Annotated in this window: 47 protein-coding genes and 2 tRNA genes; 28 read left to right on the forward strand and 21 right to left on the reverse strand. The window is 63.3% G+C overall.

Features of this window, described 5'->3' with window-relative positions; translation table 11 throughout:
* Window positions 1-16: 16 nt before the first annotated feature.
* Together pepN and ACFT1A_RS16350 are read right to left on the reverse strand one after the other, a co-directional pair.
* A complete protein-coding gene (gene pepN, locus ACFT1A_RS16345; RefSeq protein ID WP_378447841.1) occupies window positions 17-2,596 on the reverse strand; it encodes an aminopeptidase N in 2,580 nt (859 codons plus the stop codon).
* A gap of 65 nt (window positions 2,597-2,661) precedes the next feature.
* Window positions 2,662-3,897: an NAD(P)/FAD-dependent oxidoreductase gene (locus ACFT1A_RS16350; protein ID WP_378447842.1), complete on the reverse strand. Its 1,236-nt coding sequence runs from the start codon at window positions 3,895-3,897 to the stop codon at window positions 2,662-2,664.
* A 166-nt stretch (window positions 3,898-4,063) separates the two neighbouring features.
* Between ACFT1A_RS16350 and ACFT1A_RS16355 the strand changes: the two genes are divergently transcribed.
* Window positions 4,064-4,687, forward strand: a complete 624-nt coding sequence (locus tag ACFT1A_RS16355) for a DsbA family protein (RefSeq protein WP_003944541.1) — start codon at window positions 4,064-4,066, stop codon at window positions 4,685-4,687.
* Here the strand turns inward: ACFT1A_RS16355 and ACFT1A_RS16360 are convergent.
* Window positions 4,675-5,553 (reverse strand): M48 family metallopeptidase, encoded by an 879-nt coding sequence (locus ACFT1A_RS16360; RefSeq protein ID WP_283304110.1) that lies wholly within the window; start codon window positions 5,551-5,553, stop codon window positions 4,675-4,677. The genes ACFT1A_RS16355 and ACFT1A_RS16360 overlap by 13 nt on opposite strands.
* A 100-nt stretch (window positions 5,554-5,653) precedes the next feature.
* Here ACFT1A_RS16360 and ACFT1A_RS16365 point away from each other — a divergent pair, with 100 nt between their 5' ends.
* A complete protein-coding gene (locus ACFT1A_RS16365) occupies window positions 5,654-6,127 on the forward strand; it encodes a ribose-5-phosphate isomerase (protein ID WP_003944571.1) in 474 nt (157 codons plus the stop codon).
* A gap of 15 nt (window positions 6,128-6,142) precedes the next feature.
* Window positions 6,143-6,940: an Fpg/Nei family DNA glycosylase gene (locus ACFT1A_RS16370; RefSeq protein ID WP_378447843.1), complete on the forward strand. Its 798-nt coding sequence runs from the start codon at window positions 6,143-6,145 to the stop codon at window positions 6,938-6,940.
* On the opposite strand, the gene ACFT1A_RS16375 is transcribed toward ACFT1A_RS16370, so the two are convergent.
* Together ACFT1A_RS16375 and ACFT1A_RS16380 are read right to left on the reverse strand one after the other, a co-directional pair.
* Window positions 6,937-7,707 (reverse strand): DUF1542 domain-containing protein, encoded by a 771-nt coding sequence (locus ACFT1A_RS16375; RefSeq protein ID WP_378448038.1) that lies wholly within the window; start codon window positions 7,705-7,707, stop codon window positions 6,937-6,939. The two genes, ACFT1A_RS16370 and ACFT1A_RS16375, sit on opposite strands and share 4 nt — an antisense overlap.
* A 194-nt stretch (window positions 7,708-7,901) precedes the next feature.
* Window positions 7,902-7,975, reverse strand: a tRNA-Gly gene (locus ACFT1A_RS16380).
* A 426-nt stretch (window positions 7,976-8,401) separates the two neighbouring features.
* Here ACFT1A_RS16380 and ACFT1A_RS16385 point away from each other — a divergent pair.
* The 5 genes from ACFT1A_RS16385 (at window position 8,402) to clpX (ending at window position 13,169) form a co-directional block, all read left to right on the forward strand.
* Window positions 8,402-8,475 (forward strand) — tRNA-Pro (locus ACFT1A_RS16385).
* A gap of 166 nt (window positions 8,476-8,641) precedes the next feature.
* The gene (gene tig / locus ACFT1A_RS16390; protein WP_378447844.1) at window positions 8,642-10,015 is read left to right on the forward strand and encodes a trigger factor; all 1,374 of its coding nucleotides are present in this window, start codon (window positions 8,642-8,644) and stop codon (window positions 10,013-10,015) included.
* Between the two features lie 216 nt (window positions 10,016-10,231).
* On the forward strand, window positions 10,232-10,819 hold the full coding sequence (locus tag ACFT1A_RS16395; protein WP_007730960.1) for an ATP-dependent Clp protease proteolytic subunit: 588 nt from the start codon (window positions 10,232-10,234) through the stop codon (window positions 10,817-10,819).
* Window positions 10,820-10,867: 48 nt separating this feature from the next.
* Window positions 10,868-11,530: an ATP-dependent Clp protease proteolytic subunit gene (locus ACFT1A_RS16400; RefSeq protein ID WP_003944539.1), complete on the forward strand. Its 663-nt coding sequence runs from the start codon at window positions 10,868-10,870 to the stop codon at window positions 11,528-11,530.
* A gap of 358 nt (window positions 11,531-11,888) precedes the next feature.
* On the forward strand, window positions 11,889-13,169 hold the full coding sequence (gene clpX, locus ACFT1A_RS16405) for an ATP-dependent Clp protease ATP-binding subunit ClpX (RefSeq protein WP_003944582.1): 1,281 nt from the start codon (window positions 11,889-11,891) through the stop codon (window positions 13,167-13,169).
* Between the two features lie 84 nt (window positions 13,170-13,253).
* Here the strand turns inward: clpX and ACFT1A_RS16410 are convergent, their stop codons facing one another.
* From ACFT1A_RS16410 to ACFT1A_RS16420, 3 genes are all read right to left on the reverse strand, one after another.
* A complete protein-coding gene (locus ACFT1A_RS16410) occupies window positions 13,254-14,591 on the reverse strand; it encodes an MFS transporter (protein WP_230814005.1) in 1,338 nt (445 codons plus the stop codon).
* A gap of 202 nt (window positions 14,592-14,793) precedes the next feature.
* Window positions 14,794-17,016, reverse strand: coding sequence for a glycoside hydrolase family 3 C-terminal domain-containing protein (locus ACFT1A_RS16415; protein ID WP_378447845.1), 2,223 nt, complete (start codon window positions 17,014-17,016; stop codon window positions 14,794-14,796).
* Between the two features lie 71 nt (window positions 17,017-17,087).
* The gene (locus ACFT1A_RS16420) at window positions 17,088-17,762 is read right to left on the reverse strand and encodes a TetR/AcrR family transcriptional regulator (RefSeq protein WP_378447846.1); all 675 of its coding nucleotides are present in this window, start codon (window positions 17,760-17,762) and stop codon (window positions 17,088-17,090) included.
* 126 nt (window positions 17,763-17,888) lie between these two features.
* Between ACFT1A_RS16420 and aroQ the strand changes: the two genes are divergently transcribed.
* Genes aroQ through ACFT1A_RS16435 form a run of 3 tightly spaced genes read left to right on the forward strand, consistent with a single transcriptional unit; the run spans window position 17,889 to window position 21,126 of the window.
* Window positions 17,889-18,338 (forward strand): type II 3-dehydroquinate dehydratase, encoded by a 450-nt coding sequence (aroQ, locus tag ACFT1A_RS16425; protein ID WP_378447847.1) that lies wholly within the window; start codon window positions 17,889-17,891, stop codon window positions 18,336-18,338.
* Window positions 18,338-19,216 (forward strand): shikimate dehydrogenase, encoded by an 879-nt coding sequence (locus ACFT1A_RS16430; RefSeq protein ID WP_378447848.1) that lies wholly within the window; start codon window positions 18,338-18,340, stop codon window positions 19,214-19,216. Before aroQ ends, ACFT1A_RS16430 begins: the two co-directional genes overlap by 1 nt.
* Complete coding sequence (locus tag ACFT1A_RS16435; RefSeq protein ID WP_378447849.1) at window positions 19,213-21,126, forward strand: TIM barrel protein; 1,914 nt, start codon at window positions 19,213-19,215, stop codon at window positions 21,124-21,126. The genes ACFT1A_RS16430 and ACFT1A_RS16435 overlap by 4 nt, the downstream gene beginning before the upstream one ends.
* On the opposite strand, the gene fdhD is transcribed toward ACFT1A_RS16435, so the two are convergent.
* Together fdhD and ACFT1A_RS16445 are read right to left on the reverse strand one after the other, a co-directional pair.
* On the reverse strand, window positions 21,077-21,946 hold the full coding sequence (gene fdhD, locus ACFT1A_RS16440) for a formate dehydrogenase accessory sulfurtransferase FdhD (protein WP_378447850.1): 870 nt from the start codon (window positions 21,944-21,946) through the stop codon (window positions 21,077-21,079). The genes ACFT1A_RS16435 and fdhD overlap by 50 nt on opposite strands.
* Before the next feature lies 1 nt (window position 21,947).
* The gene (locus ACFT1A_RS16445) at window positions 21,948-24,257 is read right to left on the reverse strand and encodes an FdhF/YdeP family oxidoreductase (RefSeq protein WP_378447851.1); all 2,310 of its coding nucleotides are present in this window, start codon (window positions 24,255-24,257) and stop codon (window positions 21,948-21,950) included.
* A gap of 120 nt (window positions 24,258-24,377) precedes the next feature.
* On the opposite strand from ACFT1A_RS16445, the gene ACFT1A_RS16450 reads away from it, so the two are divergent.
* The 3 genes from ACFT1A_RS16450 to ACFT1A_RS16460 all read left to right on the forward strand — a co-directional run bounded on the left by ACFT1A_RS16450 (window position 24,378) and on the right by ACFT1A_RS16460 (window position 28,109).
* Window positions 24,378-25,385 (forward strand): iron-siderophore ABC transporter substrate-binding protein, encoded by a 1,008-nt coding sequence (locus ACFT1A_RS16450; protein ID WP_378447852.1) that lies wholly within the window; start codon window positions 24,378-24,380, stop codon window positions 25,383-25,385.
* A 63-nt stretch (window positions 25,386-25,448) separates the two neighbouring features.
* Window positions 25,449-26,063 carry a GNAT family N-acetyltransferase gene (locus ACFT1A_RS16455; RefSeq protein WP_378447853.1) on the forward strand — a complete coding sequence of 205 codons (615 nt, stop codon included), beginning with the start codon at window positions 25,449-25,451 and terminating at the stop codon, window positions 26,061-26,063.
* Between the two features lie 12 nt (window positions 26,064-26,075).
* Entirely contained in the window at window positions 26,076-28,109 is a 2,034-nt protein-coding gene (locus ACFT1A_RS16460; RefSeq protein ID WP_378447854.1) for a prolyl oligopeptidase family serine peptidase, read from the forward strand.
* A 71-nt stretch (window positions 28,110-28,180) separates the two neighbouring features.
* Here the strand turns inward: ACFT1A_RS16460 and ACFT1A_RS16465 are convergent, their stop codons facing one another.
* Entirely contained in the window at window positions 28,181-28,882 is a 702-nt protein-coding gene (locus tag ACFT1A_RS16465) for a hypothetical protein (protein ID WP_378447855.1), read from the reverse strand.
* 174 nt (window positions 28,883-29,056) lie between these two features.
* Here ACFT1A_RS16465 and ACFT1A_RS16470 point away from each other — a divergent pair, with 174 nt between their 5' ends.
* The 9 genes from ACFT1A_RS16470 (at window position 29,057) to proB (ending at window position 41,510) form a co-directional block, all read left to right on the forward strand.
* Window positions 29,057-31,738: a valine--tRNA ligase gene (locus ACFT1A_RS16470; RefSeq protein ID WP_378447856.1), complete on the forward strand. Its 2,682-nt coding sequence runs from the start codon at window positions 29,057-29,059 to the stop codon at window positions 31,736-31,738.
* Complete coding sequence (locus tag ACFT1A_RS16475; RefSeq protein ID WP_073512181.1) at window positions 31,735-33,174, forward strand: folylpolyglutamate synthase/dihydrofolate synthase family protein; 1,440 nt, start codon at window positions 31,735-31,737, stop codon at window positions 33,172-33,174. Before ACFT1A_RS16470 ends, ACFT1A_RS16475 begins: the two co-directional genes overlap by 4 nt.
* A complete protein-coding gene (locus ACFT1A_RS16480; protein ID WP_378447857.1) occupies window positions 33,171-33,596 on the forward strand; it encodes a DUF4233 domain-containing protein in 426 nt (141 codons plus the stop codon). Before ACFT1A_RS16475 ends, ACFT1A_RS16480 begins: the two co-directional genes overlap by 4 nt.
* Before the next feature lie 18 nt (window positions 33,597-33,614).
* A complete protein-coding gene (ndk, locus tag ACFT1A_RS16485) occupies window positions 33,615-34,034 on the forward strand; it encodes a nucleoside-diphosphate kinase (RefSeq protein ID WP_019749070.1) in 420 nt (139 codons plus the stop codon).
* Window positions 34,035-34,462: 428 nt separating this feature from the next.
* Complete coding sequence (locus tag ACFT1A_RS16490) at window positions 34,463-37,738, forward strand: translation initiation factor IF-2 N-terminal domain-containing protein (RefSeq protein ID WP_378447858.1); 3,276 nt, start codon at window positions 34,463-34,465, stop codon at window positions 37,736-37,738.
* A 318-nt stretch (window positions 37,739-38,056) separates the two neighbouring features.
* Window positions 38,057-38,368 (forward strand): 50S ribosomal protein L21, encoded by a 312-nt coding sequence (rplU, locus tag ACFT1A_RS16495; RefSeq protein ID WP_003944533.1) that lies wholly within the window; start codon window positions 38,057-38,059, stop codon window positions 38,366-38,368.
* Window positions 38,369-38,410: 42 nt separating this feature from the next.
* Complete coding sequence (rpmA, locus tag ACFT1A_RS16500; protein WP_003944532.1) at window positions 38,411-38,680, forward strand: 50S ribosomal protein L27; 270 nt, start codon at window positions 38,411-38,413, stop codon at window positions 38,678-38,680.
* 230 nt (window positions 38,681-38,910) lie between these two features.
* Window positions 38,911-40,362, forward strand: a complete 1,452-nt coding sequence (obgE, locus tag ACFT1A_RS16505) for a GTPase ObgE (protein ID WP_378447859.1) — start codon at window positions 38,911-38,913, stop codon at window positions 40,360-40,362.
* Between the two features lie 44 nt (window positions 40,363-40,406).
* The gene (gene proB, locus ACFT1A_RS16510) at window positions 40,407-41,510 is read left to right on the forward strand and encodes a glutamate 5-kinase (protein WP_378447860.1); all 1,104 of its coding nucleotides are present in this window, start codon (window positions 40,407-40,409) and stop codon (window positions 41,508-41,510) included.
* On the opposite strand, the gene ACFT1A_RS16515 is transcribed toward proB, so the two are convergent.
* On the reverse strand, window positions 41,483-42,340 hold the full coding sequence (locus ACFT1A_RS16515) for an NAD-dependent protein deacetylase (RefSeq protein WP_378447861.1): 858 nt from the start codon (window positions 42,338-42,340) through the stop codon (window positions 41,483-41,485). The two genes, proB and ACFT1A_RS16515, sit on opposite strands and share 28 nt — an antisense overlap.
* Window positions 42,341-42,390: 50 nt before the next feature.
* Between ACFT1A_RS16515 and ACFT1A_RS16520 the strand changes: the two genes are divergently transcribed.
* Window positions 42,391-42,912, forward strand: a complete 522-nt coding sequence (locus ACFT1A_RS16520) for a VOC family protein (RefSeq protein ID WP_378447862.1) — start codon at window positions 42,391-42,393, stop codon at window positions 42,910-42,912.
* A gap of 44 nt (window positions 42,913-42,956) precedes the next feature.
* Here the strand turns inward: ACFT1A_RS16520 and ACFT1A_RS16525 are convergent, their stop codons facing one another.
* The 9 genes from ACFT1A_RS16525 to ACFT1A_RS16565 form a co-directional block, all read right to left on the reverse strand.
* Window positions 42,957-43,889, reverse strand: a complete 933-nt coding sequence (locus tag ACFT1A_RS16525; RefSeq protein WP_378447863.1) for a D-isomer specific 2-hydroxyacid dehydrogenase family protein — start codon at window positions 43,887-43,889, stop codon at window positions 42,957-42,959.
* A gap of 9 nt (window positions 43,890-43,898) precedes the next feature.
* Window positions 43,899-44,297: an ectoine synthase gene (locus ACFT1A_RS16530; RefSeq protein WP_322002191.1), complete on the reverse strand. Its 399-nt coding sequence runs from the start codon at window positions 44,295-44,297 to the stop codon at window positions 43,899-43,901.
* Window positions 44,298-44,312: 15 nt separating this feature from the next.
* Window positions 44,313-45,575, reverse strand: coding sequence for a diaminobutyrate--2-oxoglutarate transaminase (gene ectB, locus ACFT1A_RS16535; protein ID WP_230813966.1), 1,263 nt, complete (start codon window positions 45,573-45,575; stop codon window positions 44,313-44,315).
* A 48-nt stretch (window positions 45,576-45,623) separates the two neighbouring features.
* On the reverse strand, window positions 45,624-46,139 hold the full coding sequence (gene ectA, locus ACFT1A_RS16540; protein ID WP_003944572.1) for a diaminobutyrate acetyltransferase: 516 nt from the start codon (window positions 46,137-46,139) through the stop codon (window positions 45,624-45,626).
* Window positions 46,140-46,299: 160 nt separating this feature from the next.
* Window positions 46,300-48,399, reverse strand: coding sequence for a RecQ family ATP-dependent DNA helicase (locus ACFT1A_RS16545; RefSeq protein ID WP_378447864.1), 2,100 nt, complete (start codon window positions 48,397-48,399; stop codon window positions 46,300-46,302).
* 39 nt (window positions 48,400-48,438) lie between these two features.
* On the reverse strand, window positions 48,439-49,260 hold the full coding sequence (locus ACFT1A_RS16550; RefSeq protein WP_378447865.1) for a MerR family transcriptional regulator: 822 nt from the start codon (window positions 49,258-49,260) through the stop codon (window positions 48,439-48,441).
* Window positions 49,261-49,404: 144 nt separating this feature from the next.
* Window positions 49,405-50,271 (reverse strand): ribokinase, encoded by an 867-nt coding sequence (locus ACFT1A_RS16555; protein WP_378447866.1) that lies wholly within the window; start codon window positions 50,269-50,271, stop codon window positions 49,405-49,407.
* The gene (locus ACFT1A_RS16560) at window positions 50,268-51,710 is read right to left on the reverse strand and encodes an MFS transporter (RefSeq protein WP_378447867.1); all 1,443 of its coding nucleotides are present in this window, start codon (window positions 51,708-51,710) and stop codon (window positions 50,268-50,270) included. The genes ACFT1A_RS16555 and ACFT1A_RS16560 overlap by 4 nt, the downstream gene beginning before the upstream one ends.
* Window positions 51,711-51,953: 243 nt before the next feature.
* The gene (locus ACFT1A_RS16565) at window positions 51,954-53,057 is read right to left on the reverse strand and encodes an NADH:flavin oxidoreductase/NADH oxidase (RefSeq protein WP_378447868.1); all 1,104 of its coding nucleotides are present in this window, start codon (window positions 53,055-53,057) and stop codon (window positions 51,954-51,956) included.
* A gap of 172 nt (window positions 53,058-53,229) precedes the next feature.
* On the opposite strand from ACFT1A_RS16565, the gene ACFT1A_RS16570 reads away from it, so the two are divergent.
* From ACFT1A_RS16570 to nadD, 4 genes are read left to right on the forward strand one after another with little or no spacing between them, the layout of a single operon-like run.
* Complete coding sequence (locus ACFT1A_RS16570) at window positions 53,230-54,516, forward strand: glutamate-5-semialdehyde dehydrogenase (RefSeq protein ID WP_378447869.1); 1,287 nt, start codon at window positions 53,230-53,232, stop codon at window positions 54,514-54,516.
* A gap of 41 nt (window positions 54,517-54,557) precedes the next feature.
* Window positions 54,558-55,439, forward strand: a complete 882-nt coding sequence (locus ACFT1A_RS16575) for a MoxR family ATPase (RefSeq protein WP_200313300.1) — start codon at window positions 54,558-54,560, stop codon at window positions 55,437-55,439.
* A gap of 8 nt (window positions 55,440-55,447) precedes the next feature.
* A complete protein-coding gene (locus tag ACFT1A_RS16580; RefSeq protein ID WP_378447870.1) occupies window positions 55,448-56,911 on the forward strand; it encodes a VWA domain-containing protein in 1,464 nt (487 codons plus the stop codon).
* 18 nt (window positions 56,912-56,929) lie between these two features.
* A complete protein-coding gene (gene nadD, locus ACFT1A_RS16585) occupies window positions 56,930-57,649 on the forward strand; it encodes a nicotinate-nucleotide adenylyltransferase (RefSeq protein ID WP_269590744.1) in 720 nt (239 codons plus the stop codon).
* Window positions 57,650-57,671 lie beyond the last annotated feature (22 nt).

The raw sequence follows: 57,671 nt of genomic DNA on the forward strand, positions 1-57,671 counted from the left end.
GCCGGCCTTTCGCATGTCAGCTCGCGTCGAACTTTCGTGCTGCGAGTGAACGAACCACACCGGCCTGGCCTTCGACGACCAGACGGCGCAATGCGGGAGGGATGTCGCCTTCGAGGAATCGGTCTGCTGCCGCGACGGATTCTTCGGAGATCGACCACGCCGGGTAGAGCCCGATGACAACCGTCTGTGCCACCTCGCTCGAGCGTCGTTCCCACACCGCCGCGATGTCGCCGAAGTAGCGGGAGACGAAGGGCTCGAGCAGTTCGTCCTGGCCCTCGCGAGCGAACCCGCCGATGATCGATCGTGCGGTGATGTTCGGCACCGAGTCGTCGCCGACGACCTTCGCCCAGACCTCTTCCTTGACAGCGGCCTGCGGACGTCCGGCCGCGGCGGCCGCGGCTTGACGAGCGCCGGCAGCGGTCGGGTCGCGCTGGGCTTCGGCGTCGATGAACGGCGTTGCGGTTCCTTCGGCGTCGATTTCGCCGGCAGCTGCGAGTGCCCCGACGATGCGCCAGCGCAGGTCGGTGTCGACGATCAGGCCGTCGAGCCCGACGGTGGACGGATCGGCGTCGAGCAATTCGCGCAAAACCTCCGTGTGCCACGGCGAGAGCGCAGCACCGGTGAGTGCGTTGACGAATGCCAGCTGGTGGTCGGACCCGGCCTCTGCCTCACGTGCGAGTTCGAGCAACCGATTGGCGAAGCTAGTCCAGCCTTCGGCCTCGGCCCAGTCGGGATCGGCATAGGAACCGATGGCGGTTTGGGCTTGGAGCAAGAGGCGTTGCACCACACCGACTTCGGTCTCCGAACTGATTCCGCGTCCGACCAGTGCGACGAAGTCGCGTGCCTTCAGTTCGGCTTGGCGGGTCATTTCCCACGCCGCCGACCAGACCAGGGTGCGGGGGAGTGAGTCGGTGATGTCGCCGACCCGCTCGATCGCCGTCGCCAACGATTCGGGATCGAGTCGCACGGAGCCGTACGTCAGATCGTCGTCGTTGACCAACACGAGCGCACCGCGGGCAACGCCGACAAGTTCGGGAACAACCGTGCTTTCCGCAGCATCGAGGTCGAGTTCGACGCGATGGGTGCGCACCAACTTGCCGTCGACGTCGTCGTAGATTCCGATGGCGATCCGGTGGATTCGACGCTCACCGGCGCCGGGGGCAGCACCGTCCTGCAGGACGGCGAAGCGGGTGAACTTTCCGTCCGCGTCGACGTCGAAGTCGGGTCGCAGGATGTTCAGGCCGGTGGTCTTGAGCCACTGCCGACCCCAGTCGGAAAGATCACGGCCCGAGGACTTTTCGAGTGAACCCAGTAGATCGTCGAAGGTTGCGTTTCCGAATGCGTGTTCACGGAAGTACTCCCGCAGTCCGGCGAGGAACGGCTCGAGCCCGACGTAGGCGACCAACTGTTTGAGGACGCTGGCGCCCTTGGCGTAGGTGATGCCGTCGAAGTTGACCTCGACGGCGGCCAGGTCCGGAATGTCCGCGGCAATCGGGTGCGTCGACGGCAACTGGTCCTGGCGGTAGGCCCACGACTTCTCGACGTTGGCGAACGTCGTCCACGCGTTCGTGTACTCCGTGGCCTCGGTCTGGCACAGGACCGAAGCGAACGTTGCGAACGACTCGTTGAGCCACAGGTCGTCCCACCACGCCATCGTGACGAGGTCGCCGAACCACATGTGCGCCATTTCGTGCAGCACGGTTTCGGCGCGACGCTCGTACGAGTAGCGGGTCACCTTGGAGCGGAAGACGTAGTCCTCGAGGAAGGTAACGGCGCCGGCATTCTCCATCGCGCCCGCGTTGAATTCGGGGACGAAGAGCTGGTCGTACTTGCCGAAGGCATAGGGAACACCGAAGTTGCGGTGGTAGAAGTCGAATCCCTGCTTGGTCTCGGTGAAGAGCCGCTCTTCGTCCATGAACTCGGCCAGCGAAGCGCGGCAGAAGATTCCGAGTGGAATGTCGCCGTGATCGTCGGAGTAGTTGTCGGTCCAGTGGGCGTAGGGACCGGCGATGAGCGCCACCAGGTACGTGCTCATCTTCGGGGTGGTCCGGAAGACGTGCTTGCCGGGATCGGCGGCGAGGGTCTCGACGACCGCGGAGTTGGAGATGACTTTCCACGACGTGGGAGCGGTGACGCGGACGTCGAACGTCGCCTTCAGATCAGGCTGATCGAAGCACGCGAACATGCGCTTGGCGTCAGCCGTCTCGAACTGTGAATAGAGGTAGACGGCGTCATCGGTCGGGTCGACGAATCGGTGCAGTCCCTCGCCGGTGTGGGAGTAGATGCAATCGGCCTCGATGACCAACTCGTTGTCGGCAGCGAGGTCGGGCAGGCTGATGCCCGTCGACTCGTCGTAACCGGAGACGTCGAGTGCCGTTCCGTTGAGGACTGCGGAATGGACTCGGGCAGCGACGATGTCGATGAAGCTGCTTGCCCCGGCCGTAGCCGTGAACGTGACGGTGGTCTTCGAAGCGAACGTCTCTTCGCCGGGTGCGTCGTTGCCGTTGGTGAGATCGAGTTCGATCAGGTAGTTCTCGACGGTCAGGATTGCTGACCGTTGCGCTGCGGTTTCGCGTGTCAGGTTCGGTGCGACCACAAAGATCTCCTCGTTGATGGTGCGGATCTATTACGTCCATCCCATCACGAAGAGAAGAGCTTTACTCAAGCGGACACTTCTGCCAGCGGAATCTGCGGATCGGCCAACCGATCCGGATCGACGGGGCGCGAAGATGCGACCAGTTCCTTGATGGCGTCACCGGCATCCCAGATGTTCACGTTCATGCCGGCGAGTACCTTGTTCGCGGAATCGAGCCAGAACGCCAGGAACTCGCGCTTGTCCACGTCACCGCGAGTGACCACACGGGCATACGCGCCATGCGGTGCGTGACCCACGTATTCCATACCGAGGTCGTACTGATCGGTGAAGAAATACGGCATGCGCACGTACTCGGCGGGCCGCCCCAACATGGTGTCTGCGGCCGTCTCGGGTTGGTTGAGCGCGTTTGCCCAGTGCTCCACCCGAATTCGTGCATTCAGAATCGGATGCTGTGCGGCCGCGATGTCTCCCACCGCGACGACGTCGGCGTCGCTGCTCTGCAGACCGGCGTCGACGAGAACTCCGTCGTCGACGTCGATCCCCGCCTCCGAGGCCAACTCGGTGTTGGGCAATGCGCCGACAGCGATCAACACGGCGTCGGCGGGAATCACGGTTCCATCGCTCAAGGTGACACCCGAGGCGCGTTCGCCGTCGACGGAGATTGCGCTGACGTCCGTGCCGGTGCGCAAGTCGACGCCGTTCTGGCGGTGCAAGGCGGCGAAGACCTCACCCATTTCCGGGCCGAGCGTCGATTCGAGCGGGAGGCCGGCATGTTCGAGCACGGTGACGTCGACGTCGAAACCGCGAGCCGACGCGGCGATTTCGAGACCGATCCAGCCCGCACCGATCACGACGAGTTTCTTGTCGGCGGACAGGGTGCGCAGCAGCGCAGCGGCTTGATCGACTGTTCGCACGTAGTGAACGCCCTCGGCGTCGGACCCCGGGATGTCGAGGCGCCGCGAACGTGAACCGGTGGCCAAGGCGAGCTTGTCGTAGCTGATCGTGGAACCGTCCGGAAGTGAGACGGTGTGCGCAGCGGTGTCGATCGCCGTTGCCGTGGTTCCCGGTCGTAGATCGACGCGGTGGTCGCGGAACCACTCGCCGTCGTGGACAGTGAATTCGGGGAGTGTTTTCTTTCCCGCGAAGAACTCTTTCGACAGCGGCGGCCGCTCGTACGGAAGGTGGTCTTCTTCGCTCAAGACGGTGATTTCACCGTCGAAATCTCTGTCACGCAGGGCTTCTGCGATCTTTGCGCCCGCGAGCCCGCCGCCGACGATCACGAATCTCCGGTTGGTGCTCATTACTGAACCACTCCTTCGCACTCGTTTCTTTTCGACACTACTGCGATCGGAAGGTGGTTCGGGGGAAAGCGCGGGAAGGATTGCGGGTTCATGATTGTTGGCAGGACGGGAGTATGTCCCCGAACTGATATGACCTGACCGACATGAACTGATAGGGAGTTTCTTCGTGAGCGCAACCTCGAGCAAGACCACGGACACTGCTGACTTCTGGTTCGACCCGCTCTGCCCGTGGTGCTGGATCACCTCGCGCTGGATTCTCGAGGCCCAGCAGGTACGCGACATCGAGGCCAAGTTCCACGTGATGAGCCTTGCGGTTCTCAACGAGGGTCGCGACCTGCCAGACGAGTACCGCGAGATGATGACCAAGGCCTGGGGACCGGTCCGCGTCGCTATCGCTGCAGCGCAGCTGAAGGGTGACGAGATCCTTCTGCCGCTGTACACGGCGATGGGTACGAAGATTCACAACGAGGGAAACAAGGACTTCGCCGACGTCATCAAGTCGTCCCTCGCCGAGGTCGGCCTGCCACCTGAACTGGCCGAGGCCGCCGACACCGACAAGTACGACGAGGCTCTGCGCGAGAGCCACCACAAGGGCATGGACGCCGTCGGACCCGACGTCGGAACCCCGACGATTCATGTCAACGGTGTGGCGTTCTTCGGCCCCGTGCTTTCGCGCATCCCGCGCGGCGAGGACGCAGGCAAGGTGTGGGACGGCGCAGTCGCGCTGGCCGGCTACCCGCACTTCTTCGAGCTCAAGCGGACCCGCAACGAGGATCCTCAGTTCGACTGAGCAGCAGTGAGCGCCGGATTTCGGTAGAGCTGACCGGGTCGGAAGAACAGATGACCTGAGTGCGTGCGGTTGCGAAGCGCGGCCGCACGCCAGGTCAGCACCGGGTGCGACGACAAGATGTTGACGAACCACGGAAAGAACCCGGATTCGAGTGTCGCGCGATCGGCGAGTTCGTCGAACCCGACCAGGCCGACCAGATACTTGCCCGCGCCGAGGACGCCCATCGCGCCCGGAGCGCCCTGTGGGCGCATGTGAAAACCGAAGTTGTCCGCCGTGTACTCCATGGAACGCGACAGCGAAGACCCGATCACCGGAATGTAGTTCGACGCGAACTGTCCCCACTGACGCCAGTACGACGCATGTCCGGCAGCGATGTGACCGACCTCGTGGCCGATGATGAACGCGAGCGCGTCGGGCTGGCGTGCCTGCCCACCGACTTCGAACAGGTCGCTGTAGACGACGACAAACCGGCGAAATCCGTGCCCCGACGCAAATGCGTTGATCCGTCCGTTCCCCAGCACGACGTAGGCATCCGGCGGAGTTTTCATGCCGAACCGTGCGGCAGCCTCGGCAACCAGCTGATACCCCTCCGGAAATTGCGAAGGTGTCATCTTGATTCCGTTGACCTGCTGCGACCCGTACAGCTGACCTCGCGCGAGGAACAGCAAGATCGGAGCCGCGAGCACCACGAGGATCCACGTCGACAGATCGCCCGCAGCGATCAGAACGATCGCCACCACATAGGTGACGACTGTCGTCAGAACCGCGAGCACGAGTAGCGGGATTTCCCACGGGTGGCGAACCGCGTCACTGCCCGGTGACACGCGAACGGCGGGTGCAGCGGCCTGAGCGTTGGCGGGGTACATGGGCACCACGATAGGTGCGCTCGCACGGCGATGCGCGCTCCTGAAAGTGTGACGTCGACCCGGGTGCGCCCGGCTGGTCGGGCCTGAGAGAATTGTCGCCATGCGCGTATACCTGGGTGCCGACCATGCCGGATTCGAACGTAAGAACGAGATCATCGAACACCTGAAAGCGAACGGCCACGAGGCCATCGACTGTGGTGCTCACGAGTACGACGCCGTGGACGACTACCCGGCTTTCTGCATCGAAGCCGCAAAGCGCGTCGTCGCCGACGAGGGCAGCCTGGGAATCGTCCTCGGTGGCAGTGGCAACGGCGAGCAGATCGCAGCGAACAAGGTTCCCGGCGCACGGTGCGCCCTCGCCTGGAGCGTCGAAACGGCGAAGCTGGCCCGCGAGCACAACAACGCTCAGCTGATCGGCATCGGCGGACGTATGCATTCGCTCGAGGAGTCGCTTGCCATCGTCGACGCTTTCCTCGCCACCGCATGGTCGGGTGAAGAGCGCCACCAGCGTCGTATCGACATCCTGTCCGAGTACGAGAAGACCGGCGTCGCACCGGCTCTGCCGCAAGCCTGATCCGAAAGTTGTTCCGTGCCTGAAGGTCATACCCTGCACCGGCTGGCACGGTTGCATGCCCGCAAGTTCGTCGGTTCACCGGTCCGCGTCCTCAGTCCGCAAGGCAGATTCGCCGAGGACGCGCGCCTGGTGGACGGACACGTACTCACGTCATCGGATGCCTGGGGAAAGCACCTCTGGCACACGTACGACAACGGATTGACAGTTCACGTGCACCTCGGGTTGTACGGAAAGTTCACCGACGCCACCCTGCCGATGGAAGAACCGGTAGGCCAGGTCCGGATGCGAATGGTCGGTGCCGATTTCGGCACCGACCTTCGTGGTCCCACCGCCTGCGAAGTCTTGCTACCGCCTCAGGTCGCCGCGATAGAAGCCCGGCTCGGGCCGGACCCACTGCGCCGCGACGCGGATCCGCAGAAGGCCTGGATGCGAATCTCGAAGTCCAAGACGGCAATCGGCGCCCTGCTGATGGACCAGGCGGTCCTCGCAGGTGTCGGCAACGTTTATCGCGCCGAGCTTCTCTTTCGCCACGGAATCAACCCCGAACGAGAAGGAAATCTCGTCTCTCACGACGAGTGGACTGCCATGTGGGCAGACCTTGTCGAATTGATGAAAGTCGGTGTCAGACGCGGGAAGATGCACGTCGTTCGCGCCGAGCACGACAACGGCGATCCGGCGTACGCAAAAGATCGTCCGCGGACCTACGTCTACAGAAGAGCAGGATCGCCGTGCCGCGTGTGCGGCACACCGATCCTGCATTCCGTCATGAAGGCACGAAACCTGTTCTGGTGCCCGGTGTGTCAGTCGGCTTAGAAGTCGAAGCCGCCGAAGTCCCCACCACCACCGAAGTCCCCGAAGTCGCTGCCCCCACCGTCGTAGCCGCCGTCTGCGGTGTAATCCGTGTTGTCCATACTTCCTTGGTCCGCACCGGAATCACCGGCGTCCATGCCCTGATCGCCGGAGTCGCCGGCTCCCGTATCGGCGCCGGGATCGCCACCCTGGGCGAAAGCTTCTGCGCCGTAAGGAACCCCGGCCATTCCGGAGAACATGGTCGAGAACAGCATCATCGAACCCAGACCCCAGGCGCCGGCGACGAGGGCAGGCTTCCACCAAGGCTCGGAGTACCAGCCGGCCGGGACCGGGCGACCTGCGACTCGTCCACCGGGGTAGTAGTTGGGTGTGTGCGAAGACGGATTGGGTGATGCGGCGACCTTGCGGCCCTCGAATTCGACCTCACGGTCTTCGGTGACAGAACCCGCAGCCTTCTGTCCGTCGATGGAGGGAACTTCCGGTCCCGGATCCATGCCCATCGCCACCCGTGCCGCGCGGATGTAGTAAAGCCCTTCCAGGGCAGTCTGTTTCGCGAGACGAGCCTGAACCGGCGTTGCGGCCTGGTCGATCTGCGAGCCTGCGGCGTTGTACCGTTCGCCTGCGTCGGCGAGGGCTTGGCGCGAGGCGTCGTCACTGCCGGTCAGGTTGTAGACCTGACCGCCGAGGCGTTCGATCGCCTGCCGGGCATCGGCTTTCGCGTCGTCGAGTTGTGTTGCGCTGTGGCCGGAACCGCGTTGCTGGCTTTTCATGACCAGAAATACGACTACGGCCAGAACGACGAGTATGAGAAGAATCGTGGTCACGAGTGGCCTCCCGAGCAGAATCGATCCGGACAACTCCAGGATACGGACCCCAGGGGAGTGGTCTGGGTGCACAGAGCTCGAACGCAGAAAAATCCGCACCGGCCAGGCCGATGCGGATTTTTGTGGAGTTTCCCTCCTGATGGAGGGGATGACGGGAATCGAACCCGCGTGATCAGTTTGGAAGACTGAGGCTCTACCATTGAGCTACATCCCCGTGCATACGACAACTCGGGATCGCCGTGTTCGTCGTCTGCGATACGAAACTGTACCCAATGCTCCACCGGATTTCATAATCGGGGGGTCGGGGAAGTTCGATACCGTCGTTCACCTGGGGAATTGCCGAATTGCTCGGCGAGTCGGGGCTTCTTACCGGCGGCGCAGCTTCCAGTCCGGGGGTCGTGATCGGTCAGTCAAGGACTGTCAGGCAACGGCATCAGCGGGGCCGCGGGGCGGCTGCCATACTGACGGGGTCGGACAGGCGGGCCGTGTACAAATGACGGTCGGGTTCGTGAGAGAGTAGTGAGCGCGATAGGGTTGTGCGCGGTCACCGATGGTGGCTGCCTTTGTGGCCCGCTGTCTTTGTGGCCTCAGATGGCCGTATCGTGTGTTTCATGTGTTCGGTGTTTCATGTGATCGGAAACGGGATGTAGCGCAGCTTGGTAGCGCATCCGCTTTGGGAGCGGAGGGTCGCAGGTTCAAATCCTGTCATCCCGACAAGTACGTACATGGCACTTCACCTCCAGCTCTTACGGGAATGAAGTGCCGCGCCAGACAGCAGTACCGAACACCGAGCACTACCGAACACCGAGTAGTACCGAAAACCCAGCAGTACCGATTCAACACAAGTTGTGAGCAAGACCAGACGAAGGAGCGAAGTTTCGTGAAGAGCACCGTCGAGCAGCTCAGCCCGACGCGAGTCCGTATCAACGTTGAGGTGCCCTTCGCGGAACTCAAGTCTGATTTCGACAAGGCCTACAAGGCCCTCGCGCAGCAGATTCGTCTCCCCGGCTTCCGTCCCGGCAAGGCTCCGGCCCGCCTCCTCGAAGCACGTGTCGGTCGCGGCGCTGTGCTCGAGCAGGTCGTCAACGACGCTCTGCCGTCGCGTTACTCCGAGGCTGTCACCAGCGCCGGCGTGAAGGCCATCGGCCAGCCCGAGATCGAGGTCACCAAGATCGAAGACGGCGAGCTCCTCGAGTTCACCGCCGAGGTCGACGTGCGCCCCGAGATCGAGCTCCCTGACTTCAGCTCCATCAACGTCGAGGTCGATCCGATCGAGATCACCGACGAAGCCATCGAAGAGCAGTTGCTTTCGCTGCGTCAGCGTTTCGGCACCCTCACCGGCGTCGACCGCGCAGTCGAGGACGGCGACTTCGTCTCCATCGATCTGTCGGCCACCGTTGACGGAGAGAACGTTGCCGAGGCAACCGCGAGCGGACTGTCGCACGAGGTCGGATCGGGCCAGCTCATCGAGGGCCTCGACGAAGCCATCATCGGCCTCAAGGCCGGCGAGTCCAAGGACTTCACGTCGACGCTGGTCGCCGGCGAGCACGCAGGCAAGGAAGCTGTTGTCACCGTGACCGTGCAGACGGTCAAGGAGCGCGAGCTTCCGGCTGAGGACGACGAGTTCGCTCAGCTCGCCAGCGAGTTCGACACCCTGGAAGAACTGAAGGCAGACCTCCGTGAGCGCGTCGCACGCGTCCGCAAGGTCGAGCAGGCCGGTCAGATCCGCGACAAGGTTCTCGAGCAGCTGCTCGAGACCGTCGAGGTTCCGTTGCCGGAGGCCGTCGTCAAGGCCGAGGTCGACGCTGCACTGCACGACGCCGTTCACGGTCTCGATCACGACGAAGAGGCACTGAACAAGCTCCTCGAAGAGCAGGGCAGCAGCCGCGAAGAGTTCGACAAGGATGCCCAGGAAGCCGCTGAGCGCTCCGTCAAGACGCAGCTCCTGCTCGACTCGATCGCCGATGCGGGCAACGTCACCGTCGGTCAGGACGAGCTCACCGAGCGCATCCTGTTCCAGGCGCAGCGTTACGGCATGGCTCCGGAGCAGTTCATCCAGCAGATCCAGCAGGCCAACCAGCTCGGCGCCGTCTTCGCAGACGTCCGTCGTGGCAAGGCGCTCGCGTCCGTCGTCGAGTCGGCCGGTGTCAAGGACACCTCCGGTGCCGTTGTCGACACCGCAGAGCTGTTCGGCAGCAGCGAAGACGAAATCGAAGCGGATGCGTCTGATTCCGCCGAGAGCGAAGACAAGTAAAAACGCAGGCGGACGGGTGTTTTCACCACGATCGACTGCATTGAGTTTTCCGCTTTGAGCGAAGTAGGGCGGCACCGGGACTCCGGTGCCGCCCTACTTCGTTACTGTCTGTGTCAGTAGAAGTGTTTCGCATAGACGATCCACCGCACAAGTAGATCCACATAGAAGGCAGGTACCGTGACTTCCAATCACCTGGAGACTTTGCAGAGTCCCGCCATGACTTCAGCGACCGCTGGGTTGAACCTCAGCGACTCGGTGTACGAGCGCTTGCTGCGAGAGCGCATCATTTTCCTCGGTACCCAGGTCGACGACGACATCGCCAACAAGCTGTGCGCACAGATCCTGCTGCTCTCGGCCGAGGACCCGACGCGAGACATCTCGCTCTACATCAACTCGCCCGGTGGATCCGTGACCGCCGGTATGGCGATCTTCGACACCATGCAGTTCGCCGAGTGCGACATCGCCACCTTCGGCATGGGCCTTGCGGCGTCGATGGGTCAATTCCTCCTCTCGGCCGGCACCAAGGGCAAGCGTTACGCACTGCCTCACGCCCGCATCATGATGCACCAGCCGTCCGCAGGTATCGGTGGTTCCGCCAGCGACATCGCGATCATGGCTGAGCAGTTCAAGCACACCAAGCGCGAAATGGCCGAGCTGATCGCTCAGCACACCGGTCAGACGGTCGAGCAGATCACCGCGGACTCCGACCGTGACCGTTGGTTCACGGCGAAGGAAGCTCTCGAGTACGGCTTCGTCGACCACGTCGTCTCCCGTGCGAATCAGGCCGGCGGCACCGGCAACTGAGCCGGTTCGTCCATCCTTTCGCTGCCCAATTCATACTTTGGAGAACTGATGACCAATCTTTTCGGAGCTAACTCGCTGGGCGGCCAGGCGCCGTCAGGCCCCCAATCGCGCTACATCCTGCCCCAGTTCACGGAGCAGACCAGCTACGGCGTCAAGACATCCGACCCGTACAACAAGCTGTTCGAGGAGCGCATCATCTTCCTCGGCTCGCAGGTCGACGACGTCTCCGCCAATGACCTCATGGCGCAGTTGCTGGTTCTCGAATCGCAGGATCCGGACCGCGACATCACCATGTACATCAACTCGCCCGGTGGTTCGTTCACCGCGCTGATGGCGATCTACGACACGATGCAGTACGTCCGTGCCGACATTTCCACCGTCTGCCTCGGTCAGGCTGCTTCGGCAGCTGCCGTGCTTCTCGCCGGTGGTACGCCGGGCAAGCGCTTCGCGCTCCCCAACTCGCGCATTCTGATCCACCAGCCGGCCACGGGCGGCATCCAGGGTCAGGTTTCCGATCTGGAGATCCAGGCTGCGGAGATCGAGCGTATGCGTCGACTCATGGAGAGCACGCTGTCGCTGCACACGGGCAAGGATCCGGAGACCATTCGCGTCGACACCGATCGCGACAAGATCCTCACGGCCGAGCAGGCCAAGGAGTACGGGATCATCGACGACGTGCTCGCTTACCGGAAGCTCAGCGCACAGAAGTAGTCGATTTCCGCCTCGTGTCGAGGATCTGTATCCCGATTCCCGACACGAGGCGGACACGTCGAGAAGTGCCAGGTGGAAGGCTTGCCAGGCCGAAATCTCGGCACTTTTCTTTTTTATCCGCAGGCGAAACGCCGAGAACAGGTCGACCCCGTTCGGGATCTGCGGGTACCGTCACTTCACGGGCTGGTTCTCGACCGGCGTTCTGCGATTGTTCGACCAGATTTGTTCGATCAGTTTGTTGATCAGTTTGTCTGATCTGACAACTCTGATCTGACAACTACCGACGTACTGCGGAGCATCTCGACCGATCGAGTGGCGGCGAGCGCACGTACATGAAGGAAAGTAGGGACCTCACGAGATGGCACGCATCGGCGACGGCGGGGATCTGCTCAAGTGCTCTTTCTGCGGTAAGAGTCAGAAGCAGGTCAAAAAGCTCATTGCAGGACCCGGGGTGTACATCTGCGACGAGTGCATCGACCTCTGCAACGAGATCATCGAAGAGGAATTGGCCGAGTCGAGCGAGGTCAAGCTCGACGAGCTTCCCAAGCCTGCGGAGATCCGAGAATTCCTCGAGAACTACGTCATCGGTCAGGACTCCGCCAAGCGGACACTGGCCGTGGCCGTCTACAACCACTACAAGCGCATCCAGGCCGGCGACAAAGGCCGTGATGCGCGGGGTGAGACGGTTGAGCTCGCAAAATCCAACATCTTGATGCTCGGCCCCACCGGCTGCGGCAAGACGTACCTCGCTCAGACTCTCGCAAAGATGCTCAACGTCCCGTTCGCCATCGCCGACGCGACGGCGTTGACCGAGGCCGGCTATGTCGGTGAGGACGTCGAGAACATTCTGCTCAAGCTGATTCAGGCCGCGGACTACGACGTCAAGCGCGCCGAGACCGGAATCATCTACATCGACGAGGTCGACAAGATCGCGCGCAAGAGTGAGAACCCGTCGATCACGCGTGACGTGTCCGGTGAAGGTGTTCAGCAGGCGCTGCTGAAGATCCTCGAAGGTACGCAGGCGAGTGTCCCGCCGCAGGGTGGTCGTAAGCACCCGCACCAGGAATTCATCCAGATCGACACCACGAACGTACTGTTCATCGTCGCGGGCGCTTTCGCAGGTCTCGAGCGGATCGTCTCCGATCGTGTCGGCAAGCGCGGTATCGGTTTCGGCGCCGAGGTTCGGTCGAAGGCAGAACTGGATACGGTCGACCGTTTTGCCGAGGTCATGCCGGAGGATTTGATCAAGTTCGGTCTGATCCCCGAGTTCATCGGCCGATTGCCGATGATCGCGTCGGTGACCAACCTCGACAAGGAATCCCTCGTTCAGATCTTGTCGGAGCCGAAGAACGCTCTCGTCAAGCAGTACCGTCGACTCTTCGACATGGACGGCGTCGAACTCGAGTTCACCGAAGAGGCGCTCGACGCGATCGCCGATCAGGCGATCTTGCGTGGAACCGGTGCTCGTGGCCTGCGCGCCATCATGGAAGAAGTTCTTCTTCCGGTGATGTACGACATCCCCAGCCGTGACGACGTCGAAAAGGTGGTTGTCACCGCGGAGACCGTCAACGACAACGTACTTCCGACCATCGTTCCGCGTAAGCCGGAACGTGGCGAGCGTCGCGACAAGACGGCGTAGAAACTCTGAAACGACTGTGGCCCGGCATCTCTCGCGAGATGCCGGGCCACAGCCTTTCGTGCAGGATGTCTGTCGGGTATTCGGCTAGATCGGGTTGCCGAGTTCCTTGAGGGGAGTGCGGAACGTCTCCTTGGCGGTGAACGCCGAGATCGCGCAGATGACGCACGCCACCGAAGTCAGAATGGCGACGGGCATCCAGTGTGTCTTGTCGCCGCCCATGAGGGCGTTGCCGATGGCGGGGGCAAAGCCTGCGAGGGCGAAGCCGACCTGGGTTCCGATTGCGATGCCCGAGTAGCGGACCTTGGTGTTGAACATCTCGGAGTAGAACGACGGCCAGATGGCGTTCGGGGCCGCGTAGAAGACGGACATCAATCCGATTGCGGCGAGGAAGATCAGGGGAACGTTGCCGCTGGCGATTGCGCCGAAGTACACGTAGATGAACACGGCGCTACCGAGGGCGCCGCCGATGAACAGCGGCCTGCGACCGATTCGGTCGGAGAGCATCGCCCAGGCGGGCTGACTGAGCAATGCCACGGCGTTGGCTGCGATGGCAACCCAGAGCATGGTCGATTTCGGAATCCCCACTTCTTCGGTGGTGGCGAAGGCGAGTCCGAAGACGGAGAAGATGGTCGAGACGACGGCGATGAAAGCACAGCAGATCACGCGAATCAGATTTGCGCTGTGGGTGCGAAGAAGATCGGCGACAGGCAATTTGGCGACGGTCTTGGATTCCTGCTGCTCGGTGAACTCTTCGGGCTCTTCGAGCTTGAGACGCATGATGTATGCCGCCACCAGAACGATCAGGCTGCCCCAGAACGGGATTCGCCAGCCCCACGTGTAGAGAATGTCGTCGGGGAGTGCAGCGATGGGCAGGAATACGAGGCTGGCGAGGATGAAGCCGGCCTGGGTGCCGTTGAGGGTCCAACTGCAGAAGAACGCGCGTCGACCTTCGGGGGCATGCTCGAGGGTCAGCGAGCTGGCACCGCTCTGTTCGCCCGCGGCGGAGATTCCTTGAGCGATTCTCATCAGGACCAGAAGTATCGGTGCAAAAACTCCGATCGAATCGGCGCTGGGAATACATCCGATGAGGAAGGTGGCTGCACCCATCAGAATGAGCGTGAGCAGCATGATCTTCTTGCGGCCGACGCGGTCACCGAAATGACCGAGGACCACTGCGCCGAGGGGGCGCGCGACGTACGCGACACCGAATGTGGCGAGCGAAAGCAGTGCCGCATGTCCGCTGTCCGGGAAGAACACCGTGGGGAAGATGAGCGCGGCGGCGGAGGCGTAGATGTAGAAGTCGTAGTACTCGAGCATGCTGCCGAGAAACGACGACGTTGCGGCGCGCTTGACCTTGGTCGTGTCCGGCCTGGCCAAGGATCCCGCCTCGGGGCCGGACGGTGTAACCGTGCTAGCTGACATGCTCATCTCCTGGGTGGAAGCGTCGTGGAGGCTCTACATCCGCTGACTGTGTTCGTAACGGTGTTCGTATTGAGAACGTCTGTGCGGAGAGCGATACAAGGAATGTAACCGACGCCACAGCAACTACACAAGATTATTAACCAAATAGTTCATAAAAATCTACCGGCGGGCACATAACACGTCGAAACTGCAGTTCAGGGGGTCAGGAGGCCGGCTGCGCTGCGGCCGCCACCAACTGCTCCACCTGTTCCTCGGTGATTCCGAGGCCGAAGGTGGCGAGCTTTCCGAGCGGCATCGAACCGGCGAGCGCCATCATTTCGGGGCTGACCGACTGCGCGCCTTCGCCTGCCGCGGCAGACATGGCGGCGCCGAGAACGGCACTGCCGACGGGATGGGCGAGCCATTCACCGATCGTCGACATGGCGTCGAGTGCGCCGACGCCGACGTTTCCGGCCAGAGTGATCGTGTCGGTGGTCGCGATGTCCCGAGACGAGAAGCCGACGCGGATCTCGTAGTCGCCGGGCTCGACTGCCCAGTCCTGCGCCGATATGGACCAGTAGGCAAATGCCCTGGTATCGAGCGTGATAGTCACAGTCGCAGATTCGTCGGGGTCGAGGTGGACCTTGGCAAATCCCTTCAATTCCTGCGCGGGACGATCGACGCCTTCCGAGGCGTCGTGAACGTAGACCTGAACGACGGTGCTGCCCGCTCGATCGCCGCTGTTGCGCACGGTGACGGTCACGTCGGCAGAGCTCTCGCCGGCGTCGACAGCAGTGTCGGTGATGTCGAAGGTGGTGTAGCTCAGCCCGAATCCGAACGGGTACGCCACCTCACGCAGCGCGGAGTCGTAGTAGCGGTACCCGACGTACAGTCCTTCGCCGTATCGCACGTGCTGCTGTGATCCGGGGAAATGCAGAAACGACGGATTGTCTTGGAGCCGAAGCGGAATGGTCTCCGTGAGTCGACCGGACGGATTGGTGATGCCGAACAGCAGATCGGCGATCGCAGAGCCGCCGGCCTGGCCGAGTAGCCAACCCTCGAGGATTGCGGCGGCATGATCCTTCCAAGGCTCGATCGAAATCACGCCGCCGTTGGAGAGCACGACGACGGTGTTCGGGTTCGCGCCGTGCACCGCTTCCAACAGGGCAATCTGGTCGGCGGGCAACTCGATGTCGGTTCGGTCGAACCCCTCGGATTCGGCGGCGGACGGTAGTCCGAGGAAGAGCACGGCGACGTCAGCGCGGCGCGCAGCGTCGACAGCTTCGGTGACCATGTCGCTGTCCGGAGTGCCGTCGAAGGTGAAGCCCGGTGCGAAGGTGACGCGGTCGGCGCCTTCGAGGTCGAGGATCGCGTCCAAGGCATTGTCGAGCCGGGTCGGAACCACCTGTGAACTGCCTGCACCTTGATATGGCGGGCTGCACGCGAATTCGCCGATCACCGCGACGGTTTGCCCGCCGGGCGTCAGCGGCAGTAATTCGCCGTCGTTCGCAAGGAGAACAGCGGACTCCGCCGCCGCGGTCCGAGCCAACTCGTGGTGACGTGCGACGTCGTACGTGTGGCCTTCGGTGCGCGCGCCGGCGGTGCGTTTCACCAGCGTCGACAGGCGTTCGGCTGCAGTGTTGAGTACGGATTCGTCCAAGTCTCCGCCGCGCACGGCGTCGACGATCTGGGTATCGGTTCCGGTCGGCGGCATTTCCAGATCGAGGCCGGCGGCGAGTGCCGCCACGCGATCGTTGACCGCTCCCCAGTCCGAAACGACGAGGCCGTCGAAGCCCCACTGCTCGCGGAGCACCTCGGTGAGCAGCCAATGGTTCTGGCTCGAGTACACACCGTTGATCTTGTTGTACGAGCACATGACCGTCGTCGGGGCCGCGGTCTTGACGGCGTACTCGAATCCGGCCAGATAGATCTCGCGCAGCGTCCGTTCGTCGACGTCGGCGCTGACTCTCATCCGGTCGTGCTCTTGGTTGTTGGCAGCGAAGTGCTTGAGCGAGGTTCCGACGCCGCGAGACTGGATGCCGGTGATCAGCGCTGCCGCGACGCGGCCGGAGAGGAATGGGTCCTCGGAGACGTACTCGAAATTCCGGCCGCACAACGGGGATCGTTTGATGTTGATACCAGGACCGAGGAGAACCGAGACCTGTTCGGCTTTGGCTTCGTCGCCCAGAGCCTCACCGACCTGGCGGATGAGGTCGAGGTTCCACGACGAGCCCAACCCGACTGCCGGTGGAAAACACGTCGCGGGAATGCTGTGGCCGAGTCCGAGTGCGTCGCCACCCTCGGGTTGTTTCCGGACTCCGTGCGGACCGTCGGTCAGCAATATCGACTCGATTCCGGCAACGGACTGGCTGTGCCAGAAGTCCGAGCCGGACGTCAACGACGCCTTCTCCTCGAGTGAAAGCCCGTCTACGTAGTTCTCGGTCACGTCATTCCTCCCGGTGGCAGCTGTGAGTTCCACTCACCACCGTAGGGGGATTTTTCGGACTTCGGGGTGGGTCAGGACGGCGTCGGTGAGGTCAGGAACGCAACAACCATGTCGCCGAGCATCGTTCGGAGATGTTCGCGATGAGTCGAGTCGGTCAGATCACGGTCGAAGAGCGCTTTGAACGTGTACCGGTTGGCGATGCGGAAGACGCAGTAACTGCTGATCAACATGTGAATATCGAGAGCATCGACGTCGGATCGGAATACCCCTGCGTGCTGCCCGTCGTGGAGGATCTGCGAGACCAGGTCGGCGGCGGGTGCGCCGAGGCCGCTGAGTAGTTCGGATTTCTCGATGTGCTCGCCGCGGAGCATGTTCTCGTTTGCCACCAGCCGAATGAAGTTCGGGTGCTGTTCGTGGTGGTCGAAGGTCAGTTCGGCCAAGGCGCGCACTGCTGCGGTGGGGTTCAATCCCTCGAGGTCGAGTTCGCGCTCCTGCGCTCGAATCACGCTGTACGCGTGTTCGAGGACTGATTTGTACAGTCCTTCCTTGTCGGTGAAGTAGTAGTAGATCATCCGCTTGGTGGTGTGCGTCTTGGTTGCGATCTCGTCCACCCGGGCGCCGGCGAAGCCCTTGTCGGCAAACTCCTCGGTGGCGACGGCGATGATGTTCACCCTGGTCAGATCACTGTTTCGGCGTCGCTTCTCCGGCTTCGACGCCACGGAGTTCACTGACTGCTCGGAAACCATGTGCTCACTCTATCTGTCAGGAGTTTGTCGACTTTGCTTGTCGAGTTCGCGTCGGGGGAGTAACGTCCAGTGAACTAACTCACTAGTTCGTACATTAGCTTCGAACGTCGACACCGAGGTGCCCTGATGACTCCATCTCTGCCGGTTCTGGTCCTCAACGGACCCAACTTGAATTTGTTGGGCCAGCGGCAACCGGAGTTCTACGGGACGGACACCCTGGACGACGTCGTTTCCCGCTGCGAAGTTGCGGCCCAGAAGTTCGGAGCGGTGGTCGAAGCAAAGCAGTCGAACCACGAGGGTCAACTGATCGATTGGATCCACGAGGCCAGAGGAAGAGTCGCGGGCATCGTCATCAATCCCGGTGGGTATTCGCATACCTCCGTTGCGTTGCGAGACGCACTGGTCACACTCGACGCCCCCGTGGTGGAGGTGCACATCAGCAACATCCACGGCCGCGAAGAATTCCGTCACCACTCCTACGTGTCCGGGATCGCCGACGCGGTCATCTGCGGGTTGGGGATCGACGGTTACAGCGCCGCAGTCGAATTCGTCTGCATTCGAGAAGGGAAGAACTGATGAGTGATTCGATCCTCTGCGGTCTGATCGGCACCGGCATCGGAGCCTCCTTGACTCCGATCATGCACGAGGAAGAAGGGCGCAGACAGGGCCTGCCGTACGTGTACCGCATCCTCGATCTCGATGCGATGGGGATGGCGCCGTCGGACATCGGTGAACTTCTCACCTATGCACGACGTTTCGGGTTCCGCGGCCTCAACATCACTCACCCGTGCAAGCAGTTGGTGATCGAGCACCTCGACGAGCTCTCGCCGGACGCAGACAAACTCGGCGCAGTGAACACGGTCCTCTTCGACTCCGGCAAGGCGATCGGACACAACACCGATTGGTCGGGCTTCGGACGGAATTTCGACGAGGGGCTACCCGGTGCGCAGCTCGATCGCGTCGTGCAGCTCGGTGCGGGCGGAGCAGGTGCGGCGGTTGCCTATGCCGCGCTCACCCGCGGTGTCGGGACGCTGACGTTGGTCGATTCGAGCCTGGCTCGCGCGGAAGAACTCGCGGATGCCTTCTCGCGGCAGTTCCCGGCGCAGGTAGTGCAGGCGCGGCACACGAGCGACCTCGCCGAAGCGCTCGGCAACGCACACGGATTGATCCACGCGACACCGATGGGAATGGCGGCCCATCCCGGAATGGCCTTCTCCCCGGATCTGCTCCGCCCTGATCTGTGGGTGGCGGAAATCGTCTACCGCCCGCTCGAAACGGAACTGTTGCGTCAGGCCAGGTTGATCGGCGCGCCGACGCTCAGCGGAGGCGGGATGACTGTCTTCCAGGCCGTCGACGCATTCCGGATCTTCACGGGCATCGAGCCCGACAGCAAGCGGATGCTCGCTCACATGACCGAACTGGTGCACGGCGAACAGACTGCGGCAGCGCTGTGAGTGCCCCGGTTCGGACGTCGATCGCGACGGTATCGCTGAGCGGCACTCTCGAGGAGAAGCTCGACGCCATCGCGGCCGCCGGCTTCGACGGCTTCGAGGTGTTCGAGCCGGATTTTGTTGCTTCGCCGTGGTCCCCGAAGGAATTGCGAACGAGGGCAGCGGATCTGGGGCTCACCCTCGATCTGTATCAGCCGTTCCGTGACTTCGACACGGTGGACGAACGTCAATTTGCTCGGAATCTTGTTCGAGTGCAACGCAAATTCGAGCTGATGGATCAGCTGGGATGCGAGACGCTCCTGGTGTGCTCCTCGCCCCTACCGACCGCGAGTCACGACGACGGTCAGTTGACAGAGCAGTTCGGAACTCTCGCCGAATTGGCGTCCGAGCACGGCAAGAAAGTTGCGTACGAGGCGCTCGCGTGGGGAGCCCACGTCAACACCTACGGCCACGCATGGAAGATCGTCGAAGGGATCGACCATCCTTCACTCGGAACCTGTCTGGACAGCTTCCACATCCTCTCGCGCGGTGACGATCCCGCCGGAATTCGCGAGATTCCGGGCGAGAAGATCTTCTTCCTCCAGTTGGCGGACGCACCGTTTTTGGCGATGGACATCCTGCAGTGGAGCCGGCACCACCGAAACTTCCCGGGGCAGGGCAGTTTCGACCTGAGTGCTTTCGCTCAGCACGTCTACGCCACGGGCTACGACGGACCGTGGTCCCTCGAGATCTTCAACGACGTATTCCGTCGCGCCGACACCCAGCGAACGGCAATCGACGCTCATCGGTCGCTGCTCCACCTCGAAGAACAGGTCGCTGCCGCGAACCCGGTCGCCGGTGGACCCACGCTGTTCATCGCCCCGGAGCGCACGCCGCTCGAAGGAATCGTGTCTCTGCGAATCGCGGCGGGACCAGCTAAGCAGGACCAGGTGCACACGATGCTCTCCCGCCTAGGTTTTCACCTTCTCGGGCGGCACCACGACCACGATTTGCAGTTGTGGCGGCACGGATCGCTCACCGTTGCCGTGGACGCGACTGCGGGCACGGTGTGGACGGCGCCCGGGCTGCCTGCGGATCTACCGGTTCTGACTCAGATCGGCATCCGGGCAACCGAACCTGAAGTGTGGGGTGAGCGAGCGCTGGCTCTCGAAGTGCCGGCGACGCGAGTGCAGTTGCCGGGATCGAGTGACGAGAACTCCGAGGTACCGGACGTCGTACGTCTGAAGGTCACCGACGCGACGTCGATCGACCTTCGGGGCCCTGGCAGTGCTGCGGCGTGGGAATCGGCATTCGAGATCTATCCGCTACCCGCCGAGCGCAATCGTGAACAGGGCGCAGTGTTCACCGGGATCGACCATGTGGCGCTTGCAGTTCCGGCCGAGAGCTGGGACGGCATCATGCTGCTCCTGCGGTCGGTGTTCGAGATGCACCCGCACGAGGGGCAGGACGTCACCGATTCCGTCGGCCTCATGCGGAGCCAGGCGCTCACGCTCGTTCAAGACGGCGACGGACAGGCCCTGCGCATCTCGCTGAACATGGTGGAGGGCAGTCGAAGCGGGCTGCCGACCGTTCGCCGCGGCGGCGTCAGTCACGTCGCCTTCGCGTGTGAGAACATCTTCGGTGCTGCCGCGTCGATGCAGGACTGGGGCTTTGTGCCGCTACCTATTTCCCCGAACTACTACGACGATCTCGACGCGCGTTTCGGACTGAATGCCGAACTGCTCGACCGTATGCGTAGCGCCGGAATCCTTTACGACGCGGACGCTCACGGCGAGTTCTTCCACCTGTTCACCCCGACCGTCGGGGGAGACCTGTTCTTCGAGGTCGTGCAGCGAGTGGGTGGGTACGAGGGCTACGGGGAGGTCAACTCCGCTGTGCGACTGTCGGCTCAATTGCGTGCGAGTTCGACGTGACCTCGACTCGGTGCGGGTGCGAGTAGACGTTCATCGAATCGCCGCGGATGAAACCGGCGAGAGTCAGCCCGGACTCCTGCGCTAGTTCCACCGCCAGTGAGGACGGCGCGGAGACGGCTCCGAGGATCGGAATGCCGGCCATGACGGCCTTCTGGACGAGTTCGAACGACGCCCGACCGCTGACGATCAAGATCGTGTCGTACAGGGGCACTCGGCCGTCGGTGATTGCCCACCCGATCACCTTGTCGACCGCGTTGTGACGGCCGACGTCCTCACGCAGTGCCAGGAGTTCGCCGGTGGCGGTGAACAATCCGGCCGCGTGCAGGCCGCCGGTGCGTTCGAAGATCCGTTGGCTCTCCCGCAGCGTGACCGGCATGGCCGACAGGGTGGTGGAGGTGACGGAAGTGGTGTCACCGACCAACGGATGACGCGTCGTGGTCCGGACGGCGTCGAGTGAGGTCTTGCCGCACACTCCGCACGCGGAACTGACCACGGTGTTGCGGTCGGTGGTGTGATCGGGCAACGGCACTCCGGGAGCGAGAGCGATGTCGAGGACGTTGTACGTGTTCGCACCGGTGTCGTCGACGCCGTCGCAGTAGCGGACGACGCTCACGTCGTCGCGGGTGGCGATGATGCCTTCGCTGAGGAGGAATCCGTGTACGAGGTCGACGTCGTTGCCAGGTGTTCGCATCGTCACGGCCAGCACCTGGCCGCCGACCCTCATTTCGAGTGGTTCCTCGACGGCCAGCGTGTCGGGGCGCGTGACGACCCGATCGCCCGAGATTCGAACGACCGGTGTTCGTGTGGTGACTCGTCCCATCTCAGACGCCTGAAGCTTCGAGTCGAACGGTGACTGCCTTCGAGACCGGTGTGTTCGACTTGGCTGCAACGTGTTCGAGGGGAACGAGGGGATTCGTCTCGGGGTAGTACGCCGCCGCATTACCGCGTGGGGTGTCGTAGGAGACGATGCGGAACTGCGTGACCCGACGCTCTTCGAGAGTGCCGTCTGGGGTTGTCCATTCGGACACGATGTCGACCAGATCGCCGTCGCGGAATCCGAGTGCGGTGATGTCTTCGGCATTGACGAGGATGACTTTGCGTCCACCCTTGATGCCGCGGTATCTGTCGTCGAGGCCGTAGATCGTGGTGTTGTACTGGTCGTGGCTTCGCATGGTCTGCAGAATCAGACGGCCACGGGGAGTGGGTATCCAGTGCAGGTCGTTCACGCCGAAGTTGGCTTTGCCGGTGTGCGTGCGGAATTCGCGCGAGTCACGTGGTGGGTGGGGGAGCTGGAATCCGTCGGGCTCACGGACGCGGGTGTTGTAGTTTTCGCAGCCTGGCACCACCCGCGAGATGGAATCGCGAATCAGGTCGTAGTTGCGCTCGAACGCCGACCAGCGGACGGAGTGATCGCTGCCGAGTAGTTCGCGGGCGAGTTGGCAGATGATGGCGACTTCACTGCGCAGGTAAGGGCTGACCGGTGTGAGGCGTCCGCGGGACAGGTGCACCATGGACATCGAATCCTCCACGGAGACAAGCTGCTTTCCGCCGGCTTGGACGTCGAGGTCGGTGCGTCCGAGGGTGGGGAGGATGATCGCGGTCTGCCCGTGGACCACGTGACTGCGATTCAGCTTGGTGGAAACCTGCACGGTGAGTTCGCACTGGCGCAATGCCGTTTCGGTGGCCGCAGTGTCCGGGCTGGCCTGGATGAAGTTGCCGCCCATCGCCATGAAGAAGCTTGCCTTGCCGGCGTTCATGGCGCGGATCGCGTCGACGGTGTCCCAACCGTGCTTGCGTGGGCTCGAGATCGAGAACTCGGTGTCGAGCGCGGCCAGGAACTCTTCCGGCATCTTCTCCCAGATGCCCATCGTGCGGTCACCCTGGACGTTGGAGTGTCCTCGCACGGGGCAGACGCCTGCACCTGGTTTGCCCATCATCCCGCGCATGAGCAACAGGTTGACCGCTTCCTCGATGGTGGCGACTCCGTGTGTGTGCTGAGTGATGCCCATGGCCCAGCAGGTGACTGTTCGTTCGGATCGGACCAGGGCGGCGGCTGTTTCCTCGAGTTGCGCCATCGACAGGCCCGTCGCTTCGATCACGGTGTCGAGATCGACTGCGCGGATATGCTTCTCGTACTCGTCCCAACCGGCGCAGTACCGGTCGACGAATGCGCGATCGACGACGGTACCGGGAGCGCGATCTTCCTGTTCGAGCAGCAGTTTCCCCAGGCCCTGGAACAGCGCCATGTCTCCGCCCAGCCGGATCTGCAGGAACTCGTCCGCGATCTCGACTCCGTGCCCGATCACGCCGGACACCTTCTGCGGATCCTTGAACCGTCGCAATCCCGCTTCGGGCAGGGGATTGATGGCAATGATCTTGGCGCCGTTGCCCTTTGCCTTCTCCAGCGTCGAGAGCATTCGAGGGTGGTTCGTGCCGGGATTCTGCCCGGCGATGAGGATGAGATCGGCGTTCTCGAGGTCGGGGACGGTCACCGAACCTTTGCCGATGCCGATGGATTCGGTCAGCGCGCTCCCGGACGACTCGTGACACATGTTGGAACAGTCGGGCATGTTGTTGGTGCCGTAGCTCCGAATCATCAACTGGTAGAGAAAAGCTGCTTCGTTGGAAGTGCGACCGGAGGTGTAGAACACCGCCTCGTCCGGCGACGCGAGGCCGTTCAGATGTTCGGCGATCAGTGCGTACGCGCCGTCCCAGTCGATCGGCTGATAGTGGGTTGCGCCCGGCGTCAGAACCATCGGGTGTGTCAGTCGGCCCTGCTGCCCGAGCCAGTAATCGGTCTTGCCTTCGAGGTCGGCGATCGAGTGCTCCGCGAAGAACTCGGGTGTGACGGTGCGAAGCGTTGCTTCCTCGGCAACAGCCTTCGCGCCGTTCTCGCAGAACTCGGCGGGCTTGCGATGTCCGGGAGTCTCGGGCCATGCGCACCCCGGGCAGTCGAAGCCGTGACGCTGGTTGAGCCTGGTGAGCGTTCGGGCGGTCCGCAAGGCCCCCATCTGCTCGATTCCGCGTTGCAGCGACACCAGGACGGCCGGTACTCCGGCGGCGTAGTCCTTGGGATGCGTGACTTCGAGATCTGATTCGTCGATGTCTTTCGAGGGGCCCTGGCGCGTCATGTCTCCATAGTGGCCCGAACGAGCCGGTACTGCCATCGAATGGCCCGGTCGAACTCGCCGGAATGCGACATTCATCGGCTAGCCTTACCTACCGAACCAGCGGACTTAAGGGGCAAGAACATGGATCGAACGGACGCAGGTCGGCTGACCCGGCGCGGATTTCTGATCGGCACGTCGGGAGCGTTGCTGGCATTCGCCGCAGCCTGCTCCAGTTCGAACGACGAGGACACGCCCCCCAGCGGTGATACTGCGGGATCGATCACACACAAGTTCGGTACCACCGAACTGCCGAAGGATCCGCAGCGGATCGTCAGTGTCGGATACAACGATCAGGATGCGATTCTCGCGCTCGGCGGGACCTTGGTCGGAACCTTCGACTGGTACGGCGACTACCCCTCGGGTGTGTGGCCGTGGGCGCAACCTCTGCTGAACGGGTCGACTCCGGAGATCATCGGAACCGCGGGCACCACCATTCAGATCGAGAAGGTCGCCTCCGTGACACCCGACCTCATTGTGGGCACCTACTCCGGGCTCACTCAGGCGCAGTACGACAAACTCAGTGCCATCGCGCCGACAGTGGCACAGCCGAAGGAGTTCGCGGATTACGGAATCCCCTGGCAGAACCAGACGACCGTCATCGGCGAGGCCTTGGGGCAGCAGGGAAAGGCCACCGAACTGATCGCCGGCGTCGAGGAGAAGTTCGCCGACGTGAAGACGGCCAATCCGGCGTTTGCGGGCAAGACCGTTCTGGTGGGCGCGTTGAAGGGGCCGGGGCAGTTCGGGGTCTACGGACCGGAAGACCCCAAGGTGCGGTTCTTCACCGAACTCGGATTCGTGAATCCGCCTGTCACCGATCAGATCACGGGTAACTTCGCCGAGATCAGCACCGAGCAACTCTCTCTTGCCGACGTCGACGTACTCGTCTGGTACGCCGGTGGTGGTTACGGCGACAAGCTTCGCGCGGAATTGGACAAAACCCCGATCTACCAGGAACTCGACGTCGTGAAGGACGGCCGCGCGATCATCCTGGAAGACGCTGCTGCCGAAGCCATGACGTGGAGCACCGTACTGAGCCTGCCGTACGCGCTCGAACAGATTCCGCCGCGGATTGCGGGCTTACTCGTCTGATCGGTTCACGGACAGCTCGGTTCAAGCACCGGGGATTCGGACAGTCGGCGGTACTCTCGCCTCATGGGTGTACACGTGCGGCCGGCTGTCCGATCCGATGTTCCGGCACTGTCGGCGGTGTTGGCCGAGGCGTTCGAGGACGATCCCTTGATGGCGTGGATGTTGCCGAACGAAGCCACCAGGGCTGATCGTCTGACGAAACTGTTTGCCGCAGAAGCTCGTTACCACCACCTCGCCGGTGGCGGTGTCGAGGTGGCCACCGATGACAACGGCGTGATCGGCGGGGCAACTCTGTGGGATCCGCCGGGGCGATGGAAGCAGTCGTGGATCTCCGGGCTCATGAGCTTGCCCGCAATGGTGCGTGTCTTCGGCAGCGGATTGCGACATGCGGCCGAGGTCAGCTCCGTTCTCGAAGGAGCACATCCGAATTCGCCGCATTGGTATCTCGCGACCGTCGGGACCGGCAGTGCAGCTCGAGGTGGGGGATACGGCAAAGCGCTGCTGAACTCCCGGTTGGAGCGTTGCGACCGTGAACATGTCGACGCTTACCTCGAGAGCAGCAAGGAATCGAACATCCCGTACTACAACCGCTTCGGTTTCGAAGTGACCCGCGACATCGTCATGCCGGGCGGCGGGCCGACGATCTACGCAATGATGCGTCAACCGCGGGGCGCGTGATACCAACTAGTGGTGACCCAGATTCCCGAGCTCCACGCAGGCACACCGTTCGACGAACTCGACGACTACATCGCTCTGGCCAGGTTGTCCGGCCTGGTGTTGTCGCCAGACGGCTCGCTGCTCATCTGCGCGCGCGCAGTTCTCGACGACAAGAGCGCCGAATACGTGTCCTCGTTGTGGGAGATCGACCCGGAAGGTCGACGTCCTGCGCGTCGGTTGACCTGGGGTTCGACCAGCGAGTCCGGTGCTGCCTTCGCGTTCGACGGCGACGTGCTCTTCACCGCCACGCGAGCGGTGCCGGGCGAGAATGACCCGCAACCCGCACTGTGGCGTCTACCTGCGGCGGGCGGAGAAGCTCAGCTGCTGATCTCACGTCCCGGTGGCGTCTCGTCGGTATCAGCGGCCAAGGCGGCGCCGACGTTCGTGGCCCAGACGTCGGTCATGGCTTCGGCGATCAGTCTCGACCAGGACGATCAGGTGCGATCGGCGCGCAAGGACAAGAAGGTCACGGCGATGCTGCACACCGGTTATCCGGTGCGGCACTGGGACCACGACCTGGGGCCCGATCATCCGCATCTGGTTGTGGCTGAGACGGATTCGAAGGAATCCGTCGAATTGCGGGACATCACGCCAACTGCAGGCGCGGCGCTGCGAGAGACGTCGACCACGATCTCCGACGACGGTCTCTTCGTGGTGACGACGTGGACTGTCGGCGATCCGAGTGCCGCCCGCCGATCGACGTTGGTTCGGATCGACACGGTGACCGGCGACCGAACCACCCTCGTCGACGAGGCGGACGCGGACGTCTACAACCCGGTGCTCTCGCCGGACGGAACCAAGCTCGCGTTCATTCGGGAGACTCTCACCACGCCGGAGTCCGCGCCGCGAATGACTCTGCAGCTCTACGACTTCGGATCCGGTGCCGTGACCGGGGTTGCCGACGGTTGGGATCGCTGGCCTACCTCCCTGGCCTGGCTACCCGACGGATCCGGGCTGGTGGTCACCGCTGACGACGGCGGCCGCGGTCCGATCTTCACGATCGACCTGTGGGGCCAACCGGTTCGCCTGACAGCCGACGACGCGGCGTACACCGACGTTCGAGTGGCGCCGGACGGTGAGTCGATTTACGCGTTGCGGGCTTCGTACGAAGCGCCCCCGCACGTGGTGCGGGTGGATCTTCGATCAGGGGAGATCACCGCACTTCGTGGACCCGACCCGCTGCCGGAGCTGCCGGGAACGCTGACCGAGATCACTGCGCGCGCCGAGGACGGTTCGACGGTGCGTAGCTGGTTGGCGCTGCCGACCGGCGCCGCGCCGCATGCACCGGTGCCATTGCTTCTCTGGGTCCACGGCGGGCCCCTCGGTTCGTGGAACACCTGGTCCTGGCGGTGGAATCCGTGGCTGCTCGTCGCCAAGGGCTATGCGGTACTGCTGCCCGATCCCGCGCTCTCGACCGGATACGGCCAGGATTTCGTTCAGCGCGGGTGGGGTCAGTGGGGCAAGGCGCCTTTCACCGATCTGATGGCGATCACCGATGCTGCCGTCGCGCAGCCCGAGATCGACCCCAAGCGGACAGGCGCGATGGGTGGTTCGTTCGGCGGTTACATGGCCAACTGGATCGCCGGCCATACCAACCGTTTCGACGCCATCGTCACCCACGCAAGTCTCTGGGCACTGGACCAATTCGGCCCGACCACGGACGCTGCCTGGTACTGGCAGCGCGAGATGTCGCCCGAGATGGCCGTCGAGAACTCGCCGCATCTGTACGTCGCAGACATCACGACGCCGATGCTGGTGATCCACGGCGACAAGGACTATCGGGTTCCGATCGGTGAGGGCTTGCGGCTCTGGTACGAACTGCTTGCGGAGTCAGGTCTGCCCGCCGACGACGACGGGAAAACGGACCATCGCTTCCTGTATTTCCCGGACGAGAATCACTGGGTGCTCAAGCCGCAGCACACCAAGATCTGGTACGAGGTGGTCACCGCGTTCCTCTCCGAGCACATTCTCGGGGAAGATGTCGCCCTGCCGGAAATTCTGGGCTGAACTGCGCGTGCCTCGTTCGGCCGCAACGGCCGAACGAGGCACAATCTTCTTCGCGCGGATCCGGACCGGAATCAGGCGCCGGGGCAGCGAACGGTGTAGGCCCACTCGGTGTGGTCGGGGCCGGTAACACGGACCAGGACGGACGAGGCCCCGCCGGCGGGCACGTTGACGACCGCCGAACCGGTTCCCTCGTTGATGTTGTCGCCGATGTATCCGGTGCTGTGGATCAACCGACCTTCGTAGTACACCTCGATCAGGTCCGGGACGTTTTCGGTCTCGTAGCCGAGCACGAACGACGTCGGGCCACCGCGGCCGAGTTCGTGCTTGGTGCTGGTGATTCCTGCGCCGCCGGAGACCGTGGAGGCGTCGCAGCGCTGCGTGGGTGCAAACGATCCGCCGCCGCCGCTGCCGCTGGCCAGGCCACTGAGAATGTCCCTGACATTGCCGCTGGCCAGGCCGTTGACGATGTCCGTAGCGCTGGTCGAGCCTGCGGACAGGCCGCCGATGATGTCGTTCACGTTCCCCGTGGCGATTCCGCCGACGATGTCGCCCACGCTGCCGCTGGCGATGCCGTTCGCGATGTCGTTCCCCAGGTCGCCCACGCTTCCGTTGATCGTGGCGCTGCCACTGTCGACGCTTCCCTGCACGCTTCCTTCGATGCCGGGTGCAGCGGACGCAGTCGCCGGAAGCACCAGGGCAACCGCCGCTCCGATCGTCGCGGCAGCCGCCAAGGTTCGAACGCCGGGACGGCGAGAACTCCAGTTGTTCAACATATTTGCTCCACAGGTCGTTGGTCGGTCGTCCTTCAGAGCGATCCTGTCAGCGGAGCGGATCGGTGAATATCGTTTGTTCGGCTGACCCCCGGACTGCGGGGACCGTCGTTCGTGGCCACCGCGACGCCTGACGGGCGAATTCGTTCACGACGGGGGAGTCATTAGGATCAAGTGGTGACCAGTGCAGCTCCAGAGAACCCCCAGACCCCCGCCGACGCCCTACCCAAGAGCTGGGACCCCAGCGCGGTAGAGGCCGATCTGTATCGAGGCTGGGTAGACGCCGGGTACTTCCAGGCCGACGCGACCAGCGACAAGCCCGGCTACTCCATCGTGCTGCCGCCCCCGAACGTCACCGGCAGCCTGCACATGGGTCATGCCCTCGATCACACACTCATGGACGTGCTCAGCCGCCGCAAGCGGATGCAGGGCTACGAGGTTCTGTGGCTGCCGGGCATGGACCACGCCGGAATCGCCACGCAGTCCGTCGTCGAGAAGCAACTCGCTGCCGACGGCAAGACCAAGGAAGATTTCGGCCGCGAGCTGTTCATCGACAAGGTCTGGGACTGGAAGCGCGAATCCGGCGGAACCATCGGTGGCCAGATGCGGCGCATCGGTGACGGCGTCGACTGGAGCCGCGATCGTTTCACGATGGACGAGGGCCTCTCGCGCGCCGTCCAGACCGTCTTCAAGCGCATGTTCGACGAAGGCCTGATCTACCGCGCCGAGCGTCTCGTGAACTGGTCGCCGGTGTTGCAGACCGCGATCTCCGACATCGAGGTGAAGTTCGAGGACGTCGAGGGTGAGCTGGTCTCCCTGCGCTACGGCTCGCTCGACGACAACGAGCCGCACGTCATCGTCGCGACCACCCGCGTCGAGACGATGCTCGGTGATACCGCAGTGGCTGTCCATCCCGAAGACGAGCGCTACAAGCACCTCATCGGCACAACTCTCGATCATCCGTTCACCGGGCGTCAGATCCCGATCATCGCGGACGACTACGTCGATCCCGAGTTCGGAACCGGCGCAGTGAAGATCACGCCGGCTCACGATCCCAACGACTTCGAGATGGGCCTGCGGCACAACCTGCCGATGCCCACCATCATGGACAAGACCGGCAAGATTGCCGACACGGGAACCGAATTCGACGGTATGGACCGCTTCGAGGCTCGCGTCAAGGTTCGCGAAGCCCTCGCCGAGCAGGGACGTGTCGTGGCCGAGAAGCGCCCGTACCTGCACAGCGTCGGACACTCCGAGCGCAGTGGTGAAGCTATCGAGCCGCGCCTGTCGCTGCAGTGGTGGGTCAAGGTCGAAACCCTGGCCAAGGCCGCCGGCGACGCGGTTCGCAACGGCGACACCGTCATTCACCCGGCAAGTCAGGAACCGCGCTGGTTCGACTGGGTCGACAACATGCACGACTGGTGCATTTCCCGCCAGCTCTGGTGGGGACACCGCATCCCGGTCTGGTACGGCCCCGAGGGTGAAGTTGCGTGCTTCGGTCCCGACGAAACGGCACCGGAAGGCTGGGTCCAGGATCCCGACGTCCTCGACACCTGGTTCTCCTCCGGACTGTGGCCCTTCTCGACGATGGGTTGGCCCGACAAGACACCCGAACTCGAAAAGTTCTATCCCACCAGCGTTCTCGTCACCGGCTACGACATCCTGTTCTTCTGGGTCGCCCGCATGATGATGTTCGGCACGTATGTGTCCGAGGACGAGTCGATCACCGCCGGTCCGGGTAAGTCCGGCGCGCAGATGCCGTTCAAGGACGTGTTCCTGCACGGACTGGTTCGCGATCAGTTCGGCAAGAAGATGTCGAAGTCTCGCGGCAACGGTATCGACCCACTCGACTGGGTGGATCGTTTCGGCGCCGACGCCCTGCGATTCACACTCGCACGCGGGGCCAACCCGGGCAGTGACCTGTCCGTCGGTGAGGATTCGGCGCAGTCCTCACGCAACTTCGCGACCAAGTTGTTCAACGCGACCAAGTTCGCGCTGATGAACGGCGCCGCTCCGGCGCCGCTGCCCGCTCGAAGCGAACTGACCGACGCCGACCGCTGGATCCTCGACCGTCTCGACACGGTCCAGGCCGAGGCGGATGTCGCTTTCGATCGCTACGAGTTCAGCAAGGCATGCGAAGGCCTGTTCCACTTCGCGTGGGACGAGGTCTGTGACTGGTACCTCGAACTCGCCAAGGTGCAGTTCGCCGACGACGAGGCCGTCGCCGCGAACACCCGCGCAGTGCTCGGTAACGTTCTCGATGCACTGCTCCGCCTCCTGCACCCGGTCATCCCGTTCGTGACCGAAACCCTCTGGAAGGTGCTCACCGGAGGCGAATCCGTCGTCGTCGCCGACTGGCCGACGCTGTCCGGGGTCGCAGTCGACACTGCGGCCGCCACCCGGATCGAAGACACCCAGAAACTAATCACCGAGGTGCGACGTTTCCGAAACGATCAGGGGCTCAAGCCTTCCCAGAAGGTCCCGGCGCGTGCGTCCGGGCTTTCGGAGGCCGGCATGGACGGCCAGTTCGCCTACGTGGCAGCGCTGGCCAAGCTGACCGAACCCGAAGAGGGATTCACCGCATCGATCTCCGTCGAGGTGCGTCTGAGCCAGGGCACCGTCACGGTCGACATCGACACCTCGGGCACCATCGACCTCGGTGCCGAGAAGAAGCGGCTCGAAAAGGACCTCGCGGCAGCGCAGAAGGAACTCGTCACCGCCGACAACAAGCTTGCGAACGAGGCCTTCTTGGCGAAGGCGCCCGACGCCGTCGTCGACAAGATCAAGAACCGTCGCCAGATCGCCGTCGAAGAGATCGAGCGCATCACAGGACGTCTGAAGGAGTTGGCCGACAAGTGAGTTCGTACGAGCCGTCCCAGTTCGACGCTCAGAGTTCGGTTCCGACTCCGGTCGACATCGCCGAGCTGGCGCTGGTCGAGGCCGAACTCGACAAGCGTTGGCCCGAGACCAAGATCGAGCCGTCACTGACCCGTATCGAGGCGCTGATGGACGTGCTGGGCTCGCCGCAGCACAACTATCCATCGGTGCACGTGACGGGGACCAACGGCAAGACGTCGGTCACGCGCATGATCGACTCTTTGATGAGCGCTCTGCATCGTCGTACCGGCCGAACCACCAGCCCTCATCTGCAGATCGCGACCGAGCGGATCAGCATCGACGGTCATCCGATCTCACCGCGGCTCTACGTGGACACGTTCCGCGAGATCGAACCGTACGTGCAGATGATCGACGCACAGTCCGAGGAAGCCGGGGGACCGGCGATGAGCAAGTTCGAAGTGCTCACCGCGATGGCCTATGCGGCATTCGCTGAGGCACCGGTCGACGTCGCCGTGGTCGAGGTCGGCCTCGGCGGACGCTGGGACGCCACCAACGTGATCGACGGACAGGTCGCGGTGATCACCCCGATCAGTCTCGATCACGCCGAGTATCTGGGTACCGACCTGGCCGGGATCGCGGAGGAGAAGGCCGGAATCATCAAGAAGGGCCGCGAGGACCTGGTTCCGGTGGACACCGTCGCGATCATCGCCGAGCAGACTCCCGAAGTCATGGAGGTACTGCTGCGGCGAGCAGTCGAGGTCGAAGCTGCGGTCGCTCGCGAGGGCTCGGAGTTCAAGGTGCTTGCTCGCCAGATCGCGGTGGGCGGACAGCAGCTCGAACTCCAGGGTTTGAGCGGTGTGTACACCGACATCTTCCTCCCGCTGCACGGCGAGCATCAGGCACGCAATGCGGCTCTCGCGCTCGCGGCTGTCGAAGCGTTCTTCGGTGCCGGTCCGGATCGACAACTCGATCAGGATGCAATCCGCAACGGGTTCGCCTCGATCGTCAATCCTGGTCGCCTCGAACGTGTTCGGAGTGCGCCGACCGTATTTCTCGACGCCGCCCACAATCCCGACGGTGCCCGCGCCCTCGCGGCCGCACTGGCCGCGGAGTTCGACTTCCGCAAGCTCGTGGGAGTGGTCAGCGTCATGGCGGACAAGGACGTCGACGCAATCTTGACCGCATTCGAATCCGTCTTCGACGAGATCGTCGTCACTCACAACGGATCACCCCGGGCGATGGACGTCGAGGAACTGGCCAACATTGCCGTCGCGAAGTTCGGCGACGAGCGCGTCGTCGTCGCACCGGTGCTTGCCGACGCCTTGGAAGTCGCGATCGAAATCGCCGAGCAGGTCGCCGAACCCGGTGAAGCCGTATCAGGGGCAGGTGTCGTGGTGACGGGATCCGTCGTGACCGCAGGCGCCGCCCGCACGCTGTTCGGAAAGGACCCCGCGTGAGCACCCCGTCAGAATCCAATCCCGAGTCCGGCGACACTGCCGGTGAGTTCGGGCCTCCGACCAAGGACCCGTGGAAGAGTTTCCGCGGAGTGATGGCCGGAACTCTGATCCTCGAGGCGATCGTCGTGCTGCTGGCATTGCCGGTCGTTGCGGTAGTCGGCGGTGGCCTCACCGCGCTCTCGGCCGGATTCATCATCGGCTTGGCGGTACTGATGATTCTGGGAGCCGGAGTCCAGGGAAAGCCGTGGGCGATGGGGTTCAACGTCGCACTGCAGGTGATTCTTCTGTTCGGTTTCTTCGTCCACCCGTCGATCGTGGGTGTGGCCATCACCTTCGGGATCGTCTGGGGATACCTCGTCTACCTGCAGAGAGACATCAAGCGCCGGATGGACAAGGGCCTGCTTCCCGGCCAGCGGGACTGACCATTTAGGCTGTCCGCTGTGACTGAGCGCACCCTCGTACTGATCAAGCCCGACGCCGTTGCCCGTGGATACGTAGGAGAAATCCTCAGCCGTATCGAGCGCAAAGGCCTGACAATTGCAGCACTCGAGCTCCGCGTAGCTTCCGAAGAGGTGGCTGGTAGCCACTACGCAGAGCACGCCGAGCGCCCGTTCTACCCGAGCTTGTTGGAGTTCATCACCTCCGGTCCGCTGGTGGCCGCAGTGCTCGAAGGCCCCCGCGCCATCGCTGCTTTCCGTCAGTTGGCCGGCGGAACCGACCCGGTCGACAAGGCTCTTCCGGGCACGATCCGCGGCGACTTCGGACTCGAAGCGCAGCAGAACCTCGTTCACGGCAGCGATTCCGTGGAGTCGGCAGAGCGTGAAATCGCTCTGTGGTTCCCCGCGCTGTCGTCCATCTGAATCTTCTATCCGGGCCTTCGGCCCACATCTCCACAGCGAATTCTCGGCACGTATCCCACATCGGTGCGCCCTTTGCAGTTGCAGGCGCGTTGGTGTGGGATACTGCTTTCAGTTGAACCGCAATTTGTTTTACGCACGTTCAACCGGATGACACCTAGGTTCGATGCCCTTTCATCGCTGCTCCAGGTCAACAGGAAATCCCTGGACCTCTGCACGCTGGATGATCAGGCGCTCGCGCACAGGACAACGGCCATCCAGCCAGGCACTTCATGTGCTCGCAGTGAATAACGGGCACTGCGGACCATGCGGAGCGAGACCTTACAATCTCGTACTCACTTCTGGGTGCGAGTACACACAGCACGCTCCCGCGTGGCCGCGTGACAACTCGACTTCTGGGTTGGACGCGCCCGGGGGCTGAGGAGACTTACGTGGCCGATCAATCCCCAACCGAATCAGATTCCAGCACCACCCCGGAATTCCCCGACAAGATGCGCGTACACGCGCTGGCGAAGCTGCTCGGTGTCACCAGCAAGCAGGTCCTTGCCGAAGCTGCAGCGCTCGGTACCGAATTACGCAGTGCGCAGTCGAGTCTCCAACGTGACATCGCTCAGCGGATTCACGCTTCGTTGACCTCCGCGGCCGAGGCCATCGAGCCGGTCGTCGCCGAGCTCGACACCCTCATCGACCCGGTTGTCGAAGTGCCTGCTGCGGAAACTCCGGCCGAGCAGCCTGCTGCGGAGATTCCAGCCGAGAAGCCGGTGAGGGCTCGTCGAACCCGTAAAAAGGCAGTAGTTGTCGAAGAACCGGCAGCAGAAGAAGCGGTGGATCCGGCTGTCGCCGAGATCAGCGCTGGACTCGACGCCGCTGCTGCGCTGCAGAGCAAGGAAGCCGAGCAGTCCGATCTGTTCACCTCGTTCGAGGCGCCGCAGACCCATCAGCCCGAGGTGGCTCCCGCCGCGCCGCAGGTTCCGCTGTTCCTGCAGCCGGATCTCGAGGCAGCCGAGGTGGCCCCGCGTCGCCGTCGCGCCCGCCGTGAGCCTGCCGCACCAGCAGTCGTCGAAGAGAAGCAGGCAACTGCGGAAACCGAAACAGTCGCACCCGAGGTCTCGCCGGTTGTAGTTCCAGCCGTCGAAGAGCCGGCTGTGACCGCCCCGCAAACCGAGGGTGAGAGCGCCGAGTCCGAGGACGAGGACGACGATCAGCCGCGTCGCCGTCGTCGTGGACGCCGTGGACGTGGCCGTGGCCGCGGAGAACAGGGTGGCGAACAGGGCGGCGAGCAGGGTAGCGATCAAGGCTCGGACGAAGAGTCGGAGACGACCACCGAAGCGGAGCAGGAAACTGCCCCCGAGTCGGTCGAAAAGCAAACCGAAGATGCTTCCGGCGGAGAATCCGGAAACAAGACCGAGTCCGACGCGGATGCAGAATCCGAGAACGCCGACGATTCCGACCTCGATGCTGACGGATCGAGCCGTCGCCGCCGTCGCCGTCGCCGTCGTAAAACCGGCACCGATGCCGCCACCGACGCGACTGCGACGTCCGAGGACGATCCGCCGAACACCGTCGTTCACGAGCGCGAACCGCGCAACAAGACCCGCGTCAAGGACGAGGTCCAGGGCATCAGTGGCTCGACGCGTCTGGAAGCGAAGCGTCAGCGTCGCCGCGACGGTCGTGACGCCGGCCGTCGTCGCCCACCGATTCTGACCGAGTCGGAATTCCTTGCCCGTCGTGAAGCCGTCGACCGCGTCATGGTTGTGCGCGATCGAGCAGACAGCGGTCAGCCGCACGCGACTACACAGGTAGCAGTCCTCGAAGACGGCGTCCTGGTCGAGCACTTCGTCACCAACTCGGCTTCCGCATCGATGGTCGGCAACGTCTACCTCGGACGCGTCCAGAACGTGCTCCCCAGCATGGAAGCTGCGTTCATCGACATCGGGCGTGGCCGCAACGGCGTGCTCTACGCCGGTGAGGTCAACTGGGAGGCGGCCGGTCTCGGTGGTAACTCGCGCAAGATCGAGCAGGCTCTCAAGCCTGGCGATCAGGTGCTCGTTCAGGTCAGCAAGGATCCGGTTGGGCACAAGGGTGCGCGACTGACCACACAGATTTCGCTTGCCGGTCGTTTCCTCGTCTACGTGCCCGGCGGCACGTCCACGGGTATCAGCCGCAAGCTCCCGGACACCGAGCGCAAGCGTCTCAAGGAAATCCTGCGCGACATCGTTCCCGCCGACGCCGGCGTGATCATTCGCACGGCGTCCGAGGGTGTCAGCGAAGAAGAGTTGGCGCGCGACGTGACTCGTCTGCAGGCGCAGTGGGCCGGCATCGAGGAGCAGGCCGCCGCTGCGGACGCCGGCAAGTCGGGCAACCCGCAGGCGCTGTACGAAGAGCCGGACATGCTGGTCAAGGTCATTCGTGATCTGTTCAACGAGGACTTCTCCAAGCTGGTCATCGAGGGCGAGAAGGCGCACACGACGGTCGAGAACTACATCAACTCCGTCGCTCCGGACCTGCTTCCTCGGCTCGAGAAGTACACGCCGAACAACGGAATCGACGTCTTCGCGGCTCGCCGTATCGACGAGCAGTTGGCAAAGGCACTCGATCGCAAGGTGTGGCTGCCGTCCGGCGGCACCCTGGTGATCGACCGCACCGAGGCCATGACCGTCGTCGACGTCAACACCGGCAAGTTCACCGGAGCCGGCGGAAATCTCGAAGAGACCGTCACCCGTAACAACCTCGAAGCTGCCGAGGAGATCGTTCGCCAGATGCGCCTGCGGGACATCGGCGGAATGATTGTCGTCGACTTCATCGACATGGTCCTCGAATCGAACCGGGACCTGGTCCTGCGTCGACTCACCGAATGCCTGGGTCGCGATCGCACGCGCCATCAGGTGTCGGAGGTCACGTCACTCGGACTCGTGCAGATGACGCGCAAGAAGTTGGGCACCGGATTGGTCGAGGCCTTCTCGACTACCTGTGAGCACTGCCACGGCCGCGGCATCATCGTGCACTCCGAGCCCGTCGAGGTGAAGTCCTCGGACGACGGCGGATCGCGTTCGGGCTCGCAGCGCAGTGATTCCGGTACCTCGCGCAAGAACAAGCGTGGCCGCGGAGACAAGTCGGCTTCGACCGAGTCCAACGGACAGGAAGCTCCGGCGCCGGAGGTTCCGGCTGTCGACGCGACGGTCAAGCGGGCTCATCCGGTGGCATTGGCGATGGCCTCGCATCACAACGACGACGACGAGACCGTCGCGGCCGACTCGATCGAGTCTGATTCCGCCGGTACGTCTTCGGGGGATGATGCATCCAAAAGTGCCGATCGGCAACAGGATCGGCCGAGTGATACTCCTGCTGCTACTGAGCGCCCTGACGTTCCTGCTGTGGACTCTGCTTCGGAAGAAGCAACTCCCGCAGTGGGTAACGAGCGGGAAGCAGCTCCCGCAGTGGGCAACGAGCAGGAAGCCGCTCCGCGAGGTCGTCGGCGTAGTCGCCGGGCGTCGCGGGCAGCGTCGGCACCGGTTGCCGAAGCAGCTCCCGAGGTGGGCACGGTCTTCGTGATTCCGACTCCGGAACCCGTGGCGGAAGCGGTCGTGGAAAACGTTCCGGCTCCGGCCACCGAAGTTCCGGCTGAGGAAGAAGTTGCCGTCGTCAAGCGGCCCCGTCGCAGGCGTGCAGCAGCACGTCCCGCGGGTCCGCCGGTCGACGGAGAGTAGAACTACCGTCTTTCGGTCGGTTGGATGTCTTGGCGATGAGCGAGGACATCCAACCGTTATCCGAAGTTTCAGCTGGTAGAAGCAGTACAGAGTAGTGAGCACCACCCCTCGGCGGGGCGGTTTGACCCTGACGGTTGCTTTCCCGTAACCTTGGAGGGTCGCCACCCGGCGGTAGAGATTCCGTGTGCCTAGAGTGCGCGTGAATGTCCCGGTACGTCAGTGCCGAGCCGAGGTGACATAAACCAGACCAGTCGCGATGCATTTGAAGCCTCAGGCAGCAGCGCGAGCAAGTTCGAAGAAGCAAGGGGTAGCCCTCCGATGGCAACGTACGCGATCGTCAAGACCGGCGGAAAGCAGTACAAGGTCGCTGTTGGTGACCTCGTCAAGGTCGAGAAGATCGAGGGTGAGCCCGGCACTGCTGTCTCGCTTGCTCCCGTTCTCGTGGTCGACGGATCCGACCTGACCACCGACGCGGCCAAGCTGGCCAAGGTCGCAGTCACCAGTGAGATCGTCGAGCACACCAAGGGCCCGAAGATCCGCATCCACAAGTTCAAGAACAAGACCGGTTACCACAAGCGTCAGGGCCACAGGCAGCCGATCACGGTGCTCAAGGTCACGGGCATCAAGTAACCAGTTCTTTCTAGCTAATTTCACCCGAGGAGGGTCAATAGCATGGCACATAAGAAGGGTGCATCCAGCTCCCGTAACGGTCGCGATTCAAACGCCCAGCGCCTCGGCGTGAAGCGCTTCGGCGGCCAGTCGGTCAGCGCAGGCGAAATCCTGGTTCGCCAGCGCGGCACGCACTTCCACCCCGGCGTCAACGTCGGCCGTGGCGGCGACGACACCCTGTTCGCTCTCGCTGCCGGTGCAGTCGAGTTCGGCCAGAAGCGTGGACGCAAGACCGTGAACATCGTTCCGGCCGTCGTTGCGGCTGAGGTCTAGTCTTTCTCGCTAGTTGTGCGTCATCGGTTCTACTTCGGTAAGCCGGTTCTGCTTTCGGTAAGAGAGTGACGCGTTCCAAGCTCCCGATAGGGGCGGACCAGGGTTGAAATAACCCGGTCCGCCCCTATCGTTTGTTTAAGCAGTACCTGTTTACCCCGAGCAACCCTGCTCACCAGAAGTTCAGCTCATCGCGTGAGACCCGCAATTGACTGAGGAAGGATCCGGCAGTCATGTCCCGATTCATTGACCGTGTTGTGCTGCACGTCAGCGCTGGAAAAGGCGGCAATGGTTGCGCCTCCGTACACCGCGAGAAGTTCAAACCGCTCGGCGGTCCGGACGGTGCCAACGGAGGTCGCGGTGGCGACGTCATCCTCGTGGTCGACGAGAACATCCACACCCTCCTCGACTTTCACTTCCATCCCAACGCGAAGGCGACCAACGGCAAGCAGGGCGCCGGCAGCAACCGCGAGGGTGCAAACGGTGAAGACCTCATCCTCAAGGTTCCGGATGGAACTGTGGTTCTCGATGCCGACGGCAACGTGCTTGCCGACCTCGTGGGTGTCGGTTCGCGCTTCGACGCTGCTCAGGGCGGCCGCGGCGGACTCGGTAACGCAGCGCTGGCGTCGAAGGCCCGCAAGGCTCCCGGTTTCGCACTCCTCGGTGAGGACGGTGTCGAGCGTGACCTGGTTCTCGAACTCAAGTCGGTAGCCGACGTCGGTCTGCTCGGATTCCCCTCTGCCGGTAAATCTTCACTGGTGTCCGTTCTCTCCGCGGCCAAGCCGAAGATCGCCGACTACCCCTTCACCACTCTGGTCCCCAATCTCGGCGTCGTCTCGAGCGGTGACACCACCTTCACCGTCGCCGATGTGCCCGGGCTGATCCCAGGCGCCAGCGAAGGCCGCGGTTTGGGCCTGGACTTCCTGCGCCACATCGAACGCTGCGCCGTGTTGGCGCACGTGATCGACTGCGCCACTCTCGATCCGGGACGCGACCCGATCTCCGACATCGACGCCTTGGAAGCAGAGCTGGCTGCATACACGCCCGCGCTCTCCGGCGACTCGGGACTCGGTGACCTCGACAAGCGTCCGCGGGTCGTCATCCTCAACAAGACCGACGTGCCCGAGGCAGCCGAGTTGGCCGAAATGGTCACACCTGAGATCGAAGCCCGCGGATGGCCGGTCTTCACCATCTCGGCAGTGAGCCGAGAAGGCCTGCGACCGTTGACATTCGCGCTGGCGAAGATGGTCCGTGACTACCGCGAAGCTCATCCGAAGCCCGAGCCGAAGCGTCAGGTCATTCGCCCGGTCAAGGTCAAGGATTCCAGCTTCACCATCGAGAAGGATCCCGATATTCCCGGTGGGTTCGTCGTCCGCGGCACCCGCCCGGAGCGGTGGATTCGTCAGACCGCCTTCGACAACGACGAAGCGGTGGGCTACCTCGCCGACCGTCTTGCTCGATTGGGTGTCGAGGACGCATTGGTCAAGAAGGGCGCTCAGCCAGGGGCTTCCGTCACCATCGGTGACGTGAGCTTCGAGTGGGAGCCGATGACGCCGGCCGGTATCGATCTGACCCGCACGGGCCGTGGAACCGATCCGCGTCTCGATCAGGTGGAGCGGATCGGCGCCGACGAGCGCAAGCATGCGCGTCGTGTCCGCCGCGGCCTGCTCGACGAAGACGCCTGACCCACGCGATTTCAGGACGAAAACCGAAGAGAGGGAACGGGACTGTGCTCGGGTCCACCAGGGAGTCGATAGCGTCGGCTCACAGTATCGTCGTGAAGATCGGGTCGTCTGCGCTCACCAGTCTGGTGGCGGGACTCGATACTCACCGACTCGATCTGTTGGCCGATGCCATCGAGGCTCGCATGCGTGCGGGTTCCGATGTTGTCGTCGTCTCGTCCGGTGCCGTCGGCGCTGGATTGGCGCCGCTGGGACTGACCAAGCGACCGCGGGATCTCGCAACCAAGCAGGCTGCGGCCAGCGTCGGACAGTTGGCGCTGGCTCACGCCTGGGGGACGTCGTTCGCCCGTTACGAGCGCACCGTCGGGCAGGTCCTTCTCACTGCGGATGACATCGCTCGACGGACGCAGCACCGGAACGCTCAACGGACGCTCGATCGTCTGCGGGTGTTGCACGCGGTGGCAATCGTGAACGAGAACGACACTGTCGCCACCACCGAACTTCGGTTCGGTGACAACGATCGGCTGGCTGCTCTGGTTGCGCATCTGGTCGGTGCCGACGCGTTGATCCTGTTGTCGGATGTCGACGGTCTCTACGACGGTGATCCCCGAAAGGGCGATGCCACACTGATTCCCGAGGTCAACAGTCCCGAGGATCTCGACGGTGTGGTTGCCGGTTCGGGTGGGGCTCTCGGTACCGGAGGTATGGCGTCGAAGCTCTCAGCAGCACGCCTGGCCGCTGATTCCGGAGTGCCGGTTCTGCTGGCCGCAGCCTCGGACGCCGCTCGAGCACTCAGTGGTGCCGATGTCGGAACCGCTTTTGCTCCGCGGCCGACGCGATTGTCGGCTCGCCGATTCTGGGTCCGTCACGCCGCCGACACACAGGGCGACCTTCATCTCGACGAAGGCGCCGTTCGCGCGGTCGTGTCCAAGCGTCGAAGCCTGCTGTCCGCGGGCATTGTCGGTGTATCCGGTGACTTCCACGCCGGCGACGTCGTGTCCCTGATGGGGCCGGGGGAGAAGCCCGTCGCCCGGGGTGTCGTCGCATTCGACGCTACGGAGATCGAGGAGATCCTGGGGCGCTCCACCACCGATCTACCGGCCGACATGCAGCGTCCCGTGGTTCACGCGGACGACTTGGTGGCGCTGTAACTGTCGTGCTCGACCAGGGCGGAAAGTGCTTCAGCACAACCGACTTCGAGCTTGAGGTCGGCGAATTCGTCGCCGCGAGTCGTGCCACGATTGACGATGGCGATCGGCTTCCCGGTCTTGGCGGCATGCCGGACGAAACGTAGGCCGGACATCACGGTCAACGACGACCCGGCTACCAACAGTGCGTCGGCTTGGTCGACAAGGCTGTACGCCCGGGCCACGCGTTCCTTGGGGACGGATTCGCCGAAGTAGACGATGTCTGGTTTGAGTAGCCCACCGCACACGGCGCAATCCACGACGCGAAAGTGTGCGGTAGATTCGATCACGGCATCTGCGTCGGGTGCGATCTCGACTCCTGTTGCAGCAGCGACCGTTTCGGCGAATCCGGGATTGGCTTCTTCCAGTCTCTCCGCGAGAGTGGTGCGGGAGATCAGCCGCTGGCAGCTCAGGCATCGAACCTGCGCGTAGGTGCCGTGGAGGTCGATGACGTTTCGCGCGCCGGCCTTGGTGTGCAGGAGGTCGACGTTCTGGGTGATCACACCGACTGCTCGCCCAGTTCGCTCGAGTGCTGCGACGGCCCGGTGGCCCTGGTTGGGGCGGGAGCTGTCCATGTATCGCCAGCCGATATGGTTGCGCGCCCAGTAGTGCCGCCGAAACGCCGGATCGCCGATGAACTGCTGGAACGTCATCGGATTGCGCGGGGGTGAATCAGGTCCGCGGTAATCCGGGATTCCGGAGTCGGTGGAGATGCCGGCGCCGGTCAGAACTGCCAGGCGACGGCCGGCCAGGAGCTCGGGAAGGGCGTCGAGGCGGCTGTTGTCGGTAGGCACCGTTCCAGGATAGGCGCGTGTGCGAGACGGAGGCGCGGAGGAAGTCCGAAATGTTCAATAGAACACGTGTGCGATCGCCAATACTCGTACCCATGAACACAGTGAACCCAATCCCTGCTGGCTACCGCACGATCACTCCCTACCTTGCGGTGCCGGACGGCCATGCCGCACTCGACTACTACAAGCGAGGACTTGGAGCTGAGATAGTCGATGCGATGAACGCACCTGACGGCTCTCTCATGCATGCGGAGATCCGAATCGGCGATTCGATGCTGCAGCTTTCTCAGGAGATGCCGGACTTCGGTCTCAAATCACCGCAGGACGGCTGGGTGCATTCGTCGATCGTCGTCTACACGGAGGACACGGACGAGTTTGTCGCTCGGGCCGTCGCCGAGGGAGGCACGCTGGTCACGGCTGTGGCCGATACGTTCTCGGGCGACCGGCATGGAGTGTTTCTCGATCCGTTCGGCCACAGGTGGGCAGTATGCACGAAGGTCGAGGATGTGCCTGCCGAGGAAGTCGCTCGCCGGGCGAGGGCACTCTTCTTCCCGGATGCGGAGTCGCCACAGTAACTTCCGACAGCTTTCGCCGGATCATTCGGGCTTCGGCGGCGTGCTCAGTATCCGGCGACCGGGTCCACGAGGGCGGCCAGAGCCTCGCCCTTCGCGAAGCGGGTCACGTTCTTGGAGACGTGATCCGCGAACGCGGCGGGGCGAACGCCTGGCGGATTGGAATCGTGGGGTGTGATGATCGCATTCGTCAGGTCCCACAGAGGGTGACCGTCCGGGAGAGGTTCGGGATCGGTGACGTCGAGACCAGCGCCGCCGATCTGTTCGGACTCGATCGCCTCGACCAGCGCGTCGGTGTCGACCAGTGATCCGCGCGCTACGTTGATCACCCAGGAATGGGGTTGCATTGCTGCCAACTGCGCACGGCCCACGAGGTGACGGGTGGCCGGGGTGGCAGGGGCTGCGATCACGAAGTGATCTGCGCGAGAATAGATTTCATCCATCCTGGAGGCGGGGTACGTGGAGATCGCTCCGGGAACCGGGCTACCGGAACGATTGACTGCGAGGCTGTCCGCCCCCTGCGCGGCCAGCATCGGAATCAGCGCGCGGCCGATACCGCCTGCGCCGATGATCGCAACCGTCGAACCACGAAGGGTGCCGATCTTGGGAAAGAACTCGAACTGACGCCACGTTCGAGCTTCGATGTGTGCGGGCAGGTGACGAACTCCGGCCAACAGCAGCATGAGCGCGTGCTCGGCCACCGAGGCCGAAAACGCGCCGGCCGCCGAGGTCCACGTGATTTCGGTGTCCTTCGGAATCACACCGGAGTCGAACCAATCCTCGATTCCCGCCGACGGCAGCTGCACCCACCTGACCGACGCCGGTAACTCCGACGGAAATGTTTCGGGTGAGCCCGCCCAGATCAGGGCGTCGGCAGTGTCGATCGGACTGATCAGACCACCGCCCCGAAGCACCGCGCTGTCGAGCAGTGCATCGGGGACGGGGCCGATCGCTACGCGTGGAGAGGTGTCAGTCGCCATGACTAGACGCTACGCGGGGACCTCCACCAGTGGGTAGACACCGTTCTCGTCGTGTACCTCACGCCCGGTGACCGGCGGATTGAACACGCACAGCATGCGCATCTGCGTATCGGGTTCGACGCGATGACGCTCGTGGCCGTTGAGCAGGTACATCGACCCCGGTGCGAGATCGTATTCCTTGCCGTTGTCGAGGTCGATCAGCTTGCCGGTGCCTTCGACGAGCCAGACGGCCTCGACGTGGTTGGCGTAATGGAACTCGTTGACCGAACCCGCCTTGATGGTGGTCTCGTGGAACGAGAACCCGACGCGGTCGCCGCCGAGGACGATGCGCTTGCTGCGCCAGTTGCCGTCTTCACTCGTGATGTCGCGGTCGGTGTCGGTGATCTCGGTGGTGGTGCGAACGATCATGGGGGAGTCCTTCCTCTAGCTGCAGACCTTGAGTGTCGCCTCGGCCAGGATGGAGAGGCCGTGCTCGAGCTCTTCGTCGGTAATCGTCAGTGCCGGAAGCAGTTTCACAACCTGGTCGGAGGGTCCGGAGGTCTCGGCGAGCAGTCCCTCGTCGAATGCCAGCTGGCAGACCTTTCCGGCGCGCTCAGGCTGGTCGAAGACCAGGCCCTGGACCAGGCCGCGTCCGCGGTGAGAGACCTCGCCGGGGAACTGATCGGAGAGATTGGCGAAGCATTCGCTGATGCGTGCGCCCTTCTTCAGCGTTGTCTTGGTCAGTGCGTCGTCGGACCAGTAGTGGTCGAGTGCCACCTTGGAGGTGACGAACGCCGGGTTGTTGCCACGGAATGTGCCGTTGTGCTCGCCCGGTCCCCAGACGTCGAGTTCGCGCTTGAACAGCGTGAGCGCCATGGGCATTCCGTAGCCGCTGATCGACTTGGACAGTGTGACGATGTCAGGAACGATTCCGGCCTCTTCGAAGGAGAAGAACGGGCCGGTACGGCCGCAACCCATCTGCACGTCGTCGACGATCAGCAGGATTCCGCGATCCGAGCACAGTGTTGCCAGCGCCCGAAGCCATTCGGGGCGAGCGACATTGACGCCACCTTCACCCTGCACGGTTTCGACGATCACTGCGGCGGGGCGGTTGATTCCACTGCCGGAATCATCGAGAACGCGGGAGAACCACTGGAAGTCCTCGGTGACGCCGTCGAAGTAGTTGTCGAAGGGCATCGGCGTCGTGTGCACGAGGGGGACACCGGCGCCCGCGCGCTTCATCGAGTTACCGGTCACGGAGAGTGCACCGAGTGTCATTCCGTGAAATGCGTTGGTGAAGTTGATGACTGCCGAACGTCCGGTGACCTTGCGAGCCAGCTTCAATGCAGCCTCGACGGTGTTCGAGCCGGTCGGGCCGGGGAACTGGACCTTGTAGTCCAGTCCGCGTGGCTCGAGGATGTTGCGCTGAAAGGTCTCAAGGAATTCGCGTTTGGCGACAGTGGACATGTCGAGGCCGTGCGTGATGCCGTCGTTCATGATGTAGTCGACCAGTGCGGATTTGAGCACCGGGTTGTTGTGACCGTAGTTGAGTGCGCCGGCGCCGGCGAAGAAATCGAGGTAGTCGCGTCCGTTCTCGTCACGAATCCAGGATCCGGATGCGCTGGTGAACACTGCGGGCCAGTCACGGCAGTAGCTGCGAACCTCGGACTCGAGGGTTTCGAAAATGCTTGCTTCGTTGATATTCATATCTTCTTTGTTCCTCCGGGGCATGCTGTATGCCGAGCGCGAAGTGCGCTAGGCGCCGATCGTGTAAAGATCTTCGGCTTCGTGTCCATCGGGAAAATCGTTGGGCGAGAACAAGGTCTGCCTGGTTATCGGTACTTCGCGTCGACGTGCGAGCGCGGTGAAGAGTGCGATCGAAGCCTCGTTGTCGGGGCTGATCGTCGTCTCCAGATGTGTAACACCCAGCGGGGCAGTGCGATCCATCAAGTCGGACAGCATGCGGGCAGCAATTGCCTTGCCGCGCTGGTCTTCGTCGACCGCCACTTGCCACACGAACAGGGTTTCCTGCGCGCTGGGACGGGTATAACCGGAAACGAATCCGACTACGCGGCCGTCTACCTCTGCGACGATGGACGTCGCGCTGAAATCCCTGCACCACAACAGGTATGCATAACTCGAATTGAGGTCGAGCACCTTCGAATCACGTGCGATCTCCCAGAGCCGGACTCCGTCATCGATCTGTGGGCTTCTGAACAACACCGCGTCCGGCGCGGTGGTCGGGATAGCTCTCGTATCAACAGGCTTCATCGGTCATCTGAACGTAACAATCATTGCTGTCGAAGTCATGCAGATGTCCGTTTCGGGCCGTGTGGAACCCGTTGCGCCCCAGGTGAGGACATGAATGTGATGGTGCTCACATTATGTAACTTTTGCCGTTGTCGGAGCGACTATTTCGGGCAAAAACTCGCTATTTCGGGCTTGCGAGCGCCAACGGAAGTACAGAGTGAGCACCAGCCTGTCGAAGTGCGCGTGCGGCCATCGTGAAAGTCCAACCGGTATCGGCGATTGCGTCGACGAGAAGTATTGGTCCCTGGTGGATGCTCATGTCCGGGACTTCCCAAACATCGACCAGTCCGGACACGCGATAGGCGGAGTTCGCTGCCGACACCGGAGGGTGGTCGGGGCGCAAGCGAAGGGTGCCCAGGTCGGTCAATCGCCCGACCTCGGCCAGCTTGGCAGCCAGGCTCGACACCAGCAACGGATGCGTCGTGGATTCGAGGGCCATGACACCGGTGGGGCGCTCGGCCCAATTCCAGGCCGCCAGAACGCTGATACACGCGTTGACCACCGCATCGGGTACCTCTGCGTCGGGACCGTCGAAAAGTGCGCGGAGACGTTGGCCCCAGCCCAGGTCCGAGATCCGTCCGAGAATGCGCCCGGTTTCCGGGCCCTCGGTGATCTTCCCGGACAGCTTGACGCCCAGCTTGCTCAGGCCGGTCGGCCACATCTTGCGCGGCTCCAGGTCGAATCCGGGGCGCTGCAAGCGCGCCCGAGTCTCGTCGAGGGCGGCGGTGTCGACAGTGGTGTCGTAACGATCGCCCGTGCAGTTGTCACAGCGACCGCACTGTGAGTTCTCCGAGGTCAGGCCCGGATCGTCGAGTTGTTCACGCAGGAAGGTCATTCGACACGTCGTGATGCTCTGGTACTCGACCATTGCGGCCTGCTCGGCCTGGCGAGCGTCGTCGAGTCGGCCGTAGCGCTCGGCGTCGTACACCCAAGGTTCGCCGGTGCTGATCCAGCCGCCCTTGACGCGTTTGACGGCGCCGTCGACGTCGAGGACTTTGAGGACCATCTCGAGACGCGTTCGATTGAGCTCCACCAGAGGTTCGAGTGCCGGTGTCGACGTGGCCTTTTCGGTGTCGAGGTGCTCGATGACGCTGCGGACGAGATGCTCGCGGGGGAAGGCGACCGAGGCGAAGTAGCTCCAGATCTGCTTGTCCTCGGCGCCCGGCAGCAGGATCACGTCGGCCCTGTCGGTGGAACGACCGGCGCGGCCCACCTGCTGGTAGTACGAGATCGGCGACGACGGTGCGCCGAGGTGTACGACGAACCCGAGATCAGGCTTGTCGAAGCCCATCCCGAGGGCCGAGGTGGCCACCAGAGCCTTGACACGATTGCCCAACAAGTCCTGCTCGAGGGATTCACGTTCGGTGGGATCGGTCTGGCCCGTGTAGGCGGCGACGGTATGCCCGCGTTCGGAGAGCAGGCTTGCGAGGTCGCGTGCGGCCGAGACCGTCAGCGTGTAGATGATGCCCGATCCCGGCAGCGTCTCGAGCATGTCGGCGAGCCAGGCAGCGCGCGCCGTCGCCTCGGGAATGTGAACCACGGAAAGGTGAAGTGACTCGCGTTCGAGCCCGCCACGAAGTACGAGCGTTTCCTCGCCGCCGACGCCGAGTTGGGCGGACACGTCCTCGACGACGCGGTTGTTGGCCGTAGCCGTGGTCGCGAGGACGGGAATGCCTTCGCCGAGTTCGGCGATCAACGTCCTGATGCGCCGATAGTCGGGACGGAAGTCGTGTCCCCAGTCGGAAACACAGTGAGCCTCGTCGACCACCACCAAGCCGGCGTCAGCTGCCAGGGACGGAAGAACCTGATCGCGGAAGTCGGGGTTGTTGAGGCGCTCGGGGCTGACCAGCAGTACGTCGAGATCGTTGGCTGCGACGCGGGCGTGGATGTCGTCCCACTCTGTGACATTGCCCGAGTTGATGGTCGCGGCTCGCACCCCGGCACGCTCGGCAGAACTGACCTGGTTTCGCATCAGGGCCAACAACGGAGAGACGATGACCGTGGGGCCGTGGCCTGTTGCCCGGAGCAGCTTCGCCGAGATGAAGTAGACCGCCGACTTGCCCCAACCGGTCCGCTGCACGACAAGCGCGCGTTTGCGCTGCACCACCAGCGCCTCGATGGCCGTCCACTGGTCCTCGCGTAGGCGGGCATCCGGCCCCGCGAGCTCGCGGAGCAGCCGCTCGGCTTCGTCGCGCATGGCTGGGGCAGTGGCGGTGGTCATGGACCCCATGGTGCACGACCCTGCCGACACGTGCGGGCTTCAGGCCTTGGCAACAGGTTCCTGCAGCTCGGTGACCCAGCCGTCGACATCCTCCGGGCACGCCAGCGTCACCTCACGGCTGGGGCCGGCATTTCGGTATCCCGCTGCGTCGATCCATTGGGCCAACGCCTGATAAGCGGGCAGGCAGTTGTCCATCGAACCCTTGTGCAGCAGCGAGGCCACGTGCTCTTCGGCCCGCAGGTCCACCACAGCGAACTCGTATTCGCCCTCGGGATCCGCGTCGACCGGTAGCGCCGCATGGACGACGACGTTCTCGTCGTCACCGGCATCCTCGTAGTAAGCGACAGCGGGTCCGATCGCGGCGATACCGGCACGATCCAAACCGGTACAAAGGCGCTCGTACAACCCACGAACCACCGGGCCGATCGACGACGGATCCATCGTCTTGGCGGTACCGGTCAACTCCGCGACCCGCAGCGCCGGAACTGACTTGATCACAACCTCGTATGCGGACATCTGTCCCTCACTTTCGATGATGCGTAGGCGCGCCTGTACGTGCGCCAGTCGCGCGGTGTCTTCCTGGATTCGGGTTTCGAGTTCTGCTCGGCGAAGCGTGAGCATCCCGCGGATCTCGTCGACGGTGACCGCCGACTCCACCACTTGCTGGACCTGGGCCAGAGTCAGGCCCAACTCCTTGAGAGCGACGATGCGGTTGAGCAGCGCCAACTGGCCCGCGGTGTACGAGCGATACCCGGTGGATGCGTCGACCCTCGCGGGTGTGAGCAGGCCGATGGCGTCGTAGTGGCGGAGCATGCGCACCGACACACGACCTGCTCTCGCGAAGTCTCCGATGCTCAACATTGTTGCTCGCCCCGTTTCTCTCTCACAAACCCGATACCTACAGGTTTACGACCTCACACGGTGTCAGAGTCAAGCCGAGCTTGCTGTGTCAGAGTCGAGCCGAGCTTGCTGTGTCAGAGTCAAGCCGAGCTTGCTGTGTCAGAGTCAAGCCTGACGCTTCAGCACTTTCTCGATCGCAGCGCGAGTGGGTGACGACACCGAGGCACCGCGAACCGTCGTCGCCAGGCTTCCCGCCGTGGCAGCGAACTGCAGGGCGCGTTCCTGGTCCTGCACCCACTCCACGGCGAAGGCGCCGGTGAAGGCATCGCCTGCGCCGGTTGTATCCACGGGTGTCACGGCCGGGGAGTCGGCGTGGATTGTCATCTCGCCCGACCTGAGATCCGCGCCGCCCGCCCCGAGCGTCGTGACGAGGTATCGGACGTGGCCGGTGGCCGCGGCCAACTGCTCCGACTCGGTCTGGTTGACGATCAGGATGTCGACAGACTCGATCAGGGCGCCCGGAAGGTCTTGTACCGGCGAAGGATTGAGGATGACGGTTGTTCCGTTGGCACGCGCGTGCCGGGCCGCTGCGGTGACCGTGTCGAGGGGTATTTCGAGTTGGCACAGGAGAACGTCGGCGTGTGCGATCGCGTCGAGGTCTGCTTCGGACAACGAGGTGACCGAGGAATTGGCGCCCGGGACGACGATGATGTTGTTCTCCGCGTCCTCGCTCACGGTGATGGCGGCAACGCCACTCGGGCCGTCGACACTACGAAGCAATGCGGTGTCGACGCCGGCGTCTTCAAGCGTGTCTCGCAACTGGGTACCGAAACCGTCGTCGCCGACCGCTCCGACGAACGACACATCGCCTCCTGCCTTCGCGGCGGCGATGGCCTGATTACTGCCCTTGCCTCCCGCGGTTGTGGCAAAGGCAGTGCCGAGCAGTGTTTCTCCCGGAGCGGGAAATCTGGACACTGAGGTGGCCAGGTCCATGTTGATACTGCCGACGACGACGATTCGAGGCGTGCTCATACCTCGAGGTTATCGGCCTTCATTCTCTTTCGACGAACCTTGCGGATGATCCGACGTGCTTCCTCGTCGGTGGCGACGGAGGGCGGCGAACCGTCGAGTGGCTTGCGTGCCGTCTCGGGGATGAGCAGTACCGCGATACCGCCGATCACTGCGGCGATCATCATGTACATCGGCGCGACCAGGTTGCTGCCCGTTGCACTTTCGAGGGCGGTGAGCACCAGGGGAGTGGTTCCGCCGAAGATGGAGACCGCGAGGTTGTATCCGATTGCCAAGCCGCCGTACCTGATTCCGGTCGGGAACAGTGCGGGCAGCACGGACGGGAAGACTCCGACGAACAGCAGGAGCAACCCGCCGAGAATTGCGAGTCCCAGGAAGACCGTCACGTAATTGCCGACGCCGATCAACAGGTATGCGGGCAGGGAAAGGAGGAAGAATCCGATGAAACCGCTGAGCAACAATGGTTTACGCCCGACTCGGTCCGAGAACTTTCCGACGTAGCTGATTCCCATCATCATCACGATCATGACGATGATCATCAGGATGAGTCCGTGGGATTCGTCGTAACCCAACGTGTTGGTCAGGTACGTCGGCATGTAGCTGAGCAGGCCGTAGTGAGCGATGTTGTACGTGGCCACGAGAACGATGCACAGGACGAGCGGTCGCCAGTTGTCGACGAGAGTTTCGCGCAGTTTCTTGCCGGTGGATTCGTCTGCGAGGGAGCGCTCTTCGGCCTGCTCCATCATCTGGAACGCGGGGGTTTCTTCCAAGCGCAGGCGGAGGTACAGACCGATGAGACCCAGCGGTCCGGCAATGAGGAAGGGGATGCGCCAGCCCCACTGGAGGAGGTCCTCGGCGCTGACGACGGTCTGGATGATCGTGACGATGCCCGCTGCCGCCACATATCCTGCCAGGGTGCCGAATTCGAGGAAGCTGGCGAAGAAGCCGCGCCGCTTGTCCGGTGCGTATTCGGCGACGAACGTACTGGCCCCGCCGTATTCACCGCCGGTGGAAAAGCCCTGCAGTAGGCGTAGGAGTACCAGCAGGATCGGGGCGGCGATACCGATGGATTCGTAGCTCGGAATGAGGCCGATGGCGAAGGTGCTGCCCGCCATCAGAATGATGGTGGTGGCCAGGACTTTCTTGCGTCCGATGCGGTCACCGAGTGGACCGAAGAACAATCCGCCGAGTGGGCGGACGATGAAGGCTGCCGCAAAAATTGCAAAGGTAGAGAGGAGTTGAGCGCTGCCGCTCGCGTCCGGGAAGAACACTTTTCCGATAGTGGTAGCTAGATATGCGTAAACGCCGAAATCGAACCACTCCATGGCATTTCCGAGCATCGTCGCCTTGACAGCGCGCTTGACGGACGCATTATCGGTGACGCAGACATCGGGTGATTCGGCCACTTCGAGAGCGCTGATCGAGTTCTCTGGTGTAGTCATGACATGCGCTCCCCAGCGCAATCATCGAACCGAGCGGGGCACGTACCTGATGCACGCATCTTTTCGTTGCCCACTCGCCGATGAGCCGGTCGGGAAATCGAGCGTCCGCGTGCCCTGTGGCTCGTTGCGACCCCCGTCGCACGGCTCTGGCCCGCGGCAGTGTCCGGAGCCCACAGGGCTCCGGACTACCGGCAAGTAAGACGCTTACGCTATCAAAGTTGTGCGCGGGAGCCGATTTTCGGGCTAGAAGGCACGGGCGTACTGCGACGGGATATGTGGTCCTACCTCGGCGTTCAGTTCCCGGGCCGCCCGGCGCGCCCAGTAGGGATCACGCAGCAGCTCGCGGCCGAGGAGCACAGCCACGGCGCTACCGTCCTCGACGATCTTCTCGGCTTGTTCGGGTTCGGTGATGAGGCCCACGGCGGCGGCCGGTAGCAGGCTCTCGTTCTGCAGGCGACGGGCGAACGGAACCTGATATCCCGGTTCCACCGGAATCTGCGCCGCCGGTGAATTACCGCCGGTGGAGACGTCGACGAGATCGACTCCGTAGTCGGAGAGGATGTTGGCGAGGGCAACGGTCTGATCGGCGGTCCAGCTGTCGACCTCCAGTCCACGCTCTTCCGTCAGCCAATCCGTCGCCGAGACCCGGACGAAGAGCGGCAACTCGGCCGGCCACACCTCGCGGACTGCGCTCAGGATTTCCAGGAGCAACCGAATGCGGTTCTCGAAGCTGCCGCCGTAACGGTCCGTTCGCTTGTTGCTCTCGGGGGAGAGGAACTGATGGATCAGGTATCCGTGAGCCGCGTGAATTTCCACGACCTTGAATTCGGCCTTCAATGCACGGGTTGCCGCCGCTGCGAAGTCCGCGACGACCTTTTCGATGCCTTCGGTGGTGAGCTCGACCGGATCGGCGAGATGACCGAACGGAACCGCGCTGGGAGCCACTGTCTGCCAGGACAGACGGTCGTCGGCCGGCAGGCTCTTGCCTCCGCGCCACGGCACCTGCGTCGACGCTTTGCGCCCGGCGTGTGCCAACTGGATCCCGGGCACTGCGCCGAAGTACGCGAGTTGTGCGTTGATCTCGGCGAAGGCTTGCGCCTGCGTGTCGTTCCAAATTCCCAGATCAGCTGCCGATATCCGGCCTTCGGGACTGACGGCCGTCGCCTCGGTGAGAATCAGGCCGGTGCCGCCGATCGCACGGCTCACCAAGTGCGTGCGATGCCACTCGTTGGGCACTCCGACCTGGTCGCCGATGACGTCAGCCGAGTACTGGCACATCGGTGCCATCCAGACGCGGTTCGGAATGGTGACGCCGCGCAGGGTCAATGGCTCGAACAACACACTCACGGATGGCTCCTGACTCGAAGAAGAAGGTCGGTGGGTGCAACAGTGCCTCGCGCCGGAATTGTTCCCCGGCGGTCCGGCGGAATGTTCCCCGGCGGTCCGCCGAAATGTTCTGCGGTGGTCACAGCCTTGTTCCGCCGAGCAGGCCGCCGCGGTGGGTGGTTAATGTGTATTCATGACCGCTGTGACATCCAACGCAGAAACCGTCGACTCGAATGCGTCCGACACCAAGGCCGTCGTGCACGACGCCGCACGCCGAGCCCGTAAGGCTTCGCGCGTCCTTGCTCTGCTGACCACCGCGCAGAAGGACGCTGCGCTCCACGGCGCAGCCGACGCGGTACTCGCGGCCAGTGATCGGATTCTCGCGGCCAACGCTCTCGATATCGACACTGCGAAGGCCGGTGGCACCGAGGAATCGCTGCTCGACCGCCTTCGGCTGACCGCTGACCGGATCGAGGGCATCGCGTCAGGTCTGCGCCAGGTTGCCGGACTACCCGATCCGATCGGTGAGGTGCTTCGTGGTTCCACTCTGCCGAACGGCTTGGAGCTACGCCAGCAGCGCGTTCCGCTCGGTGTCGTCGGCATGGTCTACGAGGCTCGCCCCAATGTTACCGTCGACGCTTTCGGGCTGACTCTCAAGTCGGGAAATGCTGCGCTGCTTCGTGGTTCGTCCTCGGCGGTCAAGTCCAACGAAGCGTTGGTGGAGGCGCTGCGGGCGTCGTTGGTTGCTCAGGGGCTCCCCGAGGACTCCGTTCAACTTCTGCCGAGTGCGGATCGGTCGACGGTCACGCACCTCATCCAGGCCCGCGGCCTCGTCGATGTAGTCATCCCACGCGGCGGTGCCGGCTTGATCAGCGCAGTCGTGCGTGATGCCACCGTGCCCACCATCGAGACCGGTGTCGGTAACTGCCACGTCTACGTTCACTCGGCCGCCGATCTCCTGATGGCCGAGAAGATTCTTCTCAACTCCAAGACCCGACGGCCCAGCGTCTGCAATACAGCCGAAACCGTGCTGGTCGACGCTGCGATCGCCGAGACCGCCGTGCCGAAGTTGCTGCAAGCACTCCAGATGCACGACGTTGTAGTGCACGGTGATCTGCCGGGACTGGTCCCCGCCACCGAGGACGACTGGTCGAAGGAATACCTCACCCTCGACGTCGCTCTCAAAGTCGTCAAGGACTTGGACGCTGCCGTCGAGCACATCGACCAGTACGGAACCGGGCACACCGAAGCCATCGTGACGTCCGATCTCTCGGCTGCCCGCGAGTTCACCGCTCGCGTCGACGCCGCCGCAGTGATGGTCAACGCGTCGACTGCATTCACCGACGGTGAGCAGTTCGGATTCGGCGCCGAGATCGGCATCTCCACCCAGAAACTGCACGCGCGTGGCCCCATGGGGCTGCCGGAACTGACGTCCACGAAGTGGATCGTCTGGGGCGACGGGCACACCCGACCCGCCTGAAAAGTTCACCAGACTTGCCCCACCCTTTTTAGGAGTTAACCGTGGACCGAGCTCTTCCCGATACAACACCATTCTTCTCGAGCGTCGACGACGTGATCGAACGGCTGGCCGAAACCGGCTATCTGTCCGACAAGGGCACTGCAACGGCAGTGTTCCTTGCCGACCGATTGGGCAAGCCCCTGCTCATCGAGGGACCGGCCGGTGTCGGTAAGACCGAGTTGGCGCGCGCGGTCGCGCAGACCACGGGTGCCGAACTGGTGCGTCTGCAGTGCTACGAGGGTGTCGACGAGGCTCGTGCGCTCTACGAGTGGAACCACGCGAAGCAGATCCTGCGGATCCAATCGGGCTCGGACCACAGCTGGGATTCGACGAAGGCGGATGTGTTCTCGGAGGAGTTCCTGCTCGCTCGTCCACTGCTCAAGGCCATTCGCCGCGAGGACCCGACGGTGCTGTTGATCGACGAGACGGACAAGGCCGACGTCGAGATCGAAGGCCTGCTCCTCGAAGTCCTCAGCGATTTCGCGGTCACGATTCCCGAGCTCGGAACTATTACCGCTACCCGCAAGCCCTTCACTGTGTTGACCTCGAATGCCACTCGCGAACTCTCCGAGGCACTCAAGCGTCGTTGCCTCTTCCTGCATCTCGACTTCCCGGATGCGGACCTCGAGCGCCGCATCCTCGCCAGTCGGGTGCCGGAACTGCCCGAAGCGATTGCCGAGCAGCTGGTCAACACCATTCGTGTTCTTCGCGGAATGCAGCTCAAGAAGGTCCCTTCGGTATCGGAGACCATCGACTGGGGCCGCACACTCCTGGCTCTGGGCATGGACACTCTCGACGACGATGCCGTTCGCGCCACGCTCGGCGTGATCCTCAAGCACCAGTCGGACCAGGTGCGTGCCGCCGCTGAACTTCGGCTGAACTGAGGTCTGACATGGCTCCCGCAGGATCGACGTCGCCGCTCTCGCCCGGCGGCCTGGCAGCGCCGCACGGGATTCCCGGTCACCTCGTCGATTTTGTCGAGGCGCTGCGACGACGCGGAATCATGGTCGGCCCGTCCGAGACCGTCGACGCCGGTCAGGTCATGTCGGTTCTCGATCTGCTCGATCGTGAAGCGCTTCGTGAAGGGCTGGCGTGCTCGCTCCTGCGCAGGCCGACCCACCGGGCCACGTTCGACGCCGTCTTCGATCTGTGGTTCCCCAAAGCGATCGGTGACCGGGCGGTCGGAGACGTCGACGTCTCACTGCCGCGTAAGCCCGACGGTTCGATCGATCTGCAGGCCTTGCGTGAGCTGATCGCCGAATTGCTGACTGACGGCAGCGACGAGGCGATGGAGTTGACCGAACTTCTCACCGCCGCAATGGTCGAGGAACTCGGGCAGTACCAGTCGAGCAACGGCCCGTCGTTCTCCGCCTACCAGGCACTGCGCGACGTCGCCCCGGAGACTTTGCTCAACAAGATCCTGCAGGGTCTACTCGGCAACCAGGAGGGTTCCGGGTCGGAAGGCAAGGACAACTCCGACTATCAATCCGAGGTCGCCAAGCGCACGGCAGCGCAGCGCATCGCGGACTTCCGCAAGATGGTCGAGAAGGAAACGCGTCGACGCACCGCTGAGAATCTGGGCAAGGAACGGGTCGCCACGTACGGCGTTCCGAAACTCGCGGAGGAAGTCGACTTCCTGCGGGCCTCCGACGCCGAACTCACCACGCTGAAGAAGAACGTCGCACCCCTGGCTCGCCTGCTGGCCAGCCGTCTCGCCGTGCGTCGTAGCCGCTCCCGCGCGGGTTCGATCGACCTGCGTCGCACCTTGCGCAAGTCCATGTCGACGGGTGGAGTGCCGATCGATCTGGTGCAGCGCAAGCCGAAGCGAGCACGGCCGGAACTTGTGGTGATGTGCGACGTATCCGGCTCGGTGGCGGGGTTCAGCCACTTCACCCTGCTGCTCGTGAACGCCTTGCGCGAGCAGTTCTCGCGCGTGCGGGTGTTCGCGTTCATCGACACGACAGACGAGGTCACGCGGTTCTTCGACTCGAACGCAGACCTCGGATCCGCGATGTCACGGATGGTGCGTGAAGCCGAACTGATCACCTACGACGGCCACTCCGACTACGGACACGCATTCGGTGTGTTCCAGGAGAAGTTCGCGCAGTCCATCACCAGTCGCACGTCGCTGCTGGTCCTCGGCGACGGTCGCAACAACTACCGAGACCCCAACCTCCAGTCGCTGTCGCAGATGGTGGCAGTAGCCAAGCACGCACACTGGCTCAACCCTGAGCCGAAGGGGCAATGGGGGACGGGCGACTCCGCTGCAAAGGTCTACAACGAGGTCATCAGCATGCATGAGTGCCGCTCGGCCCAGCAGCTCGCCGACGTCGTGTCCCGCCTGCTGCCGGTCTGACCCGTAAGCTCGACACTCGTGCAGAAGGGACTATCGGTGGAACGTGCTCGACGCCTCGGAGTGATGGGTGGCACTTTCGACCCCATTCACCATGGGCACCTCGTTGCGGCCAGTGAGGTCGCCGACAGGTTCGGACTCGACGAAGTGATCTTCGTCCCCACCGGACGACCCTGGCAGAAGCAGGGGAAGGGCGTCAGTCCTGCCGAGGACCGTTACCTCATGACGGTCATCGCCACCGCCTCCAACCCGCGGTTTTCCGTCTCTCGGGTCGACGTCGATCGTGAGAAAGTCACGTACACCGTCGACACATTGCGAGACCTCCGGGCCTATCACCCCGACGCCGAACTCTTCTTCATCACCGGTGCCGATGCGCTGGCCAGCATCCTTTCCTGGCAAGATTGGGAAGAGTTGTTCGCATTGGCGAAGTTCGTCGGGGTATCGCGACCGGGTTTCGATCTCAATGCCGAACACCTGGCCGGTCACCTCGACACCATGCCCGCCGACGCGGTCACGTTGATAGAGATTCCGGCACTTGCCATTTCGTCGACCGAATGTCGGCGTCGGGCAAGTGAAGACCGTCCCGTCTGGTACCTGGTGCCGGATGGAGTGGTGCAGTACATCTCGAAGCGGAACCTGTATCGACCTGTCGACGCGGAGCGCCGCGACGGAGCTACAACGATGTCGGAGCCCGCGCCGGGGAAGTCGGAAGCCGTCCCGGGCGCAACCGACTCGAGCTAGCCGAGAACTAAAAGCACGTTCT

The sequence above is a fragment of the Rhodococcus sp. NPDC057135 genome (genome assembly GCF_042670865.1).
Classification (GTDB): domain Bacteria; phylum Actinomycetota; class Actinomycetes; order Mycobacteriales; family Mycobacteriaceae; genus Rhodococcus_F.

Coding starts and splice junctions, on each gene's coding strand:
- ACFT1A_RS16350 (WP_378447842.1), bottom strand. CDS start 3,897: ATGAGCACCAACCGGAGATTCGTGATCGTCGGCGGCGGGCTCGCGGGC.
- ACFT1A_RS16360 (WP_283304110.1), bottom strand. CDS start 5,553: ATGTACCCCGCCAACGCTCAGGCCGCTGCACCCGCCGTTCGCGTGTCA.
- ACFT1A_RS16365 (WP_003944571.1), top strand. CDS start 5,654: ATGCGCGTATACCTGGGTGCCGACCATGCCGGATTCGAACGTAAGAAC.
- ACFT1A_RS16375 (WP_378448038.1), bottom strand. CDS start 7,707: ATGAAAAGCCAGCAACGCGGTTCCGGCCACAGCGCAACACAACTCGAC.
- ACFT1A_RS16395 (WP_007730960.1), top strand. CDS start 10,232: ATGACTTCAGCGACCGCTGGGTTGAACCTCAGCGACTCGGTGTACGAG.
- ACFT1A_RS16400 (WP_003944539.1), top strand. CDS start 10,868: ATGACCAATCTTTTCGGAGCTAACTCGCTGGGCGGCCAGGCGCCGTCA.
- clpX (WP_003944582.1), top strand. CDS start 11,889: ATGGCACGCATCGGCGACGGCGGGGATCTGCTCAAGTGCTCTTTCTGC.
- ACFT1A_RS16410 (WP_230814005.1), bottom strand. CDS start 14,591: ATGTCAGCTAGCACGGTTACACCGTCCGGCCCCGAGGCGGGATCCTTG.
- ACFT1A_RS16420 (WP_378447846.1), bottom strand. CDS start 17,762: ATGGTTTCCGAGCAGTCAGTGAACTCCGTGGCGTCGAAGCCGGAGAAG.
- aroQ (WP_378447847.1), top strand. CDS start 17,889: ATGACTCCATCTCTGCCGGTTCTGGTCCTCAACGGACCCAACTTGAAT.
- ACFT1A_RS16430 (WP_378447848.1), top strand. CDS start 18,338: ATGAGTGATTCGATCCTCTGCGGTCTGATCGGCACCGGCATCGGAGCC.
- fdhD (WP_378447850.1), bottom strand. CDS start 21,946: ATGGGACGAGTCACCACACGAACACCGGTCGTTCGAATCTCGGGCGAT.
- ACFT1A_RS16445 (WP_378447851.1), bottom strand. CDS start 24,257: ATGACGCGCCAGGGCCCCTCGAAAGACATCGACGAATCAGATCTCGAA.
- ACFT1A_RS16450 (WP_378447852.1), top strand. CDS start 24,378: ATGGATCGAACGGACGCAGGTCGGCTGACCCGGCGCGGATTTCTGATC.
- ACFT1A_RS16455 (WP_378447853.1), top strand. CDS start 25,449: ATGGGTGTACACGTGCGGCCGGCTGTCCGATCCGATGTTCCGGCACTG.
- ACFT1A_RS16465 (WP_378447855.1), bottom strand. CDS start 28,882: ATGTTGAACAACTGGAGTTCTCGCCGTCCCGGCGTTCGAACCTTGGCG.
- rplU (WP_003944533.1), top strand. CDS start 38,057: ATGGCAACGTACGCGATCGTCAAGACCGGCGGAAAGCAGTACAAGGTC.
- rpmA (WP_003944532.1), top strand. CDS start 38,411: ATGGCACATAAGAAGGGTGCATCCAGCTCCCGTAACGGTCGCGATTCA.
- obgE (WP_378447859.1), top strand. CDS start 38,911: ATGTCCCGATTCATTGACCGTGTTGTGCTGCACGTCAGCGCTGGAAAA.
- ACFT1A_RS16520 (WP_378447862.1), top strand. CDS start 42,391: ATGTTCAATAGAACACGTGTGCGATCGCCAATACTCGTACCCATGAAC.
- ACFT1A_RS16525 (WP_378447863.1), bottom strand. CDS start 43,889: ATGGCGACTGACACCTCTCCACGCGTAGCGATCGGCCCCGTCCCCGAT.
- ACFT1A_RS16530 (WP_322002191.1), bottom strand. CDS start 44,297: ATGATCGTTCGCACCACCACCGAGATCACCGACACCGACCGCGACATC.
- ectB (WP_230813966.1), bottom strand. CDS start 45,575: ATGAATATCAACGAAGCAAGCATTTTCGAAACCCTCGAGTCCGAGGTT.
- ectA (WP_003944572.1), bottom strand. CDS start 46,139: ATGAAGCCTGTTGATACGAGAGCTATCCCGACCACCGCGCCGGACGCG.
- ACFT1A_RS16545 (WP_378447864.1), bottom strand. CDS start 48,399: ATGACCACCGCCACTGCCCCAGCCATGCGCGACGAAGCCGAGCGGCTG.
- ACFT1A_RS16550 (WP_378447865.1), bottom strand. CDS start 49,260: ATGTTGAGCATCGGAGACTTCGCGAGAGCAGGTCGTGTGTCGGTGCGC.
- ACFT1A_RS16555 (WP_378447866.1), bottom strand. CDS start 50,271: ATGAGCACGCCTCGAATCGTCGTCGTCGGCAGTATCAACATGGACCTG.
- ACFT1A_RS16560 (WP_378447867.1), bottom strand. CDS start 51,710: ATGACTACACCAGAGAACTCGATCAGCGCTCTCGAAGTGGCCGAATCA.
- ACFT1A_RS16570 (WP_378447869.1), top strand. CDS start 53,230: ATGACCGCTGTGACATCCAACGCAGAAACCGTCGACTCGAATGCGTCC.
- ACFT1A_RS16580 (WP_378447870.1), top strand. CDS start 55,448: ATGGCTCCCGCAGGATCGACGTCGCCGCTCTCGCCCGGCGGCCTGGCA.